This is a genomic window from Methanosarcina sp. DH1 (genome assembly GCF_020804205.1).
In the GTDB taxonomy this organism is placed as follows: Archaea; Halobacteriota; Methanosarcinia; order Methanosarcinales; family Methanosarcinaceae; genus Methanosarcina; species Methanosarcina vacuolata.
The window spans coordinates 37,975-95,645 of the sequence record NZ_WJBJ01000011.1 but is presented as its reverse complement, the minus strand read 5'-3'; the positions used below and the strand labels follow the sequence as shown (position 1 = coordinate 95,645).

Below are 57,671 nucleotides of genomic sequence, written 5' to 3'. Positions count from 1 at the left end.
TATGCCTGGTGATACTTGTCTCTCTAGCCTCACTTGGCTGCCTGGAGGCTTCAGGGCCTGAAAAGGGTACATTAGAGGATACGCAGGAAAATACGTCAGAAGATACACTAAAAGTCCAGATCCTGGCCATTAATGACCTTCACGGTCAGCTTGAGCCGTCCACCGGCAAAGTGGTTACGGGTTATAATGAGACCGAAGCTCCCATATGCGTTGATTCCGGAGGCATGGAGTATCTGGCCACTCACATAAAGGACCTCAGCTCTGAGAACCCCAATACATTTGTGGTATCAGCAGGCGATTCTATGGGTGCCAGCCCGCTTTTCTCAGCCCTGTTCCAGGATGAACCGACAATAAAAGCTCTCAATATGATGGGGCTCGACTTTTCAGCCGTAGGCAACCATGATCTGGACGAGGGGCTGGACGAGCTCATGCGCATTCAGAATGACAGCTACCAGCCGACAGATGGCAACTTGAGTAACTCCTCCTTTGAAGGAGCACATTTCCAGTTTCTGGCTGCAAATATAGTCAATGAGAGCACCAACGCCACAATATTCCCTGCCTATAACATTACCTACGTCCAGGGAGTTCCAATAGGGTTCATTGGAATTGCCCTAAAAGACACGCCATACATAGTGACTGCCTCCAAAGTGAAAGGGCTCAGGTTCCTGGACGAAGCCACGACCATTAATGAACAGGTCAAAAAGCTGAAGAGTATGGGAGTAAAAACCATAGTGGTGATCATCCATGATGGCGGTTCCCAGGATGGACTATATAACGAGAGCCTGAACATGAGCGGCCCGATTTTAGATGTCATCAATGCCACCGACGATGAAGTAGATGTTTTCATCACTGGCCATACCCATCAAGCTTACAATGCCGTTATTGACGGCCGTCTGGTGACAGAAGCCGGTTCAGCAGGTAATTTACTCACGGATATCGATCTGGTGATAAGCAACGAGACCTGTGATGTGATCGAGGAAAGGTCCAGAAATGTCATAGTTTCCAGAGACGTTCCTGAAGACTCCGAAATAAGCGAGCTGATAGAGGAATATGAATCTCAGGTTGCACCCCTTGCGGATCGGGTGATCTGTAACATCACAGAGAATATTACAAGTACAGCCAGTGATTCAGGTGAATCTGCTCTGGGCGACGTCATAGCCGATGCTCAGTTATATGCTACTTCTAACTCAAGCAATGGCGGTGCTGTTATAGCTTTCACGAACCCAGGCGGTATTCGTACAGACCTGGTATATGACCAAATTAGCGGTGAGGAACTTCCCGGCCAGGTTACTTATGGAGAAGCCTTCAGTGTCCAGCCTTTTGGAAACGACCTGGTCACAATGACATTAAACGGCACTCAGATCGACGCCTTGCTGGAACAGCAGTTTGACAACCCATCCCCTGGCAGTAAGCGAATATTGCAGGTCTCAAAAGGCTTTAGTTATACCTGGAACGAAAGCGCCCCCATAGGCGAAAAGGTCGATATATCCAGTATAAAAATCAATGGAACTTCTATCGATCCGAGCAGTACTTACCGCGTAACAATGAATGGATTCCTGGCTGACGGAGGAGATAATTTCTCTGTAATGAAAGAAGGGACCGATAGGATGGTAGGATCTCCAGACTTAGATGCATTTGTCAATTACCTGGAGACCTTTTCTCCTCTGGCCCCCGGATCTGAGAATCGCATAGTTCTGGAAAAATAAGAATATAGAAGAATATCGGGAAGAAGATATGGAAGAATATAAAAAGATAGAGGGAAAAATATAGAAAAATATAGAGAAGAAGATAGAGAAAAAGATAGAGAAGAAGATAGGGAAGAATAATATGGAAGAATATAGAGAAGTGAACTACCAATCCGGCAGTTTTCCCTGCCGGGATATTTTTTACTGACAACTTCCTTCCCACCCTGAATAGACTGTTTGACAACAACTGGCAATCAAAGTTGGGGTGGTGCATCCCGATGCCAGGCAAGGAAGTATTAGATTGAAATAGATCCAGCAACGGAACTGAACTGGGTAGCCTATCTTTTGCCTGATCTTCAAAGGTTCACCGCATAACCTCAAAGCAGGGTGAGCTGCTAACAGGTACTGTCTTGTAGACTCAAATGCAGTTTTGAGACAGGTTGTTGTAACAGCTTTTTTCATTTTTTCTCTATAAAACCATGTTTCTTCAAAAATTACTTTACAACACATGGTGCTATATTCATACCCTTTGATTCCTTATGCACTCTTGTCCACCATGCCCTAATTTATTGCTTCTATACATGCGTATTTTCTTTTATCGTTCTCGTTCAAAGTTTCAAAAATTCTCTCATTTTTGTTCGATTTCTTCTGGATACTTTTGACCATTTTCAGGTAAATGGAAACATTGTACGTTTTATATAGCTGGAGAGTATATTTTGTTCGAATAATTTAAGGTTCAATAGCCCTTGTGCTGTGAAGCTTTAGGTAGCGGAATCCTTGATTTTCAAAGTGTGGAGGAGTGTGGCAATGAATATCACATTAATTGGCATGGCCGGAGCGGGGAAAAGTACTATCGGGAGAGCTCTTGCGAAGCGCCTTGGCTATACTTTTATCGATGTGGATCACCTGATAAGGGAAAGCACCGGAATGCCCCTCCAGAATCTAATTGATAAAGAGGGAGATTCGGCTTTTATCAGATTTGAAGAAGAAGCCATTCTAAAGCTTGGGCAGGTGGACAGGAGCGTTATTTCTCCTGGCGGGAGTGTAATCTATTCAGAAAAAGCCATGACTCATTTAAAAAAAATCTCAAAAATAATCTTCCTGGACGCTGCTTTTAGAAGCATTGCCAGAAGGCTTCCCAATGCAAGAAAAAGAGGTATTGTAGGACTCAGGGACAGGAGCCTGAAAGAGCTTTTTGAAGAAAGGAAGGTCTTTTATCAGAAATATGCTGATTTTTCAATAAAGCTCAAAGGGAGAGAAAATATTCAGGAAATTGCTGAAAAGATTGTTGAGTTATGTTTTGAGGAGAGTACCTGAAATTGTGGCTTAAACTGGGTTATTAAGGTTTGCAGTTGTGTTTTAATATGAATTGCTTTTTCGAGGTCGAGATTTTTAGATTTATCCATTTTAAATTTTCTCTCAGAGTCTCTAACTTTAAGAATAGCTTCTTTTAAGGACATTTTCATTCAGGAACGGTTTTATTTAAGAACAATCGGCTTTATGGATGACATACTTTAAGGACAGTTTACTTTAAAGCAGTTCAGATACATGGTTTACCTCATTAATAGCCTGTTAGAGCAGCTTACTTAAAACAATAATAGCCTGTTAGAACAGCTTACTTAAAACAATAATAGCCTGTTAGAACGGCTTACTTAAAACAATAATAGCCTGTTAGAACGGCTTACTTAAAACAATAATAGCCTGTTAGAACGGCTTACTTAAAACAATAGTTTACTTTATTAGCAATCAGGTCTTCAATCTGAGCAAAATCTCTCAGTTTATAACGTTTAAGCATCGGCCTGCAGGAAAAAAGGTCCGAGCAGCAGGAGACATAAAATGGCATCAAGTCGTTTCATAATTACGGTTATAGGCAGCGACCGGGTAGGAATTGTTGCCAGGATCACTACTGTGATGGCAAGTTTCAATGTAAATATTGTTGACATTACTCAGACTATCATGCAGGATATATTTACCATGATTATGCTTGCAGAAGCTCCACAGGAGAATTTCGACCTTGCAGCTTTCCAGGAGGCTATGAGTGCCGAGGGAAAGAGCCTCGGAGTTGAGGTCAAGGTACAGCACGAAGACGCATTCCGTTTCATGCACAGGATCTGATCTGGAGACTATCTGAAAATGATCTGGAAAATGATCTGGAAAATTAATCTGTCTGGAATGAGAGGTAATTTTTCATGTATATAAACCCAAAAGAAATTCTGGAAACAATCCAGATGGTCAGGATGGAACATCTCGACATCAGAACCGTAACAATGGGTATCAGCCTGAGGGACTGCAGCCATCCTGATATTGAGGTTTTCAATGAGAATATCTACGAAAAGATAACCACCCGTGCAAAAGAACTTGTGTGTACAACGAATGAAATCCAGAGCCTCTATGGAATTCCAATAATCAATAAGCGAATCTCAGTAACTCCAATAGCTGTGGCAGCCGAAAGTTGCAGGTCTCCTGATTTTGTTTCCATTGCAAAAACCATGGACGAAGCTGCAAAAGACGCACAGGTAGACTTTATAGGAGGTTTCAGTGCCCTTGTCCACAAAGGCGCAACCGTTGGGGATCTAAAGCTTATCAATTCCATTCCTGAAGCTCTTAAAAGCACGGAAAAGGTCTGCTCGTCGGTAAATGTTGCCACTACAAAAACCGGGATCAATATGGATGCAGTTGGCCTGATGGGCAGCATCATTAAAAAGACTGCGGATTTGACTGCGGATAAGGATGGGATAGGCTGTGCCAAGCTTGTGGTCTTTGCAAATGCCCCTGAAGACAATCCCTTTATGGCAGGAGCCTTTCACGGAATCGGTGAACCTGAATGCGTTATCAACGTTGGGGTCAGTGGGCCTGGCGTTGTGAATGCTGCAATCCGCGAGCTTGAAAAACCGAATCTTACAGAAATTTCGGAGACAATCAAAAAGACAGCCTTTAAAATAACCCGCATGGGAGAAATGGTAGGTCGGGAGGTTTCTCGAAGGCTTGGAGTCGAATTCGGGATTCTTGACCTTTCCCTGGCTCCGACGCCTGCAATTGGGGACAGCGTTGCTGCGATTCTTGAAGCAATGGGACTTGAACGCTGTGGGGCTCACGGAACGACTGCAGCCCTTGCCCTGCTGAATGATGCCGTAAAAAAAGGCGGAGCAATGGCTTCCTCCTCAGTAGGAGGCCTGAGTGGGGCTTTTATCCCTGTCAGTGAGGATGCGGGCATGATCGAAGCCGTAAGGGCCGGAGCCCTCAGCCTGGAAAAGCTTGAAGCCATGACCAGCGTCTGCTCGGTCGGCCTTGATATGATCGCAGTTCCTGGTGATACTCCTGCTTCCACCCTTTCGGCTATTATCGCTGACGAGATGGCCATAGGAGTCATAAATAGAAAAACAACGGCAGTCAGAGTTATCCCGGCTCCTGGAAAAGGGGTTGGAGATTCCGTAGAATTCGGCGGCCTGCTTGGAAATGCTCCTATTATGCCGGTAAGTGATTTCAGTTCCGAAGTTTTCGTAAAACGGGGGGGAAGAATCCCGGCTCCTATACAGTCACTTACAAACTGAAGGGTGAACCAGCCGGTAAATCCGGCACCTTATTTTTTGTTTTTCGAAAGCGGGTCGACAAGCAATCAGGCATTTTTCAATATGGAGCTACTGATTTTTGTCATGGAATAATATATACAGGGCATTTTTTTGAAAATGTTTTGGCTTAAATGTTTTGGCTTAAATGTTTTGGCTTATAATTTTTTGTCCGGAAATAATATTTGCTTGAACACAATTTTTTGTATAATTAATTTAAAATAATTTACGCTACTCGTATATCCTGGAGTAAGGGATAAATGGGGTATCATCGAATAAATGAATATCCTGAGGCCGCTGATCCTTCTCTTCGAATAAACGTGTTTGGGGGAACATAATATTTCGGAGAGGCTGTATTGGGGGATGCAGTAAGTGGATTCAGCGCCTCAAGTGGATTCGGCGCTTCAAGTGGATTCAGCGTTTCATATTCAGCGTTTCAAGTAGATTCAGCGTTTCAAGTGTATTCAGCGTTTCAAGTGTATTCAGCGCCTCTGGACTTCTTCTTGCTGTTCTTTTGATTTGTTTTTGATTTGTTTATACTTTTAATTGAAGAATTCAGGATACAAAGCTCCGAGTTCCGCTTGAAAGCCGGTATCTGGACCTTAAGGAGGGCATAGCAACGAGTAGAACTGCACTGAAAACGTATATCACATCCGGACACAGTGCCTGTCCGGGTTGCTGTGATGCTTTTGCTGCAAAATTTACACTCATGGGAGCAGGTCCTGACAGTATTGTTGTCAACCCTACTGGCTGCCTGGAAGTTACAAGTACGCCTTTTCCGCGTTCTTCATGGCAGGTTCCCTGGATCCACTCCCTTTTTGAAAATGGAGCTTCAGTGGCTTCAGGTATTGAAGCTGGCTTAAAAGCCCTTGGTAAAAAGAAAGATACTAAAATTATAGTTATTGCAGGCGACGGTGCCACGATGGATATAGGCTTCGGGGCTATTTCAGGTGCGTTTGAGCGGGGCCACGACTTTACTTATATCTGTATGGACAACGAAGCCTACATGAACACCGGAGTCCAGCGCAGCAGTGGAACGCCCTATGGCGCGAGCACAACGACCACTCCAGCCGGAAAATTCTCCTTTGGGAACCCTTTTCCTAAAAAGAATATGCCTGCCATTATAGCAGCTCATGACTCTCCATATGTGGCCACGACCTCCATAGGTTTCCCAAGAGACATGATTCGTAAGGTCAAAAAGGCAACTGAAGTCATAGGCCCTACCTATATCCATGCTCATGCTCCGTGTACAACAGGCTGGGGTTTTGATACCTCAAAGACTCTGGAGATCGCCAAACTCGCAGTTGAAACCTGCCTCTGGCCCATGTATGAGATGGAAAACGGGGAAATTACCCAGGTTAGAAAAATTAAGAACCCAAGGCCGGTCGAAGAATACCTGAAAGTCCAGAAAAGGTTCAAACATCTCTTCACCATGGAAGGCGGTGAAGAAGAAATAAAGAAGATTCAGGCCATGGCGAACTGGAATATAAAACATTTCGGGCTTCAGTGAAAAATGAAGTTCTTGTATCATGAATTTTTATTTCGAATTTACCCAGAGCGCCCTCATCGTTTCCCTTATTGCTTCGATATTTTTTATATTATCTTCATCATTTATGATATCAAGTTCATTAAAGGATTCAAGAGCTATCTTAGCTGCAATTGAGGCATCGTTCAGATACTTGCTCCCTGCATAGCTCACAATGGTCTGGAGGGCAGAAGATGCCTGGAAAACCGCACTTTCCATGTTTTCGTCCTCAGCTTTTTTCCCAACTTCTTCAATAGAACCTGCTATACTTCTCACCGTGTCCTGAAGGTTTTCTTGCATGGCTTCAGCAGCCATCTCCTGAAGCATAAGCTCTACTCCCACTGCAGCTTCCTCAAGGTTTTTCTGGGCAGTAAGTTTTCCAATATCCCCAAGGCATGAGATACATATTGCCGTATTTTCCGAAAGATTTGGAAACTTCACCCTGGTAACTGCTTTTCCGATTTCTCCAAGCCCGATTATAACTGCCATGGTTTCTCTTTCATTATTGAGAAGAGCTGCCGTATTTCCGCTTTTCCCGAGTACTGAAGCTGCGAGTTTGGCTACCGTTTCCATTTGCTGTTCGGCAGCTGTTTTTCCTATAGCTCCAAATGAAAGTAGCACCCTGATAGTTGTGTCCTGCATATTCTGCTCTATGGAGCGCTGCAACAGCCTTTCAAGGGCGCGGATGGCATTAACTGCGGCATTCTCCATGCCCTGGAGAGTGGCAGCTTTTCCGATTTCCTTTATGGAAACTACAGTTTTTTCAGCTTCTGGTTCTTTTCTCTCATTCAGATAATCTGTGCCGATTTCGGTCAGAAAATTAAGGGCCTTACTAACTCCTTCGTCAAACCCTTCATTAATGGAATTAAAACCCATACTTACCATTTTGTCTTCTTCCTTTGAAAACATGGCATAAGACTCCTTTTCAGCTTTTAGACCTTCTCATAAAAGACTTGCGAGAAGAGTTTCAGTACACGTTTTTCTTAAAAAATCTGTTATTCTCGTCAATTAATACTCCGCTTTATTTTTCTACTTATTTTCCAGATAATCTTGATTTATGTTTTCCTTTATTCAAATATTTTCAGGTAATGGTGAGCTTTCAGACGAGTTAATAAGTCATTAAATTGATAAGCTCATTAGATAAAATTATTAAACTGGCTAGAAAAGGATGTTATTTCTCCTTATTAGGTATCCGCCAATTCGCATTACCCGCAGTATTAAAACATGCATTAAGAAGGCGATTTATCTGACGCAGGAAAGAAAAATTCAGTCTCAACAATCCCGGTGCCGGGCAGAAAAGGACTCATTCAGGTGTGAGCTTATAAGCTTTAATGAAGTCTTACGGCTTTCCAGAATTCTTGCCCGAAAAATCAAAGCTTCTGGCTACATGCCTGATCTGATTGTTGCCATAGGGAGAGGAGGTTATGTGCCTGGAAGGTTGGTTTCCGATTTTTTACTCTTCAATGACCTTACCTCAATGAAGATTGAACATTACTCAAGAGCTGCGGACATGCGGGAAGAAGCAAGGATAAAATTCCCTATTCCTGTGGAGATAACAGGAAAAAAAATCTTGATTCTCGACGACGTAACCGATACGGGCGAGACGCTTAATCTTGCAGTAGATTACGTTTTAAACCTGAATCCGGCGTCTGTCAGGACTGCAGTGCTCCAGCATAAAATCTCCTCTAATTTCACGCCTGATTTTTATGCCCAGAAGATTATCAAGTGGCGCTGGATCATTTACCCCTGGGCCAGGTATGAGGACCTGGCGGGGTTTGCAGAAAAAATTATTCAGAACTGGACTCTCGATCTCTCTCAAATTATAGCTGAGTTTAAGCACAGGTATGAGCTGGACCTTAAGGAAACTGAACTTTTAGAAATTCTTGAGGATCTTGCTGAAAGGGGTGAGCTTGAAAGCACAGAACTGGATAACAGAAAGTTATGGAGCCTCAAGCAATAGACACTTCAGGAAAAAAGTTCTAATCAAAAAAAATCAGATCTGTCAAATTAACGTATCAATCGAATTAATGTATCAATCGAATTAATGTATCAATTGAATTAACATATTAATCGAATTAACATATCAATCGACTTAACATATCAATCGACTTAACATATCAATCGAATTAACATATCAATCGAATTAACGGACCTGTAGAAGAGACAGCTCCCGCCAATTAATTTACGGGCATCTACGGAATTTCAACCGATGCAAGACAGATGCGCATTCATCCCACGTTTGAAAACGCGGGGATTCGGCTTCGATGTTATAATAAACAGTATGAAATTTGTATTTATGAGGATATGATAAACATACCTCATTTAGAGCTTCAAAATTCCCAGATCAAGGCTCAGGGACACCACTATTGCAACAATTGAAAGCACTGAAATGATAAGGTAATTTGCACGTTCTTTTGATACCGAAAGGCTGCACAGCAGATATTCCAGTCCTTCCAGGTCTTTATCCGAAAGTTTCTGCCGATTCCGGACTTTTTCTAGCAGGTCCAGGTTTTTGACAACGACAAACCTTCTTTTTGCAATATGGTATCTGTGTGTGAAGAACCAGAGGTAACCCACTACTCCAATATACCAGATTGCTTTTCCCCAGAATGCGCTGTAATGATCAGCTATAATTATACTTCTTAACAGGATGGCAGAAATCAACCCTACGTAAAAGTATAAATTGATTACAGGCATCCCATATCTATGGGGGACTTCAAATGTTGGAGTTTCATATTTTAACTCGTTCATGGTTCTTCTACCTGATTACTAAAGTTGTTAATAAATAACTGTAAATAAAGAAAAAGGAGATGCAGTTTAAAGAGCATCTCCGTCTCTTTCTCCAGTTCTTATTCTGACTACGGTTTCTATAGGGGTAACAAATATCTTCCCGTCTCCAATTTCTCCAGTATACGCTGAACTCTGAATAATTTTCACAATATCTTCAATTTTTTCTTCAGGTGCTGCGATCTCTATTTTGGTTTTGGGGAGAAGATCCACACAATATTTCTTACCTCTCCACTGCTGTACGATTCCTTTCTGCTGTCCACGTCCTTTGACATCAGTTACTGTCAGGCTAGGATACCCGGCTTCTTCAAGGGCATCTTTTACCTCATGCAGTTTCATGGGCTTTATTATTGCTTCGATTTTACACATTTTAGTCATGTTAGTCCTCCCTCATCAGGTATTCGGGATACGCTCTGATTCCGTGTTCACTGATATCAAGGCCCATGATTTCTTCTTCTTCTGACACTCTAAGCCCTATTACGGCATCGAGGATTTTGAAGATTATATACGAGATCCCAAATCCCCAGACCATGGTTACCAGTACGGATATAAGCTGGATGAGTAGCAAGCTGATTCCTCCACCGTAGAAGAGTCCAGGTGCTCCAGCAGCATATGTGGCATCTGCAAGAATTCCGTTTCCTATCCCTATAGAAAAGAGCCCTACAGAGATAAGTCCCCAGCTTCCACAATATCCATGCACTGCAATTGCACCTACAGGATCATCCAGTTTCAGTTTGTTTTCATTAAACATGACACCTACATAAATTATTATCCCGGCAACAAGACCAATAACCAGGGCTGCCCAGTTTGATATCGAGCCACAGGGGGCGGTAACTGCTACAAGCCCACCAAGAAGCCCGTTTGCAGTGAGGGAGGGGTCCGGCTTTCCGGTCTTTATCCAGGTAATGATCATGACCGTAAGAGCTCCTGCAGCGGCTGCAAGGAAGGTGTTGACGACTACCAGGTTCATATAAGGATCATTTGCATTGAGGGTACTGCCTCCGTTGAATCCCAGCCACCCGAGAGCCAGGATAAGAGTTCCTAGGAAGGTGATAGTCAGGTTGTGACCTGGAATAGGTACGGGTTTTCCGTTTTTGAATCTCCCTATCCTTGCACCCACAAGAATCACACCAGCAAGGGCAGAATATCCTCCTATTGAGTGTACAACTCCAGAACCGGCAAAGTCATGACTCGCCACTCCTATTGCTTTTACTAGTGGGCTATCGGCACCACTTAAGAGAGCCATATCCGCTCCGCTCCAGATCCAGTGGCCGTATACAGGATAAATTAAGGCTACCATCATGACGCAGTAGACAAGATAAGCCTTAAAATTGGTTCTCTCAGCCATTGCTCCTGAAACTATAGTAGCACCGGTAGCCGCGAAAACCATCTGGAAGAACCACGAGTTCCAGGTTGCATTGTCCGCGCCTGCCAGGAAGAACTGATTGGTTCCTATTAAACCTGCGGCATCAGCTCCATACATTATGCCCCAGCCAACAGCCCAGTAGACGAGAATACCCAGGACAACAGTCATGAAGTTTTTCATAAGGATGTTGGCGGTATTTTTACTTCTCGTAAGCCCCGTTTCCACGAGCGAGAAACCTGCATGCATAAAGAATACCAGTCCACTTGCCAGTAACAACCACATAAACGTTAGTGTGGTCTTTATTTCCTCAATCGAGGCTGCATTTTCGTCAGACGTTACTGCAAAGGCTGGTGAAACCAGTGCTATAAGTAGAACAAACGTAACTATTGATAATTTTTTTATTCTTTCCATCTTTTTCACCATCTTTTTCTTTTGCCTCTTTTTCTTCACCGGAAACCAGTAACCGGTTGACTACTCTATTCTATATATACTTTTCTATTGCTTGCAATAAGTATTACAATGTATATAGAAAAATTAATGAATAAGTTATCTGCCACGCATATCCAGAAATAAGTAAAAGACGTAATTTGTTATGGAAACTAACTCTTAGTTTTGTAGAAAAACGGCTCTTCGCTAGTTCGAATGGGCAACTTGCATTTAGTTTCTAAATGTTAAAGTGGCATATCTCAGATATGAAAACAATTATTGTTGATAATCACATTCAAGCTCTATTTTTTCAGATTTGATCTTAATGCTTTCTAACTAAACAATTTTTTTCAATCCATACAAACCAGCGAAGAGCCGAAAAAACGTTCCGAATCATCTACAAAAAGCTGAAACATACAAACTCAAATTGCATGCGCCTGCGCAAGCCTTAAAGATTGAACATGCTGCCGGAACTCCTGTTCGATTTCTTAAAAATAGTCAAATATCCTTTTGCCAGATTCCCTTAATATGAAGACTGAAATTCCAGTTTGGATACATTTTTTAGCGATTTATTGAATATTTCCTCAAGTGCTAGTGGAATATTTAAAAAGAGTAAATGCACGAAAGAGATAAAAAAACGCGTGAGACTTCGTTTTATTCCCAACATGCTGGACGGTTTTTCTAACTCTTTGTCTCTCAGAGTAATTAAAAAGGAGAAAAGAAAAAGGAATCCGAAAAGGAAAAAAGGAAAAGAGGCAGGAATTTTAAAATGTGTAAGGTCCTTTACATTACTGTTTCAGTGACCAGTTCCCTATCTCCTTTTGAAAAGACTCTGGATACCCGGACTTTCCAGTCTCCATCGGGATTCTCTTTGTCGGCCTGGATGAGGTTATAGCACTGCTTTGTCCTTCCCCTTGTTTTGGAAGAACAGAAGGTGCCTGCATTTACCACAAGCATGTTATTGAGGTTCCAGACCCAGGGAATGTGGCAGTGCCCGCAGAGGACAAGATTTACCTTGCAGCGGTTAAGAAGTTCGAGTACATCGCCTGCATCCACAAGGACAGTATTTTCCCTGCCTGCCAGAGGTATAGGTACAAGGTGATGGTGCATGGCAAAAACCTTGAAATTTTCCCCTGAAAAAGCTTCTTTGATCCAGCCATAGTTTTCCCTGCCCAGATGACCTTCATCAAGATCGGGTTGTGAAGAATCGGCCCCGACAACCGTAACATTCTCAAAATTCCGTGAAAAATACCGGTCTGTGAAGAGGTCTTCAAAGTGCACATATCCTGCATTTTTCGAATCATGGTTTCCCGGGACAAGAATTTTATTTTTACATTCAATCCTGTCAATAAACCGCTTTACTCCATCATATTCTGCTGAAAACCCATTCTCGGTCAGGTCACCTGTAATCACGACAAGGTTCGGTTCCAGCCGGTTTATACCATCAACCATAGACTCTGCAATCTCCGGAACAAAGTACGCATCTGAATAATGGATATCTGAAAGATGTACAATCTGTATAATTTTTCTTCCTCTTATATTCTTAATTTTGTAATATATTGAATCTCTTATATTCAGAGCACAGAAATTCCGTACCATTATATATAGCTATCTCTCAAAATCTACATATTTACAAGTATCTAATTATAATTCATTAAAAAAGACAGTTTACATCTCAAAACCCCATTTATGTACTATAAATATGTACCTAATTATTATTCATGGACAATGTCTATAAAAATTACAAACCTAAATTCTCCGATATGCCCCCAGCTCATTTCATCCCATTTTCTACCAGTCCGGCCGCGCGGCAGACTTCGGCCCCCATCAATTTGTCAAAAAACACCAAAACGGCCCAGTCAGCAGGACCAGAACTTTTCAAATTAGACGGCCTCCAAAAGTATTGACCCGAAACCGTTGCGCCTGTTTATCACAAACCGTTGCGCCTGTTGATCACAAACCGTTGCGCCGGTTTATCACGCCGATAGGGTTTGGGGATAAGGTTATCAGACTCAAACGGTTCCTGGGGTTTTCGGTCAAGCCTTTTTTCAAAAGGGTTGCAGTCAAGCCTTTTCACAAAGGGTTTGCGCTAAGCCTGTTAGCGGTTCGGTTATATTAGGCAAATCAGCCTTCCTGAGCAAGTTAAAAATGTAACTTTTCTTGCCCTTTAAGTAGCCTTATTGGTTCATTTTAGTTTCACTAGCCCATACTTCAGCCCTCTTGAGCGAACGAAGTGAGCGAAAAGGGCCCCGTCCTCCCGAGACGGGACTCGGGTGACGGAACTCGGGTGACGGGACTCGGGCAACAAATAAATTAATAATGAGTTATGACTATTCACCTACGTTTCAGCTTCATCATTACATTTTTCATTTAATTTACCCCACAATTAAGGTGAATTTATGTCATTAGCAAAACTTAGAACACATTATACAGCCGATGTTAAACCCGAAAAAGTTGACAACGGTCAGAAAATTACTTTGGCAGGCTGGGTCCATGAGGTAAGAGACCTCGGAGGGATCTGTTTTGTAGTGCTTCGAGACCGGGAAGGAAAAGCTCAGGTTACTCTCGTAAAGAAAAAGATCGATAAAGAGCTGTTTGATGCTGCAAGAAGGCTTGTACGCGAGTCAGTAATTTCAGTAACCGGCTCTGTTAAATTCGAAGAGAAAGCTCCGAACGGATACGAGCTACTTCCTGAGGAGATCACTGTCCTGAATGCTGCAAATTCTCCATTGCCAATGGATACTACTGGCAAGGTGGCAGCTGAACTGGATACCAGGCTGGACTCGCGGTTCATTGACCTCAGGCGGGCCGAAACTACTGCGGTTTTTAAGATCAGGCACCAGGCTCTCCAGGCTATCAGGGAATACTTTGTAGAAAACGGATTTATCGAAACTGCAACCCCCAAGGTCGTAGCAACTGCAACCGAGGGAGGTACTGCACTTTTCCCGATTACTTACTTTGATAGAGAAGCTTTTTTGAACCAGAGTCCTCAGCTTTTCAAACAAATCCTTATGAGCGGTGGTTTTGACAGGGTCTTTGAGATTGGCCCCATTTTCAGGGCTGAAGAGCACGATACCCGCAGGCACCTGAACGAAGCTACTTCTATTGATGTCGAGGTCAGCTTTGCAGACCACTTCGATGTAATGGAAATCCTTGAAAACCTTGTGGCTTACGTATATGCCCAGGTCATTGAGAAGTGCAAGTCTTCCCTTGAAACACTTGAGGTTGAGCTCAAAGTTCCGAAAACTCCATTCCTTAAGCTTACCTATGACGAAGTAATCGAGATCATAAACGCCCGCTCGGAAGAAAAAATGCACTGGGGAGATGACCTCGGCACATTCGGAGAGCATATTGTGGGCAATTACGTCTACGAGACCACAGGAGAATCTCACTATTTCATTATTGACTGGCCTACTGAGATTAAGCCTTTCTATGCCATGCCTTATGAGGACAGGCCTGAGTTCAGCAAGTCATTTGACATGATGCACCGTACAATGGAACTCTCTTCAGGAGCTCAGCGTATACATATTCCGGATTTACTTAAGAGCCGGATAGAATCACAGGGCCTTAACCCCGAGGGCTTTGAGTTCTACCTTAAAGCTTTCGAATACGGAATGCCTCCACATGCAGGCTGGGGTATGGGCTGCGAACGTTTCATCATGACCATGCTCGGAACCGAGAACATCAGGGACACCGTACTCTTCCCCAGGGACAGGAGAAGACTTTCTCCCTGAAATCCCTTCTTTTTGGAGTTTAAACGTTTCCAGCTTAAACACTTCCAGTTTAAAAATTTCCAGTTTGGACACTTCCAGTTTAAAAATTTCCAGTTTAATCTCCAGTTTAGGAATTTCATAATTTTTTCAGGATTCGAACCGGAAGGGAACATAGTATGACAGAAAGAAATATATCTACCGATTCCCCGGAAAAACGTGCAGCTGGGATCGCTGCATCTCGGATGGTAGAATCGGGAATGGTTGTGGGGCTTGGAACGGGCTCAACAGTTGCATATACAATAAAAGAACTCGGCAGGCGGGTCAGGGAAGAGGGGCTCGAAATCCTGGGCGTTGTTACCTCATACCAGTCTGAAACGCTTGCCATAGAAGCCGGCATCCCTCTGGCCACCCTTGCCCAGCATCCGGAACTGGACATCGCCATTGATGGGGCGGACCAGATCGATTCAAAGCTGTACGCGATCAAAGGCGGGGGAGCGGCCCATACTCGGGAAAAAATAGTATCGACATCTGCAAAGCGTTTTCTGGTCGTAGCTGACGAATCAAAAACGAGCACCCAGCTTGATAAGCCTGTGCCGGTTGAAGTCCTTCCCTTTGCAAAAACCCTTGTGATTAAAAAAATAAAGGAGCTGGGAGGAAAACCTGAGCTGAGGTTAGCTCTGAGAAAAGACGGACCTGTGATAACCGACAATGGAAACTTTGTACTTGATGTAAATTTCGGCGTAATAAACGATCCTGAAGGTCTGGCCCTTCGACTATCTTCAATTCCGGGAGTTGTTGAGCATGGAATTTTTTCCAATGTGGATGAACTCTATATCGGGAAAAAAGATGGATCAGTGGAAATAGTCAGAAAGTGAAAGTAATCAGGAAACATAAACGTTTCACCTTCTTGAATCGGAATATACCCGGTATGTTTTTATAGAAGTATTATCAGTTATTTTCTGATCAAATACTGCTTCATACAGGCAACTGATGAAATCATATTTTCAGGCTGATCTGGGGCTAAAAGCGACTATAGCCAGGACAACTTCAAATTATCAAGTAAAAAAGCTTCGATACATATACTTCATTTTAAGGAGGTTTTGGTTCAGATGGAAAAAGGTGGCCAGCCAATCATAATAGTAGATCCTAGGAAAGAGCAGACAAAGGGAAAAGAAGCGCTCAGCATGAATATTGCGGCTGCAAAGGCAGTGGCCAGTATAGTCAAGAGCACACTCGGACCGAGAGGAATGGACAAGATGCTTGTCAACCCTATCGGGGATATTACAATCACAAATGACGGTGCAACCATTTTACATGATATGTCCATTGAGCACCCGGCAGCCAAGATGGTGGCTGAAGTTGCAGAGTCACTTGAAAGCTCGGCTGGGGACGGGACTACAAGTGCTGTCGTATTTACAGGTAGTCTGCTGGAAAAGGCAGAAAACCTTATTGAGAGTGGAGTCCACCCGACAGTTGTTGTCAAGGGATACAGGCTTGCAGCCGAGAAGGCTGTTGAGATTTTAGAGAACCTGGCAATCTCAACTGCCGAGAACGAAAAGGAGAAGCTTTTAGAAGTTGCCAGAACCTCTATTACGGGCAAAGCTTCTGAAAAGTACGGCCGTTTAATTGCTGAACTCTGCGTGGATGCCGCACTCGCGATTCGTGAAAGGGGAGTCGTTGACCTTAAAGACATTATTCTTTCAAAAGATGTCGGCGGCAAGATCGAAGATACCGAGTTTGTTGAAGGCATTGTAATAGACAAGGTTGCCCTGGACAAGGAATTCCCTCTCAAAATTGTGAATCCTGCAATCGCTCTGATCGATACCTCCATGGAGATTGCCAAGACCACAAACAAAGCAAAACTTCAGATAAATGCATATGGCGATATTGAGGGTTTTGTAAAGCAGGAAGAGGCAGCCCTATTCGAGATGGCAGACTATGTCATCAGGGCAGGGGCAAATGCGGTTTTCTGTTCAAAAGGCATGGATGACAAAATCGCAGCCTACCTGCAAAACCGGGGAATTTATGCAACCCGCAGGGTTAAGAACGATGACATGCAGCACCTTGTAGATGCCACAGGCGGCAGGCCTATCCGCAATATCAAAGAACTGACAAAGAAAGAACTCGGACATGCCGGTCTCCTTGAACAGGACCGGGACGGCGACCAGGGTAAGACCTACCTCAGAGACTGCAAGGGTGCAAAATCCGTATCAATTGTCATCAGGGGCGGTACTGAACACATTGTTGACAACCTTGAACGCGCAATTGACGATGCCCTCAGGGTAGTAAAATGTGCCATCGAAGACGGAAGGATAGTTGCAGGCGGTGGGGCTTCAGAGATCGAAGTCGCACTTGGGCTTCGTGCATATGCCGCCAGCGTAGGCGGACGTGAACAGATGGCAATCAGGACTTTTGCAGATGCCATTGAAGAAATCCCGAGGACAATTGCCAGAAATGCAGGCCTGGACACTATCAACACAATAGTGAACCTCAGGGCAAAGCACGCAGAAAACAAAAACGCAGGCCTGAACATCAATACCGGTGCTGCCGAAGATATGCTTGAAAAAGGCATTGTTGACCCTCTCAGGGTTAAGGTCAACTCTGTCAAAGCAGGTTCCGAAGCCGCAGTGATGGTGCTCCGTGTGGACGATATGCTTCGAGCCCAGAGCTCCGACATGCAGGACGTAAAACCCGAGCATATGGCAAGCACTTATGACGGAATGGCAGCTCCTGCACTTAACATGCGCAGGTAAAAAACAGAACTTTATTAACAGCTACTAAAGCACGGTAAGCACAGAAACTTCTGTGCCCGCCTTTATTTTTGTCTATTTTTTAAGTATTTTGTGTAGTCAATTTTATCTTGTGAACTTTTCTTGTACCCATCTTTAAGTAAAAATGTCATACGTTTTCTAGAGCCTGCTAGAATTGCTAGCTGCGACAGAGTAGGTCATATTGAAAAATCACATTTCTCCGTAAAACCGCAGATAATCTTCCATTGCCTTTTTTGCCTGAGCAGGATACTCTTTTTTCATATATTCAATGAATTCGTCCCTTGATTGAATTTCCTTAAGAACTTCAAGCATGTGGGCGGCAAATTTTCTTGATTCCATGCTTCCTTTTCGAAGTTCAAAAGAAAGGCAGAGGGCCTCTTTAGGAAAATACTTTCTTCTAATCCAGGGAGATACCGAACCGAGGAGCACTCCTTCTTTTAGAATGCTGTAAGCAGGCACTCCTATAAGTTCAAGCCTGTTCTTTCCGGCCAGCTTTTCAATATTTTCGCCGGAATAGGAATGAAGCTCAATGTAAATTTCGGGTTTTAATTCTTCAATCGCCTTGATGATCTTTTTTCCTATTTCGGGATAGTAATCCGGGTTCAGGGTTGAAATATACTTTCCGCAGTCTACAAGTGGGATCAGAGCCAGAGAACCGGTTTTCGGAGGTTCGATTCTCTTCAGGAGTCCAGTTGTATCTTTCCATTCATCTCCGTGAAGGCCTGCAACAAAGAGCCTAACTGGTTTTCCGCGACCGTATATTCTCATTCCGAAATCTGGACACGAATCTGGCCGCGTTTCTATGATTTCTTGCTTGCCGAAAAAAGAATCCTCGGAATTCTCTATTCCGTTGGAGATTTCCTTTCCTTTAGAATTCTCTATTCCGCCTGAATTCTCTATTCCACCTGAATTCTCTATTCTGTCAGTATTCATCAGCTTTGAGACCTCAAAACTCATTTTTTTCGGGCTGATCTTCTGTGAGTGGCTCTTTCTCTTCCGGCAGGGGTTTTCTTGTGACCACATAAATTTCCTGTTTTTTGGGATTAATTACCTGCTGAATTTCAAGTCCAAGGTTCTCGATTTTACTCAGGATCGGTTTTGGGTTCTTCTTTTTCGGAATTTTGATGACCTGAAGCAGTTTTCCTCCGGGTTTCAGCAGAGGCAGCACTCTCGAAAGAGCCTTGATTGAGTCCTCAGGCTCCAGGGTCATATCCGAAAGAATCACATCTACAGGCTCTTCTGAGAGCAAATTCAGAGATATGGTGAAGACATCCCCGAATATTACCTCAACATTTTCCTTTTCATATGCAATCTTTCCAAGTTCGCTCCTGAAGTCTTTGCTGAATTCTATGCCTTTTATATGGCCTACAATTTCGGAAGCAAAAAGAAGAAAGCCGCCTGCGCTGGAGCCAAGGTCAAGCACTTTATCTCCAGGCTTAAGAATCCCGCTTTCCTCCTGAATAAGCTTGAGTTTGAAATAGCCCTGAGGCTGGTCAAGGCCCTCAGTAACGTCGATTATATCATCAGTAGACACGTCTCTGGAGACTTTTGTTACTGCCGTGCCGTTTACCTTAACATTTCCGGCAAGGATAGCCGTCTTGGCTCGTCCCCTTGATTTAAAATAGCCCATATCTACAAGGTATGCATCCAGTCTCATGGGGCATTGTATCGGCAGAGCCTGTATATATAGATAGTATAGATAGCAAATCGGTGAGTGTTGGAATATTCGATTATGGGGAATCCTGGCAATTGTCCTGATTTTTAAAAATGAAAAAGTCATTTATGTGTTTGATTATATACAATGTTCAAGAGCAGGGTTCAAGAGCAGGGCACATACAGAGCTTCGAAATTATTTACAGTTTCAGTATCTATTGTAAAGAAATAGATATATTTTTAAACAATAATTTTTTACTTATTTTGTAATTGAGGCTTATATTCAGGTCTTTATTTCAATACAATGTATTTTTTCAAAATAGGTACTTTTTAAAACGAAGTACTTTTCAAAAAAGGTACTTTTCAACACAAGATATTTCTAACAAATTAAGTGTGCATAATGTGCTGTTTATAACATAATAACAATTATTTGTATGAGTTTATTTTATTGAACTTACTTAACTAACCTCTAATGCTTATGCTTCAGGCATGTGGCTCCATCCTGCAAATCTGGTGAGATAGTGTATCAAAAAATACTTCAAAAATTTACGTCTCTGTTTCCCCTCTGGGCGGTTCTCTTATCGGCCGTTGCATACGTTTATCCTGAGTACTTTGCTCCCCATCAGGGACTTATCGTACCTTTTCTAAGCCTTATTATGCTTGGGATGGGAATCACCCTCTCGGTGGACAGCTTCCTTGCAGTATTGAAGAGACCTTCAGCAGTCATCCTGGGCACCTTGATGCAGTACACAATTATGCCACTTGCAGCCTGGATCGTGTGCCTGGTTCTAAAGCTTCCACCTGATCTGGCTGCGGGCGTGATCCTGCTGGGCTGCTGTCCGGGCGGTACGGCTTCGAATGTGATCTCTTATCTGGCAAAAGCCGATGTGGCTCTTTCAATAGTGCTTACTTCGGTTTCTACCCTTCTCGCTTTTCTGGCAACGCCATTCCTTACCTGGGTTCTTATAGGTCAGACCGTGGAAGTCGATGTCATGGGTATGCTTGTGAGCGTTGTAAATGTGGTAATCGTACCTGTTGTGCTCGGGCTTGCAATCAACCACTTCTTTGAAAAAAAGATAAACGCGGTGAAGGATGTCTTTCCGGCAATCTCAGCCGCAGCCATAGTAATTATCATCGCGGTGATTATAGGGACAAACAGTGCGAACCTTGGAAAGAGCGGTCCGCTGGTACTGCTTGCAGTGATCCTGCATAACGGGCTTGGCCTTGCAGGCGGTTATGGGGTTTCAAAGGCCCTGGGGTTCAGCGAAACCGAAGCAAGGACTATTGCAATCGAGGTAGGAATGCAGAATTCCGGTTTGAGCGTCGCTCTTGCGATAAAACATTTCACAGCAACAGCCGCGCTTCCGGGTGCGATATTTAGTATCTGGCACAACCTGTCCGGAGCTTTCCTTGCAGGACACTGGTCAAAACATAGTGTATCCGTTCCTGATGAAAGTAAGGTGCCTTCCAAAAAGGGCATCCATAGTAAGAAATTGGGGTGAAATCTGGAGATCTCACAAAAAAGATGTTGGAAAGCAGGAAAAAGCCGGTGATCTCACATAAGTTTCCAGGATTTTTCCTGTATCCATTAAATTATCTCATTTTTATCTATTTTCATGGTTTATTTTCTTCTTCTGAATTTCTTTTTTCTCTTTCATTTGGTATGAAAGTGTTTTCAAGTACTTTCATTTCTTTGTGCATGTTATTCAAAGAATATCATGTTCGTTTTTTCCCTTTCTTTTTCTTTGCCAATTTATCATATTGAACAATTTTATATTCCTGTTTTATCCTGAAATTACGTTTTTCAGCCTTCCAGTTTTCCAGGCCACTAAATATGAAAAAGTTTTAAAATTTTGGATATAAGTGACTTTTGTTTCCCATTCAGTTCCAAGCCAGTTGGACGTAGAATTAAAAATCACCAGCTTTAGGACTAGGGTTATTTTTAGTATCAGTAGTTTAAAATAATTATGGGAATAATTATGTTCTATAACGGGAGCAATAGGACTTGTGGACAGCTTGCGGTATGGCAAGATTACAGTTAAAAAGTAGTATCTAAACAGAATTTTGTAGTTAACTTGATCACAACGTCTATTCTGTGTGATTTTGTACTCCAATATGTATCCTATACTTATGTATCCGATACTGCAAGATTAAAGATTTCTATAAAGTTTAAATATAGGAGTTGAAGGGGCATGGAAAAGAAGAGAGTAATAGGTCTGTTCGCTTTTGGCATTGTACTGGTTAACGCTTTAACACTTGTGGCTTTTGGTTCTTCCGAAACCTTGAGGAGTAACATGAGCACTTCAGAAAAGGAAAAAGCTTTCGACCCCGAAAGTATGAATCTCTCAGTAAAACCTGGAGACGACTTCTATGAATATGCTGAGGGAGACTGGATCAAAAACCACCCAGTACCCCCGGATAAGTCCCGATACGGAGCGTTTGCAATAGTAGAAGACAGGACTTATGACCGTGTCAAAGAAATTTTGGAGAGTGCAGCCAGTAATACCTCAGCTCCTGATGGAAGCCTCGAGCAGAAGATTGGCAAGTTCTACAGTATGGGAATGGATAATGCCACTCTGGAAAAGCAGCATCTTGACCCAATCAAAGGCGAGCTGAAGATGATAAACAATATCTCCAGTGATTCCGATCTTCAGTCAGTCTCAACACAAATGATGGAGTACGGCCTGGATCCTTTCTTTTCAATATATGCTGCACCCGACAAGAAGAACAGCAAGATCATGATTGCTACCCTTACTCAGGGAGGGCTAGGCCTTCCAGATAGAGATTTCTATTTCAGACAGGACAATGAATCTATCAAAATCAGAGACCAGTATTTGACTCATGTTACCAGGATGTTTGCCTTCCTCGGCGATAGTCCAGAGGTTGCTGAAAATAATGCCAGGACCGTGATGAGGATGGAGACCAGGCTGGCCAATGCATCCTTTACCAATGTGGAAGACCACGATGAGGTCGAAACGTATAACAAGATGAGCCTTGAGGAGCTTCAGGCCTTTGCACCAGGCATTAACTGGTCCTGCCTTTTTAGCTCTCTGGGTTATCCGGATGTAACCGAGGTCAACGTCAGAAATCCTTCTTTTTTTAAAGAGCTAAGCAGCGCTCTTCAGGACGAGAGCATAGCCGATTGGAAGACTTTCCTGCGCTGGAAGCTGATTTTAGGGACGTCTCCTTACCTGAGCCCCGAAGTAGAGGAGGAGCACTTTGATTTTTATGGACGAAAACTCAATGGCCAGCAGGAGATGAAGCCCCGCTGGAAGAGAGTTATTGAAGCGGAAAATGAGGCTATGGGCGAGGCCGTAGGCCGCATCTATGTGGATAGATATTTTGACCCAGGTTCCAGGGCCAAGATGCAGGATATAGTATTCAACCTGAAAACGGCCTTTGGAGAGAGAATTCAAAACCTGGCATGGATGGAACCTGAAACCAAAAAAGAAGCTCTCAAAAAGCTTGAAGTTCTGGATGTGCAGGTCGGCTACCCGGATGAATGGCTGAACTATTCGGAGCTTGAAGTTAAAAACGATTCATATGCCATGAATATCCTCAGGGCTTCTAAATTCAAGTTCTATCACGGTCCCAGCGGTCTGGATAGAATAGGCCAGCCTGTAAATCGCAAGCTGTGGGAGATGAATCCCCAGGAGACTAACGCCTATGCGGACTACAATAAAATAATTATAGTCTTCCCGGCAGGCATTCTTCAGCCTCCTTTCTTCAATAAGGACGCTGATGATGCTGTTAATTACGGTGCCATAGGTGCTATTATAGGACACGAGATGACTCACCATTTCGACAGCCAGGGAAGAAAGTTCGATGCAAGTGGAAATTTGACGGATTGGTGGACACCAGAAGATGCCAATAACTTCAACAACAGCACGGAGGTTCTGGTGGACGAATATAACAGGTTCGAGGTTTTGCCTGACCTGTACGTCAATGGGGACCTGACCCTGCCTGAGAACGTCGCAGATTTTGGCGGATTGACCGTGGCCTATCACGCTTATAAGCTCTCATTGAAGGAGGATCCGGAAATGATTGATGGATTCACTGGAGACCAGAGGTTCTTTTTAAGCTTCACCCAGTTATGGAGAGAATCGGACACAAACGAATCACTGAGGACGTTAGCACTGACTGATACCCATTCACCAGCCAGGTTCAGGGTCAATGGAGTGGTTTTCAACGTGCCTGAGTTTTACAGGGCGTTCCCGAACGTAAAGCACTCGGATAAACTCTACAGACCAGAAAGTGAGAGGCCGGTGATATGGTAAAATTATCGCTGGAAGCCGTTTCGTTCCTGAAAACGAAATACAGCACCTATGAAAAGTCATGAACCCTGAACGATAGTACCTGTTGGCAGCTCTACTCTGCTTTGAAGTTATGCAGTGAACCTGTGGGAACCCGGCAAAAGATAGGCCACCCCGTTAAGTTATAGTGCTACGATTCCCACATAAATCCATTATTTTGTGAGGATTGTGAGGAATTTGTTCATCGTAGACGGATTTTGAAGTTTGGGTTTATGGATGTAGTCTGGAATCGATGCACCAGAAAGTAATTAAAGTAGTATCGGGAAGAAGAGCAGATCATGGACAAAAAAGTCATAATCCTATCGATTGCTTTTGCGACCATAGCCTGTATTCAGCACTTAATTACAAAAGGCAATATTAATAGGGAAACACTCACGATTGCTATATTAAGTTCAATAATTCTCTCATTTTACTTTACATGGTTTATGCCTGAGCTCAACCTCAGGAAAAGGGACGCGTACTTTCTGACATGCATAACGCTGTTTGTTGTCGCGAGCCTTAACAACTTCATTGAGGCATACTTCTTCACAGATATATTCAATACAACTTTTACTCTGGTAGCCGCCGTAACAGTTTCGTTATTGACCACCTTAATCCAAACGGCTCTTGCAATCTATATTCTGAAACCTGAAGGCAACGTGACTCTGAGAAATGCCATCTGTGAACACGTGAGAGCAAATGAATATTATGTACTGCGTATTATAGCCGCATCCCTTGTCTATTTTCCGGTGTATCTAACATTCGGTCTCATCATATCACCTTTCGTGGTCCCCATATACACAAACTCTCAAAACGGCCTTTCAGTCCCTTCTTTCTCAATTATGTTCCCGCTTGAGCTAGTGAGAGGTGCAATATATGCCATTGTCCTTGCAGCAGTTTTTGCCAGCCTGAAAAAGCAGAAGAACCTGAATTTCAAAGTTGCTGCAACTCTATTATTTATTCCCGGCGCCTTCCTACCGCTCCTTTCAAGTCTCACACAGGCAAATGCATTCAGCCAGGTCGCTCCATACCACATATTCGAAATTCTCGGTGATTCCATAGTTTATGGTTATATAGTATCCCGAATTTTTCATAAAGTTTAATCTCAGAAATTTGTAATCTCAGAAATTTGTAATCTCAGAAATTTGTAATCTCAGAAATTTGCAATTTCAGCCTTGTCTCTACAAGTAAATGATTATGAACATGATTCTGAGCATAAAATTGCTGGCTGTATTTTTGAAATATTAGAAACTCTGGCAACCAGCGTTTAGAAAAACATTTAATTTTGAGTTTTTGAACCGCAGATGTGTATAGCTTTTTGGACCCCCGCGTACTCAACGACCGCGAAGCGGGCGGCCTTTCAGAAAAAAAGGAAGAAAATATTAAATCCGAAAAAGCAGCAATATTATCGTTTTTTCTCACCTTCCCCTCTCTTCTTCTTCTTAATCCTCTCAAGCAAAACCTCCGCCGTTTCATAATCTCTGCCTTCTCTTCTTGCAATCTCAGCTTCCGTCTCTAGTCCCTAGAAAAGAACTTTATTCAAGCATCAGGATTAAATAGAATCTCGAAGGACCAACGCTCTCTCCTCATTCTCTCCTTTTCGAAATTGACATTTTAACTACGTGAATTCTTATTGAACCTAAAACTTAATGTTACCGTAGAAATCTATAATTCTGTCAGAATTACATTTAATAAATTGATTAATTAAAAAAATCATCTAGTCAAAATTCACAAAAATTTGCGAATTCAAAAAGTTATATAAAAATCAAATGAAAATTCTATTAATATAAACAAGCAAGATATCTGGTAATTTAATGAAAAATCTAAATCATAAACAAAGGGCTCTTCTTTACACTATAGACAGACTCCACGAGAGGGACTTATCTTCCAGGTTAATGATAACGAAGAGTCTTTTTTTGTCATCCCACGTAGAAAAAATAGACAAATTAATGAAATTCTATCATTTTTTTCCTCATCATTACGGACCTTTTTCCAATGTTTGCTATGCAGATATCTCCACACTACAAAAAGAGGGCTATATCATAGAAAAGGAAAAGAAAATTGAATTAACCGAAAAAGGGAAAGTAGCCTTGAAAGGAATTGACCAGAAAGCAACATTGAAAATAAATCGGGTTGTTAGAAAATTCGAATCAGAAAAAGAAATTATGGAATACGTATATCGAAAATTTCCTGATTATACCATAAGAAGCAAACTTCTTCCCCCTCAAAAAAATGTAAAATATGATCCTGGCCTTTTCACTATCGGTTACGAAGGAAGAGACATTGACCTTTTCCTTGATATCTTAATTCAGAATGCCATAGATGTTCTTGTTGATGTCAGGAAAAATCCTTTCAGCATGAAATTCGATTTCACAAAAAATAGCCTTAAAAATTATCTCGAAAACTCGGAGATTCGATACCTCCACATCCCCGAACTTGGTATAGAAGGGGAAAAAAGAAAAGACCTTCTCACACTCAAAGATTACGAAAAACTCTTTGAGTACTACGAAAAAACAACAATAAAAAACAATCCCGAGCTTTTAGATAATATTGTGGAATTAGGCCGAAGCCATCGTGTAGCTCTAATGTGCTTCGAAGCCGATGTAAATATGTGCCACCGTGGAGTTATTGCAAGAAATATAGTTCAGAAAGAAAATGTGGAAGTTTTAAATATCTGAAACACATAAAAGCCATGTAAAACTATTATTTTATTTTTTGGAGGTTTTTCCTGATTGAAACAGGAAACCGAGAAAATCGTAGTTCTGGTGAGGGCTACACCAGAAGAAAGTAGAAAGCATGGATATCTTGTATGTGTTGCCGGAATAAATGAGAAAGGAGAATTCAGGAGAGTTTATCCTTTTGAATTTAGCTATGGGGAAAAATTAATTGATTTTAAGAAGAAAGACCGGATAGAAGTTGTCCTGACGGAACCGGATAACGATCAAAGAAGAGAAAGCAGAAAGCAAATCAGTTACAAGAACCTGCATTCCCCTGTTGAGGACGAAGAGCTAAGAAATATACTCCAGTCAAAAGTGAGTTCAATTGAAAAATTAAAAGAAGAAAATGCAAGTCTCGGAGTAGTAAAGCCTGAACTTTTAGACGTAAAGATCAAAATAAATAGCACTGAAATATACGACCGGCAGCAGTATTTCAATTTGATTGGCGATTGTTTGATTGATAAAAGAGAAAAAGTCAAAATGCCTGTTGAGTTAAGATATCATTTCAGGTGCAAAAATGATCCTGCCTGTAAAGGACATCAGACCATCCTCCTCGACTGGGAACTTAACGAACTTGCAAGAAACGTCATGCGGAAAGAAACAGATCCGGCATCCATAAAAGAAAAAATCAGAAATAAATTTTTAGATTCCATGCAGGAAAGAGACCTCTATTTTGTAATGGGAACCCATTTCCGTTTTAAGACCTGGATGATTATAGGAATTTTCTACTTTAAGAAGAAAGACGAAAAGCAAAAGAACCTTTTTGATTTTTGAAAGTTTTTACATATATAGGTATATTGTTTAAATGAAAATTCAAATTGTAAAAAAAGATTATATAGTAGGATGTTTATTTTTTATGAAGAAGGTGAGAGGTAGATTAATGGAAAGAACAGAAGTTTCATCATCGAATATCGAATCAATAGGTTATGATGAAAGTAAAAAAGTATTGGAAATCGAATTTAAAAAAGGAAATATATATCAGTATCAGGGCGTTCCTGATAATATTTTTCAAAATCTTCTTCATGCAAGTTCACATGGAAAATATTTCAATGCGCATATAAAAGACAGATATCCAACAATAAAAATTAGTTAGATAACTTAGACAAAAATTCATTTATTTTATCAGGGATATTTGTTTTATCACAATAATTACCTAACACTTCTCCAAAAATTATTTTGCTGAACTTCTTTCCACTCCCTTGATTTAAAGATTTAAGTTCAGAACTGAACTTTTTATCAGGATTAGAGTTACATTTCGCCCTTAATTTACTTATGTTTTTCAAAGTCCATTTGGATTCGCTAATATCTTTTCCACATTCGGCTAAGTAATTTTTCCAAGACTCATATAGAACATTATCACTAAATGAATCTTCAAATTCTTTTGTTCCTACATTGATTTGCCTATCAGAGTGGATGTTTAGCTCATCGATTAATTTTAAAGTCTCTTCGCTTGCATCATTGTCCTTAACAACGTAAATGCTGTTTTCATCTACTAACTCTAACAACGCTTTTGCAAAACCAGGAATGTTCTTTATCCCTCTTGTATTAATCACCTTAATTAGATCGCTATTTAATGAAACATCATATATTTTTTCGTAAATTCTTGGCAAAAATGATTCTTCTGTTTCACCTTCTACAAGTATAATTTTCTTGGCAAAATATAGGTAAATATTTTCAATTCCAAGTTTTCTTAAGATTTCATCTGAAGTTTCTGGTTCATTCTTTAGAGATTTTATCTTTGTTTCATTCACGTTTTCTTGGACTAATAGACGTATTTGTTTTGGCTTTATAGCATTGATTAAAAAAGGTGAATGAGTAGTTATAATAATTTGGCAGCCTTTTTTACCTAATTCTTTTAATATATTTAATAGCTCTAACTGTGCTTTTACGTGTAAATGTGTGTCAGGTTCGTCTAGTATATACAATTTTGAGTCTTTACACGATTCTTCACATTCCACTTTGTATTCAAGTAATGCCAAAGAAATTCTTCTTTTGGTTCCATCACCCTTTTTTTCAACAGAAATTTCATTTCCATCTTCTAAAAATTTGACTTTTGAATAGATGTTTAGGTTCTTAGGTTCAAACAGAGGTTCAATTTTAATATCAGTAAGTTGATTTAAATACTGTTTTAATTTTTCTTTAATTCCTTTTGATTTAAGGTCTTCAGAAATTGACTTTGAATAATTATCCAATTCTTCTTGAATTATTTCTTTAATTGTTTTCCCATCTGGAATTTTTGTGTCCCAAATATTAGCTTGTTTGTCTTTAAGAAAAACTTCCTTAAAAAAAGATTCCACGTCTTCAAATTGTTTCCCATCAAGTTGAATTTTGTTTAATTCAAAAAAATGCCCATTATTGATGATTATTTCATCTTCAGATAATTTTGAGTTTAATTGATTTTTTAGGGTTTGAACATTGCTATTTGCGCGTACAGTCAATCCAAATTTTTTAGATAAATCTTTGATCTTAAACTCTTGAGTTTCAGTCAAACTCTCTGACGTGGAAGTTAGAAATTCTTTAGTTTTTAAAATAAAATTTTGACTTGGTATTATAATAAAACTAGATTCAGGAAATTTTTCTTTTCTGTATTCTTTTATAAATTCAAAGTCTTCAGTAACTAATTTTACTTTTAGTTCTTCACACCCATAATTAAAGTCATCAAGTTCTAATGCATAATCTTCCGTAAAAAGATTTAAACAGCTAATGATAGAGCTTTTGCCACTGTCATTTTCTCCAACTATCAGAGTAATACTATCTTCAAATGTAATTTTTAAGTTACATAAACACCTAAAACCATCAATTTCTAGCTGTTTAATCTTCATTTTAAGTACTTCCACTAGCAATTGATGTACAGTTACTTCCTAATGTATTTATAGATATTTTAATGTTCTAATTATTTATATTAATGAACTGCAATTGATAGAGTTGAAATATATAATGTCTCAGACTTATCGTTTCTTCCCACATTTCCTCCTTTCCTCCTTTATCCTCTCAAGCAAAACCTCCGCCGTCTCATAATCCCTGCCTTCTTTTTTTGCAATCGCAGCCTCTGTCTCAACAAGTTGACCGGAAAATGCTTTTGCAAGAATGGACTGCCTTAGTTTTTCAGTTTTTCTCCCTTGACGCTTTAACTTTTGCTTCAATCGAGTCAGCAAAGGCAAAGAAAGCATCAACACGCCAGATAATTTCTTGTTTTGCTCGTTTTTCATTAAGAAAAGCCGCTTCGCTTCGCGAGCGGGACAAAAACGACCAGGATACAACAGTAAGGCTGTACTGTTTCAAATTCAAAGTTGTTTTTTCAAACGTACACTTTTATATAATCCTGAACTTACCTTCTGCCATGAGCAACGGTACTGTCAGAGCAAATATTAAAGAAGGACTGAGTGTTGGAATTGTTTTAAAAGCAGACCAGAGAACCGGAAAAATTACTCAGGGCATTGTAAAAAGAATTTTAACCAACTCTTCAACGCATCCACACGGAATAAAAGTGCAGCTAACGGATGGCCAGGTTGGAAGAGTCAAGGAAATTTATTGAAAGCTACAGGACAAATTATAGGGATAAATTAAAGATAGCTTTTTTTAAAAATTGATAACAGTGTGAATTGTTGATGCAGACTTTTCTGGGGATGTAAAATCTGAAAATATTGAGGTTCAAATTGTTCCATATTCTTTGGACTCCACTGATTTGGATGATGAAAATACGGGCGTAACTGAAACCATTGAAATTCCTGAGTGAACAGATAAAGAGAAGGTAAACAGTCTTATTCAGGTGAAAAAAAATTGCTGAATTAAGAGAGAAAAGTGTTCTAGAGAGGAAGTCCCGGTAAAGCTGAAATAAGTCCCGAGTACTCTTTGAAAGTTTCTCACTTCTTTGAAACCATAAGTTTTAAATAAATTACTAAAGTTTTACTCTAAAGCAAATTATTGCTTCCTTGATAAGTGCTTGAGGTTTCAAAGTGAAATGTTATAAGAGCCATTTAGATTTAGACTGCATTTAGCAGACAACACAATTGTTCAGGTAGGAGGAAGGTAAGGAGTATAACCCTTCCCCCTACCTCGGAGGTTGACTTACTCACGCAGGGAAATATGCCAGAAATCCAGCGTGAGTTTTTTACTCAGATGATATATATTATGCATGAAATGTATTTAACTCTTTCTATTTTGTAGCTATGTCTATAACTCTGATCAGTTTTTATTTTAATCCCAATTTTAATCTCAATTTTAATTTCAGTTTAAATTTCAGTTTTAATCTCAGTTTTTACCAGGTAAACATATAAATAAAGTATAATTTTAAATAGTAATCTTAAAGTTCCCTACATATTTTGAAAATTATAGGAAGACTAATATCTGAGTAAACCTATATAAATACTTAAATTTTTCAAATCCAATAATTTTTAACGAATTTTACTGGAAAGGGGTTTTAATATGTTCTCACTGAACGAACAAAAGGCTATTGAACTTGGAGAATCTGGAGAACGAGCAATAAGAGAACAGAATGAATATGATGCGCTCCAATATGCTGAGTACCTCCGGGAATTCGGGCAAGAGTTGCTCGAAGGAAATTTAGAGAAAGATTTAAAGCGAGTCGCTATCTCACTCCGGAATATTGGTAATAAAGCAGTCCAGAAAAAGATCGAGAACGTTGCGTCCACGGCTCTTAGTGACCTTAACTCTCTTTCTGAAGCCGCACTTGACAAGGGCTTTTCCAATGCAATGTGGTCTCTTTCAAAAGCTGTACAGGAAATAGGAAAAGGAGCGGTACAGTTCCAGATGCTTGAATCTGCAAAAATCGCGCTCGATACGCTTAAAATGATAGGGATGGGTGCGGTAGAAAAGAAAATGGAAGTTGTAACCCTCTGGACGACCATGTCAATTGAGGAAATGGCTTATCTTGCAAACCGGCAGCAGCTTGAAGATTTAACCAAGGACGCAAAAGAAGCAAGAGAAGAGATTATAGAATACTCCGAAGCCTCGGGGTTTGTTACAAGGGAACAGATTGAAAAATACCCACAGCTTATCGCCCAGACCGTAAGTCAATTCTCAGAGCTTCAGAACCTTCAACCTGCAGGTTATGCGGCAAAGCCCAATGAGGAATTCACAGAAGAGGAATTCTTTGAGGAAGAGGAAGAAGGAGAGGAGCAGGAGCCTGAAACTGAGGCTGTCAAAAAGGAAATGTGAGCCCGGTAATCAGGAAAAATTAGCCTGAGAATCAGAAAAATGATACTGGTAATCAGGAAAAATTAGCCTGAGAATCAGAAAAATGACACTGGTAATCAGGAAAATTATTCCGGGAAAATTTCTGGCTGCTTACACAGCCGGATGTTTTTTATTATAATTTTTGGAAATTTCCAGAAAACTTTCTATTATTTTCAGCCCATTGGGAGTAAGCACGGATTCGGGGTGGAACTGCAGGCCATAGATTGGATACTTTACATGTTCAACTGCCATAATGCTCCCGTCCTCAGCCCTGGCGGTAACTTTTATCCCGGGCGCAGGCTCCCCAATCTCAAGTGAATGATAACGGCCTGCTTCGAATGGGCCATCAAAGGCTGAAAACAATGCAGAGTCCTCATGCAGGATTTTCGAACTTTTTCCATGCACCGGGCCGACCTTGCTTCTTCGGACGACTCCGCCGAAAGCCACATTGATTGCCTGGTGTCCAAGGCAGACCCCAAGAAGGGGAATTTCCCTGCCCATTTCCCTGATTATGTCTAGGCAATTTCCTATATCCCTGGGGTCTGAAGGATTCCCTGGGCCCGGCGAAATAACCAGAGCATCAGGTTTAATCTCCCTGAGTTCCTCCAGGGAAACCGTATTGGGAAGTACCAGAGTATCTTTTTCGAAATAAGAGATATAATCTACAAGATTCCATACAAAGGAATCCTTGTTGTTTATGAAAACCACTTTCATCTGAAAACACCTCCTGAACTTATCATTTTTAGTTCATTTTCTCCTCTTACCTCTCCTTTAACCTCCCTTTTCATGAAAAGCCCGTTTCCTTGAATTTTATTCGGTAAAACATCCCTGTTTAAACTTCTTTTCATAAATTTCACCCCAGAATCACTTAATAAATTGTTTTAAACTTCTCCTTCGATTGCCGCAAGCATTGCTCCCATCTTACGTTCGGTTTCCCTGAATTCATAACCAGGATCAGAATCAGCTACGATTCCAGCTCCAGCCTGCACTGATGCTTTCTTGCCCTGTACAATAATAGTCCGAATTACGATTGCAAAATCGGCGTCTCCGTTCCAGCTATAATATCCGACTCCTCCCCCGTAGATCCCTCGCGGGGAAGTTTCAAGTTCGGAAATTATTTCCATGGCGCGGATTTTCGGAGCTCCTGAGAGCGTTCCTGCCGGAAATATTGCCCTGAAAGCATCGAACTGGTCACATTCCGGCCTCAGAGTGCCTATAACCTTACTTTCGATATGCTGGACATGGGAATACTTCAGGACTTTCATGAATTCGGAAACCTTCACCGAGCCGCTTTCCGTAACCATTCTTACATCGTTTCTCCCAAGGTCGACAAGCATCACGTGTTCAGCCCTTTCTTTCTCATCATGCATCATGTGTGCAGCAAAGGCCTCATCTTCGGCTTCGGTTTTTCCACGGGGGCAGGTGCCTGCAATCGGGTTTGTGATTAGAGTCCTTTCATGGACAGTCAGCAGAGTTTCAGGGCTTGCCCCGACAATTGCCAGGTCTCCGAACTCAAAAATGTACATGTAAGGGCTTGGATTAATTGCCCGAAGCTGCATATAAAGTTCAAAAGGCGACTGTTCGAGCGTAAACTCGCATTTTCTGGAAAGGACTGCCTGAAAGATATCTCCTGCAAAAATATGCTCTTTCGCCTGGACTACCGAGTCCTCAAACTTCTGTTTTCCGGCATTGCAGTCCGAAACAGGTAAGCCTGGAAAGATTGATCCTTCTGGTATTGCAACTTCTACCGAGTTTCCAGAGAGTGCAGCTTCTTTGAGTATGGAATAGAGTTTTTCGGCTTCCAGAAGAGATTTTTCATAGATTTCTCCGGCATCCGAACCCGGATTTACGAAAGGAGTGATCACGATATATATCTCTTCAGTTATATGGTCGAAAACAAACGTTTTTGAAACCATCAGGTACTGAAGTTCCGGCATTTCGGATTCAAAGCCTTTTTTGACCCCTAACCAGCTATCGTAAATAGCATCATAAGCCGTATAGCCTATGGCCCCGCCCAGGAAAGTCTGCCTGTCAAAACGTTTCGCGTTCAGGAGTCCCATCCCATTTCCAGGAGGAAAAACCAGGCGAAGGGCATCGAAACCATCTTTTCCCTCAGGAATTGGAGCCGTGAATTTTAAGTTTCTCAGTTCTGAGTTTTCTTTCTCCGGACTCTCCTCTATGGTTTCACACCCACAGGTATCTTTGATTTTCGACCGAGCTTCTTCAAAAAAAGGAGACGCATTTGGGTTAAGGAGTTCAAGGGAAATTTTCCTGTCGCTTATCCTAACTACAGCATCAGGATCATTTCCAACAAAAGAGTACCTTGCCTTAGTTTCCTGTTTTTCCACTGATTCCAGCAGGTACGAATAACCTGAGGTCCCTGAGGCCCGCAGGGCGCGGTAAAGTTCAAGAGGAGAACATGTAACATTATCGATTCTTGCAAGGAGCTGGATAAAGCCTGGCTGGCTTACTCCTGATGCAAGCTCATTGAATTCTTCTTTTCCAAGGTCAAAGGAAAGCATTGGCACACCTCACTTCTTCAATAAAACTTTTGATTTTTACGGCATCTTTTTTCCCGCAGGTCTCAACCCCGGATGCCGTGTCTACAGCATAAGGCGAAACAGCCCTGATTGCTTCCCGCACGTTTTCAGGCTTGAGCCCGCCTGCAAGGATAAGGGGAAGCCGCGTTTCTTCTAAGATTCGCCGGCTCAGAGTCCAGTCGTGCACACAACCTGTGCCTCCGGGCTTTTCGGACTTTGCCGTATCAAGCAGAATGGAATCTACAATGTCGGCTTCTTCCAGAAGACTGACCTCTTCAAGCAGGCTTGAGACAGAAGTCGGATTTCCGGAACCTTCGTTTGACGCCTCTCCCTGTGCAGGTACGGACAGAGTTTTTATGATAGGGATGTCCGTTTTTTCTTTAATTATTTCAAGTTCAAGATGGGGCAACCTGGAGTGGATCTGCACGATATCGGGTTTTATTTTTTTAATCAGACCCACGGCAGTATCCGCGTTTTCAGGCATGATAACCAGTACGGAACTCATAGTTTCAGGGACTCTGGACACAAGGTAGGCAGCAGTGTCGGAATCAAGCTTTCTTGGGCTCTCGACAGGAACTTCTGTAATAAACCCAACTGCATCAGCTCCGTAAAAGGCTGCAAGTTCGATATCTTCAGGGCTGCGGATCCCACAGATCTTTATTCTCGTTTTCACTTTCGCTGTCATGCCCTCTCTCCCGAGGCCGGGCTTAATATGGACGTTTTTGAGCGCATTGACATGCTTTTTCCCGAAAGGTTTCCCTTACTTTTCTGTCTGTGAAACCCCGAAGTAAAAGTCTTGAACTGGTTGAATTTAACCATGACCTTTCCACTGTCAATGGCATCCTCGGCAATAGGAATTGCTTGCCGGATAGAACCTACTATCCCGCCTACATAAAGGGCGGCAGCCGCATTCAGGACTACAATGTCTCTTTTCGGCCCTTTCTGGCCCTTAAAAATGCAGAGTAGATCTCTTGCATTTTCTTTTGGAGTGCCGCCCTTTATATCCTCGGGATTTGCCTGCAGCATACCAAGATCTTCCGGGGTCAGCGTATAGGTTGAAACTTTGCCGTCTTTTAACTCCGCAACATAGGTTTCGCCCGTGTTTGTGATCTCATCCATTCCGTTTCCGTGCACAACAAGAGCATGCTCGGTCCCGAGTTCCGCAAGAGCACAGGCTATTGGTTCACAGAGTTTTTTATCAAAGACCCCTATCACCTGCCCTTTAGCACCTGCCGGGTTGGTCATTGGTCCCAGAATGTTGAAAACCGTGCGGACTCCGAGTTTTTTCCTTACCCCTGCAACTCTCTTCATAGCCGGGTGAAAAACCGGAGCAGCCATGAACCCTATTCCTATCTCTTCGATTGTTTGCCTGACAGCTTCGGGCTCCAGGTCAATTTTAATTCCCAGAGCTTCAAGCACATCCGAACTCCCTGACATTGAAGTGGCAGCCCGGTTTCCGTGCTTGGCTACAGGAACACCTGCTGCAGCAGTAACAATTGCGGCTGCAGTCGATATATTGATTGTATTAAGGCCGTCTCCTCCTGTCCCACAGGTATCAACAAGCCTGAAAGATGTTTTGGGCCGGATAGTGTTTCCGGCTTTTTTCATTCCCCTTACAAAGCCTGCGATTTCTTCGGGCTTTTCACCCTTTGCCCTCAGAGCAAGCAGAAATCTCTCGATTTCCTCATCCTGTGCTGTACTCAGAATTTTATCTATTGCATCTTCAGCTTCTTCGGGGCTCAGATCGTGCCCTTCTTCCAGCTTTTGAATGTATTTTTGCATTACTCCTCCCTCCTTTTAATCCTGATTTCTCCTTTTCCAATTTAATTCAAGATTCAAAATCTTCTCAACTGTTGACGTTCTTGATTTCTCGGATTATTTCTCTTTAACTGGCTCTTCTGATTCCGGACCTTTTCCTTTAACTGGCTCTTCTGATCCCGGATTTGAGTTCCTTTGCAAGAGCTTCCAGCCTTTCGTTTACGTCTTTTCCTTCCTCTATAATCTTGACAAAAGCCGAGCCGACTATGACTGCATCTGCTCCGGCGTCTCTAACTTCTGCAGCCTGTTTTCCTGTTGAGATCCCGAATCCCACAGCCTTAGGAAGCCCGGTTTCTACTCTGGAAAGCAGCTCTCTGGTTGAGGATGAGACATCTTCCCTTGCTCCCGTGACCCCAAGCCTCGAGACAAGGTAAAGGAAACCTGAACCTCTTTCCAGGATTTTCTGGACTCTTCCCTCGGTTGTTGTAGGTGCAATGAGAAAGATAAGGTCAAGCCCATGCTTTTCACAGCTATTTTTCAGGTCAGCCGCTTCTTCTACCGGGATATCGGGTACTATCAGTCCGCTTATTCCGGCATCTGCAGCCTTTTCCACAAATTTTTCCACTCCGTACCTGAACACAGGGTTGTAATAGGTCATGCAAACAAGTGGAATCCCAACATCCAGGGTTTTAATCAGCTCAAAATAACGCTGTGTATCCATGCCTGCTGCAAGTGACCTCTGTCCTGCCACCTGGATTGTCGGGCCGTCCGCTACAGGGTCTGAAAAGGGGAAACCGAGTTCTATGATATCCGCACCTCCGTTCACCAGAGCTTTTACAATCTCCCCGGTTTTTTCTGAGGACGGGTCTCCTGCCATTACGTAACAGATCAGGGCACCTTCCTTTTTCTCCCTGAGTTCTGAGAATTTTTCGGAAATTTTTTGCCTCTCCATTTTAGATCCCTCCTCTCAGGCTAAGGACGGTTTCCAGGTCCTTATCGCCTCTTCCAGACAGGTTTACAACCACTACATCTCCCAGTTCTCCGGCTTCTGAGGCTTTCTTCAGGTAAGCAAGGGCATGGGAAGATTCCAGTGCAGGAATTATTCCTTCATGCCTGCTCAGTTCATGGAAAGCTCCAAGTGCTTCATCATCAGTTGCATATCTGGCTGTAACCCTGCCGATTTCGGACAGGTAAGCCAGTTCAGGCCCTACTCCTGAGTAGTCAAGCCCTGCAGAAACGGATTCGGATTCAAGGATCTGCCCGTTCTTGTCCTGCAGTACTTTTGTTCTTGCGCCGTGCAGAATTCCTTCTTCTCCTGCACAGAGAGAAGCTGAGTGAAGGGCGGCTTTTTCCGTACATTTAAGGGCTTTTCCTCCGGCTTCGACAGCAATCAGTTTGACATCCTTGTCTTCAATAAAGGGGTAGAAGATCCCCATTGCATTGCTTCCGCCGCCTGCACAGGCAATAATGGAATCAGGCATACGACCTTCTTTTTGCAAAATCTGTTCCTTTACTTCCCGACCTATAACGCTCTGGAAATCCCTTACTATTACAGGATAGGGATGAGGCCCTACAACCGATCCTATGAGGTAATGCGTGTTTTCTATGTTTGTGACCCAGTCCCTGAAAGCCTCGTTAATAGCATCCTTAAGGGTTTTTGAACCGGATTCCACGGGTACTACTTCAGTGCCCATGAGTTCCATGCGGTAGGCGTTCATCTGCTGACGTTTGACATCCCTGGCCCCCATGTAGACAACAGTTTCAAACCCGAGATTTGCCCCTGCCATAGCTGTTGCAGTCCCATGCTGTCCTGCACCGGTTTCGGCAATCAGCCTGGTTTTTCCCATGTATTTTGCAAGCAGGGCCTGTCCTATTGCATTATTTAATTTGTGGGCCCCTCCATGCACAAGGTCTTCCCTTTTGAGGTAGATCTTTGACCCGTACTTTTTGCTCAGGTTCCTGGCAAAATAAAGAGGTGTTTCCCTGCCTGCAAAATCCCGCAGGTAATGGTCAAGTTCGGCAAGGAATTCAGGGTCATTTTTATACCGCTCATATCCCTCTTCCAGCTCTTCTAAGGCCGGCATGAGGACTTCTGGTACGTACTGCCCCCCATATTTCCCGTATTTTCCTTTTACCTGGCCTGTCTGCCCGTTTTTCAAATTCTTCTGCGAACCTGCGAGTTTATTTAAGTATGAGTCCTTTGCAGGAAATTCTGAAACTTTAGTTTCTGTCAATTCAATTACTCCCTTGTCTTTTTGATGAATCCTGTAACATAATTTTGATATCGCGTTTGTAAGCGTAGTTTTTGAATAAACTTTGAATAAATTTTAAATGGATTTTAAATGAATTTTAAATGAATTAGAGTGGATTTTCCAACCTGTCCAGTCAGGCTGAAAGCTCCGAAAAGTCTGGAAAAACAGTTAATAACGCCAACCAGCGCCCTGGACGAATTCTTTCGTTTTATCAAAAACAGAAGCACTTTCCATAAGTGCGGAACCTATCAGCACGGCATCCGCGCCTGCCTGAATTACCCGTCTGACATCCTGTACGCTGTTCATCCCGCTTTCACTTATTATAAGGTGCCTGGTTCCGTGATCAAGGTCACATTCCCGGATAATGGGAGCCAGCTCTTCTGTGGTTTCGAGGTTGATTTTAAGGGTCTCTAAGTCCCGGTTATTAATTCCTATAACTCTTGCATCGGTTTCCAGAGCTAAATCGAGTTCTTTCCTGTTGTGGACCTCTACCAGAGGCTCCACCCCTTTTTTAAGGGCGAGCTCAACAAAAGTCCCGAGTTCTTCTCCAAGGATACCTGCAATCAGGAGTACAAGATCACTTTGAGCTTCTTCAAGCTGCACCCTGTCAATAATGAAGTCTTTCCTCAGGACAGGCAAGCAGACCTTACTTCTAACTGAGTCCAGGTTTTCAAGTGATCCCCTGAACACACCAGGCTCGGTCAGGACTGAAACTGCAACAGCTCCGGCTTCTTCCATCTCCCATGCAAGCTCGGCAGCCGTTGCAGGTGGAATATCCCTGAAAGTCCTCCCTGGAGATGCGGGCTTGACCTCTGCAATTACAGGCACCCTACCATCGGCTTTTGCGTCTGCCACAGCCGAGATAAAGTCCCTTTTCTCAAATCCCATCTCCTGGCTTTCACTGGAGGTCTGCGGCCCAAGGGCCTGTATACGGGTTTTTGTTGTGTTGAGGATGTGAAGAATTGAAGCGTGCATTATGTATCACTAAAGTATATTTTTGTACATCAACGTCTAATGAAGTACTTTGTATAAAAAGGTTTTGGATAAGCACAATATAAACTGAAATTCCTATTTCGTAAAAGTCGCAAATCCTTGTACTCAGTTAAACATATTTTGGATTTTAAGAATGGAGTTTATTCCTTGCTCATTTTCAACGGTTAATTACTTCTCACTGGTTCACTACTTCTCACTGGTTCACTACTTCTCACTGGTTCACTACTTCTCACTGGTTCACTACTTCTCACTTATTCAGAACAGGAAGAGAAAATCGCAAAAATAATTCTATTTTGAAGGAACTGCTAACGTGTTTGATTTTCGTTTTTTACTCCATTGAGTAAGGGAAGTTAGGAATTATTCAAGTATAATATCAAGGTATTTGTTGCCAAAAATCATTATTGAGATACTGAAATTACGGATCAATTTCTGAACTGCAAATTTGAAGTTATATTTTTTATCATTCCTTCAAATTTAAATAAAAAACTTTATAAATTAGAATAGTTGTAAATTACTAACATTTTTTTATATAAATATGAAGCAAAATATAAAGGAGGAACTTAAAATAGAATATCGACACGCTAACAAATTTAGGATAACGTTACTATTTTTTATTATCTTTTTTCTGGGATTAATGAGTGCATCAGTTACGCACGCTGAAAGTTATAAGTTTGTTACCAAATGGGGTTCTTATGGTGATGGTGCTGGACAATTAAATCATCCACGTGCCATTGTTGCAACTTCATCTGGATATATTTATGTTGCCGATACAGACAATCATCGAGTTCAGGAATTTAATAACAATGGCAAATTCATTAACCAATGGGGCTCTACTAATGATGTATCACTGGGGTATGTAATCGGTGTTGCTGTAGATTCTTCAGGTAACGTTTATGTTACTGATACTAACAATCGCATTGTGAAGTTTGACAAAAATGGTAATTTCATTACAAAATTTGGTTCTTATGGAAGTGGCAATGGACAGTTCAAAGATGTTCATGACTTTTGTTTAGATTCATCTGGCAATATTTATGTTGTCGATACGGGCAATAATCGAATTCAGAAGTTGGATAACAACGGAAATTACTTGATGCAGTGGGGTTCTTATGGCAGCAGTAATGGGCAATTCAAGAATCCCATTGATGTTGCCTTAGATTCTTCGGATAATGTTTATGTTGCTGACAAAGATAACCATTGCATTAAAAAGTTTGACAGTAGCGGAAATTATCTAATGCAATTCGGTAATTCTGGCAATGGCGATGGACAGTTCAATAACATTATAAGTGTTTTTGTTGATTCTTCTGGCGATATTTATGTTTTGGACATAGGGAATACTCGCATTCAGAAGTTTGACAGTGACGGCAATTATCTAACACAGTGGGGTTCCTATGGGACAAATGATGGGCAATTCAGAAACCCTGAAGATGTTGCTGTAGATTCTTCAGGCAATGTCTATGTTGCTGATGCTGACAACAATCGCATTCAGAAGTTTGCTCCAGTATATCCACCAGTAGCTAATTTTGTCAGCAATGTTACCACAGGCTATGTTCCCCTGACAGTAAAGTTTACTGACAAAAGTACAGGAACACCATTTTCCTGGACATGGAACTTTGGAGATGGGGCTTCTTCAACGGTAAAGAATCCGATACATACATATTCCAAAGCAGGAAAATACACCGTAAAACTTACTGCAACCAATGAAGGGGGCAACAGTACTGCAACAAAAACAAATTATATAACTGTCAAAACGACTACTGTAAAACCGGTTGCAGCTTTCTCTGCATCTCCAACATCCGGGAAAGCGCCATTAACAGTTAAATTCACAGATAAAAGTACAGGAACGCCGACTAAATGGAAATGGACTTTTGGTGACGGAGCAACTTCAACAAAACAGAATCCAACTTATAAGTATTCAAAAGCAGGAAAGTATACAGTGACACTTACGGTTACCAACGCAGCAGGTAGTAACACGGCAACAAAAACGAATTATATAACAGTAGTAGCAAAACCTGTTGCTGCATTTTCTGCGTCACCAACCTCCGGAAAGGTTCCATTAAACGTTAAGTTTACTGACAAAAGTACAGGAACGCCGACTAAATGGAAATGGACTTTTGGTGACGGAGCAACTTCAACAAAACAGAATCCAACTTATAAATATTCAAAAGCAGGGAGTTATACTGTTAAGTTAACAGTAACGAATGCTGCTGGAACTAACACTAAAACTATTTCTAAGTATATTACAGTGAAAAGTAAATAATAGTGTTGACGAGTAACCAATGAAAATAAGCAAGGTATAAAAGGCATTCAAATTCTATTGAATATAATCCTTTTAACCTCGCTTTAAATTTTTGAGAGATATATAAACTTTCTGTTTTATTCGTTAATCTCCAAGTCATATCTTGAAAAAACTGACTCTTCGCCATTCCCTATGGATAAGATTATTTTCAATTCAAGGTCGCATTGGTTTTTATGGGGACATTATGAGGATATCCACACAAAAAAAAGAAGAGCTAAAGAACTACACGAATTTCAAGGAAATCCTAACTTATCCTCTTCAAATTGTATGAATAAGTAAATTTCATGTATTTGTTGAAAATTTAAGAACTTAACTAAGTCTAAGAAACATGTACACACCAGGGTATAAAAACAACAGCAGTAAGCTAACAATGTCCTAAACTCAAAATTTTACATATGACGCTTAATGCATGTGATTTTACCTCCGGAGTGCAGAAGTCCAAAAACATACTGAGGTATATAAATGAAAAAAATTAAATTTGATAAAACATGCAGAAGACATTTCCTCATTAAAGCTTTGGGAATTACGGCACTTGCACTTTTAATGTTGGTGAGTATCACAGGCGCAGCACCATTTGCATATATTGTTAATAGTGCTGGACCTGCTGGCGACGGGGGAAGTTTTTCGGTAATTGATACCGCTACAAATACTATTACAGCTACCGTATCTGGAAATCTAGATGGTCCAGGAGTTGCAGTAAATCCAGCAGGAACAAAGGTATATGTTACAAACTCAGGTACCTATGATGATCCGGGAAATACTATCTCTGTAATTGACACCACGAAAAATAAGGTTACAGCCACGGTAAAAGTAGGAAATGGTCCTTATGGAGTTRCAGTAAGTCCTAATGGAAAAAAGGTATATGTTACAAACTCAGGTACCTATAATGATCCGGGAAATACTGTCTCTGTAATTGATACTGCAACAAATAAGGTTACAGCTACGGTAAAAGTAGGAAATCGTCCTTATGGAATTGTGGTAAGTCCGAATGGAAAAAAGGCATATGTTGCAAATTCAGGTACCTATGATAATCCCAGCTACGCTGTCTCTGTAATTGACACAGCAACAAATAAGGTTACAGCCACGGTAAAGGTAGGCCTCGCTCCTAGAGGAGTTGCAGTCAACCCGGCTGGAACGAAGGTATATGTAGTGAACTCCGGAGACCCTGCAGACGGTTGTTTTGTCTATGTTATTGACACAGCAACAAACAAGGTTACAGCTACTGTATCTGCTGGAATCTTTAATGATGGGGGAGTTGAAGTCACTCCAGATGGAAAAAAGGTATATGTGGTAAATTTGGGAGAGACTGATGCTGGATATGGTATCACTGTAATTGACACAGCGACAAACAAGGTTACAGACTTTGTGGAGAATGGATTTCATCCTTATGCTTTCGGACAGTTTATAGGTCCTTCAGTAACACCTCCAAAAAAACCGGTTGCAGCTTTCTCTGCATCTCCAACCTCAGGAAAAGTACCATTGAAAGTGCAGTTTACTGACAAGAGTACTAATAGCCCAACTTCATGGAAATGGGATTTTGGAGATGGAACCACTTCAACAACTCATAATCCACTCCACACGTACATTAAAGCGGGGACTCTAACGGTTACTCTTACAGCAACTAATTCCGCTGGAAGCAGTACAGTAACAAAAAAGAATTATATAAAATTGACAGGGAGTACAACACAAAAACCGGTTGCAGCTTTCTCTGCATCTCCAACCTCAGGAACTAAGCCATTGGTAGTTACATTTACTGATAAGAGCACAAACAATCCAACCTCATGGAAATGGAATTTCGGAGACGGAACTACTTCAACAACCCATAATCCGATCCATACATATATTAAAGCAGGAAGCCATACTGTGACTCTTACAGCAACCAACTCTGCAGGAAGCAATAAGGTAACAAAAACAAATTACATAAAAGTAACAAATCCCGTAAAACCGGTTGCTGCTTTTTCTGCCTCCCCCAGGTCAGGAACTAAACCATTAAAAGTGCAGTTTACTGATAAGAGTACAGGTTCACCAACCTCATGGAAATGGGACTTTGGAGATGGAACCACTTCAACAACCCATAATCCGCTTCATACGTATATTAAGAAAGGAAAACTTACTGTTAAATTAACAGTAAAGAATGCTGCTGGAAGTAATACCAAAACTATCTCTAACTATATTACAGTAAAGTAAGTAAAAGTATTAATGAAAAACTAATAAAACATCCAGGGTCTAAAAGGTATTTATATTCATTTAATCAATCAACCCTTTTAGCCCTGTTTGATTTTTTTGAAGTCTATTTTTTGAAGTCTTTTATGCTTTCTGTTTTAATACCTGTTACTCGCCTATCCGAAAAATATTATCTACTTTAACTTTTCGACATGCATTATCGAGTGTTCAGATAGGTTTCAAGTGCTGGAGCAAATTCTGCGGAGTTTCACTCTGATGTGGGTAGAAGGTCATTTGAAAATCTCTTATAACTCTCAGCATAATTTATTTAGTAAAAATAATTACAGAATTCTTTACATAAGATCAATGAATGGTGCTGCAGCACACAAGAGGATTTTCCTTGAGTGCCATGGCGAACATTTTTTATATCTTAACCTGATGTATGCTCAAGATTGAGGTGCAGCCGTGGAAACAAAGACTGTTAAAATTAGTGCCGAGCTCTACGAGGCGCTTGATTTTTGTAGAGACCGAAATAGTGACAGTGCCTGGGAGTCAAGGAGCACGATAATCAGAAAACTATTAGCTCGATACGATGACACCTGCCAGCTTATACACGAAAACGGTAGCTACTGGTTCGTCATTAACGGCAGGAAACGAAGTTTCCCGGAGCTCTCGCATACTACGGAGAATGTGAGAATCACGCAGGGCCTTCATGACAGGCTCAATGAAGCGAAAATCCACCCTGATGAAACAATAAATACTGTTTTGCAACGTTTGTTGTTTTCGTACTATGGCAACAAACTGGTTTACCGTATTAACATAAAATCCAGCAATAACAAGGACAGCCAGGATTTAATATTTTTCATGCACGAAGTACTTCTGACAGAACCAAAATTTAATAACGCATTGTTTGTCGAAGTTGTAAATGTAGAAAATTACCCGGAAATAAAAAGCAGATACGAAAAAAGCACATTACCTCTATCGATATTGTACGATTTTGAAGACCATGAGGTATGGCGCATGGAAGGAAAGCATGATTTATATGAGGTAAGAAGGAAGTTAGAGTCCTTTATCGATTCATTAGAAGAGTTTATTGATTGACGTGTGGCTGAAGCTTGCAAACAGGCGATTCTCCGCACCTCATTTCAGAAAGCTTTTGAATATATTTTCCTTTTTATGTGGTAGCAATGGACTTTATGTGGTAGCAATAGACTAACATGTTATATGGTCCAATACAGACATTTTAACTATAAAAACCCGTAGTCGAACCTTAACTGTTTTCGCGCCGAGAGAAAAAACGTATGCTAAAAACATCGGCCAGTTCAGCCGGAAATAATACCATCAGGTTTCCTGCGAACCGCCAAAAAAGAAAATTAATCTGCCGACAAGAAATCGGCTTAAAGTAATTAAATTATAACCTGTATATCTGACCTGAATATCTGGCAATGTGAATATTTGCTAAAAATCTGCTTGTTGAACTTGCAAATTTAGTAAGATCCTCTGATTTTAGTATTGCAATCTCAGTCAAAAAACTCTGTCATTGCTTTTACACTTTTGAACATCTCGACAATCATAGGTGTAGTACTATTAGGTTCTCCAATGGTCGAGTTAGCAGCTTCGATCATACCGTCAGGGTATCCGATGGTTGAATTAAGCCGCTCCATGTTTTCGTTTAAGGAAACCACGGAATTTTCCATCTCACTCAAATTTTCAGGGTCCGATTCCAGCACACCGAGTATGGAATCCGTTGTTGCTATGCCTGCTTCTGTCCCTTCGATTGTAGGCTGCAGAAACGGATATTCCTCAACGCGGGCGTTCAGGGTTCCGTTTATGAGGTTAAGGTTGAGGTCAAGCATCTGAAGCATGGATGTGAGAAAACGGAAGTTCAGACCTATTTCCTGATCCATCAGTTCATTTTCGTTGTACGTTGATGCGAAATTTGTTTCATTGTTTTCATCTTCAAAATTAGTCTCCGCTACGTCAGTTCCTGCTAATGAAATTGGAAGCGTTAACAGAATAACCAGGAAGCATGTAGCTATCCTCAGGTAAAAAACCTTGGTTCTGTTCATAATAATTTCCCCCACTATAACCTTTCCAGTTTAGTAAAATTACTTCCTGTCTAAAAATACACCCAATAGTCTATAAAAACGCAACGATTTATTTAAAATAATGTAGAAAGTAGAAAACCTTCATAAAGAGAAACTTGAAGGGTTATATCAAAAATTACTGTCCTGTAGCTGTACTTTTATTGGAGTGAACTGTAAACTATGGGAGAAAGTAACGTAAAAAATAACAGGTTATCTGAATGTAAAGGAAGACAGGACTATATAATGTACTCATAATATAATGTACTCATAATATAATGTACTCATAATATAATGTACTCATAACTGGAACTTCACCAATTTTTCAGATAAGCAGTAGCCCGTTTTGCCAATCATTGATTATTCTGGTAGCAGTCCGTGTTTCGTCCACTTCACCTTTTTTTTGCAGGAAATTGCACTGTTTGCCTATCAGTTCAAGCACATCATAGGAGGTCTCATCTTTGATTATAATACTATAGAAGGACTCAAGGGCCGTTTTATTTTCGGCAAGCATTTTTTCAATCATCTCCAGAGCGACACCGATTTTGTCCTTAAGATGAGTTGCATCCTTTATTCCGAGCAGGCCCTGCAGATACTCGTCTTTTTCATCAAAAGGAATCACTCCAGGTGTATCGATAAACATGATGCGTGAGCCTGCATCCACATGCTGGACGCCCTTCGTGTGGCCGGATATGGGAGACGTGCTTGCCCGGTGCCGACCTGTAACGCCGTTGATTACTGAAGATTTGCCAACATTGGGATAGCCCAGGGTGCCGACAAGAACATCCTGCCCTTTTATACCGGCTTTCACAGCGGCCGACGCAAGGATCTGGTGCCTCAGCATCGTTGTTCCGGATCTATCCTTGCTGGAAACAAAAACTACAGGTGCAATTTTTGAGAGAGGGGCTTTGGTTTTTTCAAGTTTTTCTCTTGATACAAGGTCGGATTTATTGATTACTATAATGAAAGGTTTGTTCAAGCGGATTATCTCGCGCTCAACTTCACTGTTTCGGGTCTCTTCAGGAAACCTGGCATCTATTACTTCAAGAAGGACATCAGCTTTTTTGATAACATCTTTTACAAGGGCTTTGTAGCTCGCCATATGCTCTGGCTATGGCACAAGCTGGTATATAAGATAGTGAGTCGGGTTCAAAAGAGAGAAGATCGAGGGTTCGGCTTGTGAACACGGGCATGGGCATTTGTAAGTTCATGAATATTGAGTTTTGAGTAAAGCTGCAGTTTGCGGCTTTATTTTTCTTATTTTTTCTTTTTAATATCTTATTTTACTCTGCAAGCTTCGCTGCGTATTCTGCAGCGTAGAGGGCAAATATGTCAAAGTCTCTCAGGTTTTCAGCAAGCAGTTTTCTTAATATGTCAAGATCCACTTCTTCATAAACATGGACCAGGATATTTCTGAATCCAGCAGAAAATGAAAATTTTTCTGCGAACTCTTCAGGAATTATTTCGTGTCTGCCAAGAATCCGAAACACACTCCTATAATCTTCAGGCCTTTCAAGCCCCTCTTTTGAGATAATGATTTCTCCTATGTCAATAGCACATTCAATTGCAAGTTGAAAATTTCTCTCTACTGCGGAACGCTTTTCATAGTTGCTTTCAAGGTCCGGGCTTTCGGGATCTATTGATTTAAGGTAGTCTACGCAACGCTGCATAAAGTTCAATTTTCTAAATAACTTATCTGCTACTGACATCCTGAATACCCCTCTTCTCCCTGATTCGTTTCAGTAGTTCACTATTTAAAAAATCTTCATGGTACTTTCGGTCCAGGTATCTGGACATGACATATTGTTCCACGTCCAGTTTCAGGTCTTCATTTCTCACAAATAACGGCACATTGGGCCTTATGACTTCAAAATTAATAACGGGTGAAGCATCGTTCATCACCAGGAGGTCTACATGATCGTTCTTAAGGATGGTTGAAAGCTCTCCAATTAATTCCAGACGCTTCTCTATCCTTTCTGCTTTTGTAAGTTTGCTGGAAAGATAAACACCTATATCGATATCGCTTAGCGGCCCTTCCGCTCCCTCTGCTGTCGAACCAAAGAGATATGCAAGTTCTACATATTCCTTTTTATTAAAAAATTCAGGAAGCAAGATACATAGAATTTCTTTCCCGATGTCGTGAATTTTAAGACCCATTGTATTTTTCTCTATGTCCTGTTCTTTCAAATACGTTATGTTGTAAGAAAGGATATACATGATAGATTGTGATCTTCGCAGGCTCACACTTCCAACAGTTATTGCGGTCTGGGTAATCGTTTCCCTCTTCAAATTTGTCTATCCTGAGAGTGTCTGGAAAGGGCTCTGTGAGACCTGCCTGGATTCTGCCCAAGAGACCTATTTAAGCATCAAGAAAGACGAAATCTCCTGTCGGAGAAACAAATGCGTTCTGTGCGGTAAAATTTTGAAGGAAGCGATTTAATAAAGGTGATTGAAAAGGGCAATAAAAAGGATAAAAATAAAAAATAAGTGTGATTTAAAACTTATTTTTGATGCACAAGTGCATTTTAGTCTAAAATGCGGGTTTGAGCTACCTGCATACAATTTGATTTTTTCATTGACTTTTATAGCAACTCAGCTACATTTTTTACTGAAAGTTGAAAATTTCTCTACTGCGGAACGCTTTTCATAGTTGCTTTCAAGGTCCGAGCTGTCGGAATCTATTGATTTAAGGTAGTCTACGCAACGCTGCATAAGGTTCAATTTTCTATATGGATTTAAAGTCAGCACTGCCATTAATCCAATTATAAGGAGTTTGAATTTTCAGACAGCTTCTGTGTCAAGATGATAAAAACGCTTATATTGTAAAAAAGTAATAAGATTTACACTACAAATTAATTTTAATAGTTTTGACAGACTCATAAAAGACAAAGAAACAATAGAAACAGAGGACGTAAAATGAGTGGAGACGAAATGGATAAAAAGCGTAAGAAGATCGCAAATAAAATAATTAGCGATATGACGATAGACGGTGCTTCCAAAGAGGACCTAAAAATTCAAAAGAAAACAAATAAGGAATTATTAGGACATGAAGGCGAAGTGGAACTTTAATATTTTTAGTCTGTAACTGACATGCAATTATCGAGTTACTATCTGAAATTTTTTGTATTTAGTCAAATACCCAGAAGTTGCTGAGGGGTAAATCAACGCAGCTTTGATTTAATCTTTCTTTCATTACTTTTTTTATTTTTTAATGTTTCATATTTACTTTGAAAATCTTGCTACGGCTACGAATTTTACAGCATAAAAAGCAAATTTATTAAAGTCTTTCAGGCTTTCAATAAGTAATTTTTTTATAGCCGTACAAAATGATTAATTCTATTTGCCGGATGTTGTCAAAAGGATGTTGCCAAAATGAATTTTGAATTGAGAAAGTGGAAAAAAACCGATGCTGAAAGCTTTTTCAAGTATTCCAACAATACAAAAATTGCAAAAAATATGAGAGATTCTTTTCCCTCCACTTTAGATGACTGCAGAAAAACTGTAGAAAGCTTTAGCTGTAACGATGAAACACAGCAGTGCTGCAGGGCAATTATTGTGAACGGAGAAGTTGCAGGGAGCATTGCATTATTCCTTAAAAATGATGTTTATTGTAAGAGTGCAGAGATTGCATACTGGCTTGGCGAATCTTTTTGGGGTAGGGGAATAATGAGCGAAGCAATAAAACAGCTTTGCCGGGCAGCTTTTGAACAGTATGATATTGTCCGGATATTTGCAGAGCCCTATGCACAAAATATCGGCTCAAGAAAAGCTCTTGAAAAAGCCGGATTTGTTTTAGAGGGCATAATGAAGAAAGGTGTCTATAAAAATAGTAGTTTTTTTGATTATTGTATGTATGCTCTTGTGAAATAACTTGTGAAATAACTTCTGCCTTGTCACTGGTACCAATATTCTCAAATCCGAATTTTAGAGAAACTTTAATTTCTAATTGATCAACAACTCAAGCGACCTTCGAAGGAATTGAGTATGCTCATAATTCACGGTTATGCTTTTTTTCATTTCCTAATCGAATGGTCCGTACGATGAAGAATATTAATGTGCCAAATATGATTATCAAAAAAATAGGTAAAAAAATGACTGACAAAGGCTGTACAGTTACAGTATGATAATTCAGGTAAAAGAATATAGCTAAGATCTCGACTTTCATGAATATAATTAGATTCCTTGTACTGAGGCACACAGCTTCTTTGTTTTCCTCGGTTATTTGAACAGGAACATTCCACATCTGTGGGAAAAAAGATACTACAGTAATGAAAGTATAAAGCAAAATACCTATGGCTGGTAAAATAAGGGTTTGATATTTACTTCCCCATCTATCGATTTCACCCAGTGCATTATAGTGCATAGGAACTTGTTGAGGAATTTGGTCCCACTGAGTGTAAATAAAAATGAGCATCCCGACTAAAAACAGAAGTCCTATAATTTCCAAAACAAGTTGGAGTTTAGTATACTTCAATTTCATAGTGAGATTCTCCCTAATAAACAAAACACAAGCTTCTATTGCTTGTATTATCGGTCTTTGGCACATGCCTTATTTTATAACATGCCCTATTTTGTACCCTATTTTATAGTAAAAGGGGGACAAACTCTTCAATTGTACAAAATATATAGGCAGTATATAGCGCTAATGTACTTATAACTTATTTCTACAAAAAGCTAAAAATGGAAGGGGAGATCGTTTTAGATCTCCTGTTCAATAGTCTCTTTTTAAGCATCTTCACTGTGATCTCTTAAATTGATCTCTTAAATTGATCTCTTAAATATGTGACCATCTTGCAAAGTACGGCATTCCTTCTTCATACACACCAGTGATATTTTCTGTGGTAACATTTTTTGTATCAAAAGATGTGTCTATGAACTGATTATTTCCTATGTATATTCCCACATGAGTGGCAAGCCAGTATATTCTGCCGTTTTGGGGAACGTCCTTTTGCCAGAAGATCACATCTCCCGGAGCTGGAGAGCTTGTATTTACATAATCTGTATTATTTTTCATATCAGGTACTTTCTGGAAAAATATGTCTTTGGCGCCTACCTGGCTGTATACTTGATATACTAAGTGAGAACAGTCAATGGCAGTTGTATTATTGCCCCCATGTACGGATTTAACTCCAAGCCAGTTGTTTGCGGCTTCTAATGTTGCGTTTTCTGAGGTTCCAACAGGAGCTGCTGCTCCAAGGGGTATGAGTGCTATTAAAATAGCCAGAAGGAATGTGACTATTAATCTGTCTTTACTTATCTTCATTTTTTCTCATCAATGTCCGTGTTTTTACCAGTGTCGAGTAATCATCAAGGATTCAATAATTCCAAATAATTGCAATTGATTTAATACGAGATTTTGTTGTTGACTCGACGCTGGCCTAATTATTGTTAAGGCTTGTTTATTATACATCAAAATAAATTTATTTTTATAATTACCACTACTTAACGACGTTAACATATATACATAACGGCAGGAGTCCATTTTGGTATGAAAGTAGAGACTCTGAAATAAGGATTAACTGAAAGTTTCAGGTTTGATTTGCTGATGCCTGTAGTACCAGATTATATAAACTGGGGATACATACTTTCTGAATACAGGAATCTGAGGGGGAAATAATGGCAAAAAGGTTAAAGGTCGCAAATCCGGCCCGTTGCATAGGCTGCTACTCCTGTATGATGGCCTGCGCAAGAACCTGGTATGATACTATATCTTTGAAAAACAGCCGAATTGATATACAGACCCGCGGGGGGATCGAAACTCCTTATTCTCAAATCGTCTGCCATGCCTGCATAGACCCTCCTTGCATGAGGGCATGCCCGCTGGGTGCGCTTACCAAAAGGAAGGGGGGAGGAGTGAATCTCAATAAAGAGATCTGCGATGGCTGCGGAAACTGTATAGAAGCCTGCCTGGTGGGAGCTATCCATCTGGACGCGGAGAAAAAAGCCGTAATCTGCAAACACTGCGGCGTATGCTCGAAGTTCTGTCCCCATGATGTGCTGGAAATGATTGAAGTCGAAGACAGCGGAGAAGTAAAGCTTACTGACACGGGCCCTGCTCCGGATACGAGCCCGGTTAGTCCTACTGCATCTCATAAAGACCTCTACAGAGGAGAAGAAACAGGGGAGGGAAAATGACAACCGAGCAATACGCTATTGAGGGGCTTAAGAATATACTCTATATTGACCTGAGCAGCCATAGTTATCATATTAAGGAAAGGCGCGACCTCTATGAGAAATATCTGGGTGGTGTGGGAGTTGCCACAAACCTCATGCTTGAAGAGTACAGAGAAGGCACAGGGCCGCTTGATCCGGAGATGCCAATAATCCTCAGCACAGGGCCGCTCTCGGGAGTATATCCTACCTGCACCAAAACAGTTGCATTGTTTCGTTCCCCTCTCAATGGAGAATTGGGAGAATCCTATGCAGGTGGCCATCTTGCTATGTCCATGCGCTATTCAGGGTACGAAACAATTGTTATCAAAGGGGCCTCCCGATACCCTGTGTATGTGGCAATCCACAACGACAAAGTTACCTTCAGGGACGCTTCTTCCATATGGCATCTCTCTTCAGCAATTGATGTTGGAAAAATCCTGCGCGAAATAGAACCCGGTGCAGGCAGGCGCAGTATTATCAGAATTGGGCCTGCCGGAGAACGTGGGATCACATATGCCGATGTCAATGTCGATACCTACCGCCATTTCGGGCGCCTCGGGCTCGGAACGGTCTTTGGGGCAAAGAAACTTAAAGCTATGCTTATTTCCGGAAACAGGGAGCTGAAAAGCCCTGAGCACAATGCTTACCGAAAGACTGTCAGTATGCTCTATGACACTATTGTGAAAACCGGGCTCACTGAGAAATACCATAACCTGGGCACAAGCGAAAATATTCTGGTTTTAAACGAACTTAAAGGCCTGCCTACCCGAAACCTACAGGCAGCTTCTTTCGAAGGAGCTGAAACGATTTCAGGAGAGTTTTTTGCCGAGAAATATCTTCTCAGGCGGGTCTCCTGCGCAGGCTGCCCAATTGGATGTATCCATGTAGCCATGCTAAAGCGAGCCTTCTCAAAAGCCCATGAATACGAAGCATTGAATATTTCTTATGATTTTGAATTGATCTATGCTCTGGGATCGAACCTTGGCGTAGCTGATCCTGAAGCCGTGCTTGAGCTTATTGATGCCTGCGAAAAAACAGGGGTTGATATAATCAGCATGGGAGTTGTACTCGCCTGGGCAACAGAGATGCAGCAACGCGGGAAGATTTCCACTGACGAGACTATGGGGCTTAAATTTTCCTGGGGAGATAAAGCTACATATCTGAGGGCAATAGACCTTGTAGTCCAGGCGCCAAATGAATTTTACTCAGACCTTGGAAAAGGGGTGGAATATGCCTCCAAAAAATACGGAGGAGAGGACTTCGCAATTCGACTTGGAGGACTGGAAATTCCGGGCTATCACACAGGGCTTGGAAACATTCTTGGACTCACCGTAGGTGCCAGGCACTCCCATCTTGACAGCGCAGGTTATTCCGCAGATCAGAAAGCATTTAATCAGCCAATTTCAGATGAGCAGATTGTTGATTATATAATTGATGAAGAAAACCGGCGCAATGTCCTGAACTGCATGATTTCCTGCCTTTTTGCCAGAAACGTCTACACATACGAAAACGTGATTCTGGCCCTTAAGGGTCTGGGAATAGAAAGAACCGAAGAGGAATTAAAAGCACTGGGAAAGGATATTTTCAGGAAAAAGTATGCATTAAAAGAGAAACTCGGATTCAGGTTCGAAGACCTTCGAATCCCCAAAAGATTTTTTGAAACTCCTTCCACCACAGGGGTAATTGAAGAAGAAAGAGTTAAAAGAGCAATTGAGCTTTATAGAAAGAAAAGGGGAGTATGATCTACGATAGAGTTGAACCTGAATCTACGATAGAGTAGAACCTGAATCTACGATAGAGTAGAACCTGAAAGATAAAGCAGGACCTCTTATTTCGCAAGCCCCCTGGATTATAAAGATTACTTGTTAACAGCTTTCATAAGGTAGATGGATAAAGATTACTTTTTAACAGCTTTCATAAGGTAGATGGGATGGGCATAGTCAAGCTTATCCAGCAAATTCCCTTTTTTCCTTGCAGAACGGCATAGGGAATTCATACGCTCAATATTAATATTCTCAAAACCCGCATCATTTAAGAACCTGGATACCTGATCAGGTTTTAAACTATAAAGAGGAAGGTCTTTTTTTATCGGGTTATAGTGTTGATTAAAGGGGTTATGAAAGTTTCTTTCCTTTATGGAACGTATGCCATCCGATATGGTTCGGATCGATTTAAGGAATATACCCGAACTGAACCAGTCTCCATCGATGGCAATGATCATACCGTCTTTCTTAAGCACCCGTTTCCATTCAGACAGAGCCTTCTGCGGATCAGGAAGTGTCCACAGGAGAAATTTGCTGGATACCACATCAAATTGCATGTCCGGAAGCTGCAGATCCTCAGCATCCCCCTGGATGAAGTTTATGTCCAGAGACCTCTTCAAGGCGTTTTTTCTGGCTTTTTCAAGCATCCTTGTCGACAGGTCAACAGCAGTCACATGATGACCCAGCTCCGCAAACATCAGGGCAAGTTGACCTGGCCCTGTACCGATATCGAGTATTTCAAGATGTTCTCTGCTATCCACTATTGATGAAAGCATGTTTTTCCAGGTGGCCCATTCCTCCTCGGATTGTTCCACAATGCCAGTATTATAAGTCTCACTGCGATAATCCCAGTAGTTTCTTATCACTTCTTTAGCTTCCATGTGTTCACTCCACAAATATGAGTTAGGGAAATGATTTTATGAATGATAAATAAATGGTGATTTAACGAATAAAAATCTTATATATTGTAACACTATATTGAATGAAAATATAAAATATTATCGTTTTTTAACACAAGTATTAGTTAGCATAATAATTATAGGAAGGCAGAGTAAACGAAAAAAAGCCCGGATATATAAAGTAAAGTTTCAGAAAATTCAGGTATAGAATAAGGCACGATAAATACTGAGGTAAGATGAGTGTTTTAGACAATTGAAGGTTTGAAGCTTGCTGGTTTTTCAGTCAATCGCTTAAGTGCCATCAGTTTCTAAAAAATCCAATTCATAACTTAGCTTAAAATTAGAGAGACTCAGAAGTTGTCTGCTTTGAAAGACATAAGATTGTAAGACTTGAGTTATATGAAAGGTGAGACTCAGAAGTTGTCTGCTTTGAAGGACATAAGATTGTAAGACTTGAGTTATATGAAAGGTGAGACTCAGAAGTTGTCTGTTTAGAATGAAAGTTCTTTCAAGTACTTTCATCTCTTTGTGCCTGTTATTAGAAGAATTTCATGTGTGTTTTGAAGGTAACTGCATAAGTCATATGAGATAAGATCTTTTTTTATATTTTTGAAATTTCTGAGAAAATACTCCAATATATTATTATTTTCACATTCGTGATTGTTTCGAAAGTTTTATAATGGTTATGTTTTTTAAATATTTCAGCATAAAAATTAGTAGAATATTATTATTAAATTCTATTGGATTTTATATTTGTCTGACAAAATTTTTAAAAAGGTAAGAAAAGACGAAAGCTCGTGTATGTGAAAAAGGCTGCAATAAGTGCAGGATTGTTGTTCTACCTGCAAATTAATACTGAAATAATTTGCAAAGAAGCTGTGCTGGAAAAAACACAGATCAAAATTCGAGCCTCTTAGACAACTTTGTTGGATACCATACGGTTTCAAGAGTGTCCCTCTGAAAAAAGGGTGATTTTAAGTTGAACTTTCTCACAATTTCTAATTTATATGTGAATTTTCCTACTGAAGATGGTCTGGTCAAGGCAGTAAACGGCGTAGATCTTTCCATTGCTGAAAGCGAAATTGTAGGCTTAATAGGTGAATCGGGTTCCGGCAAAAGCGTCCTTGGGCTCTCTATCATGAGACTGCTACAGGATGACGTAATCTTTAAAGGAGACATTCTCTACCGTGGAAAAAACCTGTATTCGATTGAAAAAGAGGATATGAGAAAACTAAGGGGTAAAGAAATCGGTATGATTCTCCAAAATCCAGGAAGTTCTCTCAATCCGGTACTGACCGTGGGTTTTCAGATAGCTGAGCCTCTCATGCTGCATAAGCACGTAAAAGGCAGCCTGGCTATCGAGATGGCAAAGGAACTTCTGGGACGCGTAAAGATCAAAGAACCCTCTAAAAGAGTAAAGGAATACCCTCACCAGTACAGCGGAGGAATGAAAGAAAGAGCAATAATCGCTATGGGTATTGCCAGCGAACCGCGCTTTATAATCGCTGACGAACCAACAAAAGGCCTTGATGTGACTGTAAAAAGGAACATAGTGAAACTGTTAAAAGAAATATCTAATAAAAAAACGATGCTAATCATCACTCATGACCTTGGAGTTGCAGAGGAATTATGCGACAGGATTGCTGTGATGTATGCCGGAGAATTAGTTGAAATCGCTCCAGTAACCTCGATGTTTGAAAGCCAGCTACACCCATATACTCAGGGTTTTTTTAACTCCCTTCCTGCCAGGGGGCTCAAACCTGTAAAAGGCAACAGCCCTTCTTTGATCGATCTTCCTGATGGATGCAGGTTCCATCCACGCTGTACCCATTGCACAGACAGATGTCGAAAAGAACATCCTCCGATGGTTGAAAAAAACAGAAGGCTTGTGAGGTGCTTCCTCTATGCTTGAAGTTACGGGTTTAAAGAAAACGTTTACTTCCGGCATAATCTCCAGAACTGTGACCAGAGCAGTAGATGACGTATCTTTTTTTATAGAGAAAGGAGAGACCCTGGGCCTGGTTGGGCAAAGCGGTTGCGGGAAATCTACTCTCGGACAATGTGTACTGAGGCTTATTGAACCAACAGCAGGAAAGATCGTGTTCAATGGCACAGATATCACTGCCCTTGATAACAGAGCTCTGAACAGCATCCGGCCTTCAATGCAGATGATATTCCAGAACCCTGACTCTTCTCTTGACCCTAAAATGACGATTGGGCAGAGCATAGCAGAACCGCTAAAACTTAAAGGAAATAACAGGGAAAAGACCGAAAGCAAGATTGTTGAGCTTATAAAGCAAGTGGGGCTGAGTCCTGAACATATCCACCGTTTTCCTCACCAGCTCAGCGGGGGCCAGAATCAGAGGGCAGTTATTGCAAGAGTGCTTGCCCTTGAACCTATTTTTATTGTTGCCGATGAGCCTACAGCCTCCCTTGACATCTCGGTACAGGCCCAGATTTTGAACCTGCTAAAGGACCTCAAAGAAGAATATGACCTTACCATGCTGTTCATTTCTCATGACCTTGAGCTGATGAAACACATGTGCGAGAGGGTAGCTGTGATGTACAGGGGAAAGATTGTGGAAACTGGAAAGATCGAAGATATCTTTCAGCATCCTCTGCACCCTTACACAAAGTTGCTGTTGACAGGGGATTCTGATCTCGAAATCAGTACAGTGGACTATAAGGGAGCCAAAAATCAGGGAACTAAGAATCCGGTATGTTCGTATTATTTTGAATGTCCTTTGAGATCAAAAGCATGCTTAACAGAAACACCCGAGTTGAAGAAAGCTTCAAGCAATCAACTCGTGGCATGTCATCAGATATTGAAAAACGTGTCCGGCAATACAATCCGGATGGAGAATAAGTGAAAAAAATATTGTTTAGACAGCTTGAGTCTGACATTGTTTCTGGACTTCAAGAAAGTGAAAATTTAGAAAATTGAGAAAGGAAAGTGAAAATTTAGAAAATTGAGAAAGGAAAGTGAAAATTTAGAAAATTGAGAAAGGAAAGTGAAAATTTAGAAAATTGGGAAAGGAAAGTGAAAATTTAGARAATTGGGAAAGTGTAGATC

General features: G+C 41.1%; 55 protein-coding genes (1 of these 55 running past the window's edge). 28 read left to right on the top strand and 27 right to left on the bottom strand.

Annotation, left to right across the window (positions count from 1 at the left end):
• Nucleotides 1-1,706, top strand: partial view of a bifunctional metallophosphatase/5'-nucleotidase gene (locus FXW07_RS06220; protein WP_229394682.1) — the 3' portion only. The gene continues 58 nt to the left of window position 1, outside the view; 1,706 of the gene's 1,764 nt are visible here — the last part of the coding sequence; the start codon falls outside the window, past its left edge; the stop codon is at nucleotides 1,704-1,706.
• A 180-nt stretch (nucleotides 1,707-1,886) separates the two neighbouring features.
• Here the strand turns inward: FXW07_RS06220 and FXW07_RS06215 are convergent, their stop codons facing one another.
• Nucleotides 1,887-2,147 (bottom strand): hypothetical protein, encoded by a 261-nt coding sequence (locus tag FXW07_RS06215; RefSeq protein ID WP_229394681.1) that lies wholly within the window; start codon nucleotides 2,145-2,147, stop codon nucleotides 1,887-1,889.
• Nucleotides 2,148-2,492: 345 nt separating this feature from the next.
• On the opposite strand from FXW07_RS06215, the gene FXW07_RS06210 reads away from it, so the two are divergent.
• From FXW07_RS06210 to FXW07_RS06200, 3 genes are all read left to right on the top strand, one after another.
• Nucleotides 2,493-3,002, top strand: a complete 510-nt coding sequence (locus FXW07_RS06210; protein ID WP_048120969.1) for a shikimate kinase — start codon at nucleotides 2,493-2,495, stop codon at nucleotides 3,000-3,002.
• A 519-nt stretch (nucleotides 3,003-3,521) separates the two neighbouring features.
• Complete coding sequence (locus FXW07_RS06205; protein WP_048156237.1) at nucleotides 3,522-3,800, top strand: ACT domain-containing protein; 279 nt, start codon at nucleotides 3,522-3,524, stop codon at nucleotides 3,798-3,800.
• 74 nt (nucleotides 3,801-3,874) lie between these two features.
• The gene (locus FXW07_RS06200; protein WP_229394680.1) at nucleotides 3,875-5,236 is read left to right on the top strand and encodes a PFL family protein; all 1,362 of its coding nucleotides are present in this window, start codon (nucleotides 3,875-3,877) and stop codon (nucleotides 5,234-5,236) included.
• Nucleotides 5,237-5,806: 570 nt separating this feature from the next.
• Here the strand turns inward: FXW07_RS06200 and FXW07_RS06195 are convergent.
• On the bottom strand, nucleotides 5,807-5,962 hold the full coding sequence (locus tag FXW07_RS06195; protein WP_229394679.1) for a hypothetical protein: 156 nt from the start codon (nucleotides 5,960-5,962) through the stop codon (nucleotides 5,807-5,809).
• Between FXW07_RS06195 and FXW07_RS06190 the strand changes: the two genes are divergently transcribed.
• Nucleotides 5,961-6,761, top strand: a complete 801-nt coding sequence (locus FXW07_RS06190) for a thiamine pyrophosphate-dependent enzyme (protein WP_229394678.1) — start codon at nucleotides 5,961-5,963, stop codon at nucleotides 6,759-6,761. The two genes, FXW07_RS06195 and FXW07_RS06190, sit on opposite strands and share 2 nt — an antisense overlap.
• A 27-nt stretch (nucleotides 6,762-6,788) precedes the next feature.
• Here the strand turns inward: FXW07_RS06190 and FXW07_RS06185 are convergent, their stop codons facing one another.
• Nucleotides 6,789-7,685 carry a hypothetical protein gene (locus tag FXW07_RS06185; RefSeq protein ID WP_229394677.1) on the bottom strand — a complete coding sequence of 299 codons (897 nt, stop codon included), beginning with the start codon at nucleotides 7,683-7,685 and terminating at the stop codon, nucleotides 6,789-6,791.
• Nucleotides 7,686-7,974: 289 nt separating this feature from the next.
• On the opposite strand from FXW07_RS06185, the gene FXW07_RS06180 reads away from it, so the two are divergent.
• Nucleotides 7,975-8,736, top strand: a complete 762-nt coding sequence (locus FXW07_RS06180) for a phosphoribosyltransferase (protein ID WP_346655634.1) — start codon at nucleotides 7,975-7,977, stop codon at nucleotides 8,734-8,736.
• A 362-nt stretch (nucleotides 8,737-9,098) separates the two neighbouring features.
• Here FXW07_RS06180 and FXW07_RS06175 read toward each other — a convergent pair whose 3' ends face one another.
• From FXW07_RS06175 to FXW07_RS06160, 4 genes are all read right to left on the bottom strand, one after another.
• Nucleotides 9,099-9,527 (bottom strand): hypothetical protein, encoded by a 429-nt coding sequence (locus FXW07_RS06175; protein WP_048120981.1) that lies wholly within the window; start codon nucleotides 9,525-9,527, stop codon nucleotides 9,099-9,101.
• A 66-nt stretch (nucleotides 9,528-9,593) separates the two neighbouring features.
• Nucleotides 9,594-9,932: a P-II family nitrogen regulator gene (locus FXW07_RS06170; RefSeq protein WP_229394718.1), complete on the bottom strand. Its 339-nt coding sequence runs from the start codon at nucleotides 9,930-9,932 to the stop codon at nucleotides 9,594-9,596.
• A gap of 10 nt (nucleotides 9,933-9,942) precedes the next feature.
• The gene (locus FXW07_RS06165; RefSeq protein WP_229394675.1) at nucleotides 9,943-11,352 is read right to left on the bottom strand and encodes an ammonium transporter; all 1,410 of its coding nucleotides are present in this window, start codon (nucleotides 11,350-11,352) and stop codon (nucleotides 9,943-9,945) included.
• Between the two features lie 786 nt (nucleotides 11,353-12,138).
• On the bottom strand, nucleotides 12,139-12,876 hold the full coding sequence (locus tag FXW07_RS06160) for a metallophosphoesterase (RefSeq protein ID WP_084626126.1): 738 nt from the start codon (nucleotides 12,874-12,876) through the stop codon (nucleotides 12,139-12,141).
• 382 nt (nucleotides 12,877-13,258) lie between these two features.
• Between FXW07_RS06160 and FXW07_RS06155 the strand changes: the two genes are divergently transcribed.
• The 4 genes from FXW07_RS06155 (at nucleotide 13,259) to thsA (ending at nucleotide 17,821) form a co-directional block, all read left to right on the top strand.
• The gene (locus tag FXW07_RS06155; protein ID WP_229394674.1) at nucleotides 13,259-13,474 is read left to right on the top strand and encodes a hypothetical protein; all 216 of its coding nucleotides are present in this window, start codon (nucleotides 13,259-13,261) and stop codon (nucleotides 13,472-13,474) included.
• A 280-nt stretch (nucleotides 13,475-13,754) separates the two neighbouring features.
• Entirely contained in the window at nucleotides 13,755-15,089 is a 1,335-nt protein-coding gene (gene aspS / locus FXW07_RS06150) for an aspartate--tRNA(Asn) ligase (RefSeq protein ID WP_229394673.1), read from the top strand.
• Between the two features lie 155 nt (nucleotides 15,090-15,244).
• A complete protein-coding gene (rpiA, locus tag FXW07_RS06145; RefSeq protein WP_229394672.1) occupies nucleotides 15,245-15,943 on the top strand; it encodes a ribose 5-phosphate isomerase A in 699 nt (232 codons plus the stop codon).
• 234 nt (nucleotides 15,944-16,177) lie between these two features.
• Nucleotides 16,178-17,821, top strand: a complete 1,644-nt coding sequence (gene thsA, locus FXW07_RS06140; RefSeq protein ID WP_229394671.1) for a thermosome subunit alpha — start codon at nucleotides 16,178-16,180, stop codon at nucleotides 17,819-17,821.
• Between the two features lie 207 nt (nucleotides 17,822-18,028).
• On the opposite strand, the gene FXW07_RS06135 is transcribed toward thsA, so the two are convergent.
• Entirely contained in the window at nucleotides 18,029-18,772 is a 744-nt protein-coding gene (locus tag FXW07_RS06135; protein ID WP_346655632.1) for a DUF2119 domain-containing protein, read from the bottom strand.
• A gap of 13 nt (nucleotides 18,773-18,785) precedes the next feature.
• On the bottom strand, nucleotides 18,786-19,496 hold the full coding sequence (locus tag FXW07_RS06130; RefSeq protein WP_229394670.1) for a S4 domain-containing protein: 711 nt from the start codon (nucleotides 19,494-19,496) through the stop codon (nucleotides 18,786-18,788).
• A gap of 517 nt (nucleotides 19,497-20,013) precedes the next feature.
• Here FXW07_RS06130 and FXW07_RS06125 point away from each other — a divergent pair.
• The 6 genes from FXW07_RS06125 (at nucleotide 20,014) to FXW07_RS06100 (ending at nucleotide 27,594) form a co-directional block, all read left to right on the top strand.
• Nucleotides 20,014-20,994, top strand: a complete 981-nt coding sequence (locus FXW07_RS06125; RefSeq protein WP_346655631.1) for a bile acid:sodium symporter family protein — start codon at nucleotides 20,014-20,016, stop codon at nucleotides 20,992-20,994.
• Nucleotides 20,995-21,684: 690 nt separating this feature from the next.
• On the top strand, nucleotides 21,685-23,769 hold the full coding sequence (locus FXW07_RS06120; protein ID WP_229394669.1) for a M13 family metallopeptidase: 2,085 nt from the start codon (nucleotides 21,685-21,687) through the stop codon (nucleotides 23,767-23,769).
• Nucleotides 23,770-24,083: 314 nt separating this feature from the next.
• Nucleotides 24,084-24,887: a hypothetical protein gene (locus FXW07_RS06115; RefSeq protein WP_229394668.1), complete on the top strand. Its 804-nt coding sequence runs from the start codon at nucleotides 24,084-24,086 to the stop codon at nucleotides 24,885-24,887.
• A 711-nt stretch (nucleotides 24,888-25,598) separates the two neighbouring features.
• Nucleotides 25,599-26,462, top strand: coding sequence for a DUF488 family protein (locus FXW07_RS06110; protein ID WP_229394667.1), 864 nt, complete (start codon nucleotides 25,599-25,601; stop codon nucleotides 26,460-26,462).
• Between the two features lie 54 nt (nucleotides 26,463-26,516).
• On the top strand, nucleotides 26,517-27,275 hold the full coding sequence (locus FXW07_RS06105; RefSeq protein ID WP_229394666.1) for a hypothetical protein: 759 nt from the start codon (nucleotides 26,517-26,519) through the stop codon (nucleotides 27,273-27,275).
• A 106-nt stretch (nucleotides 27,276-27,381) separates the two neighbouring features.
• Nucleotides 27,382-27,594 carry a KTSC domain-containing protein gene (locus FXW07_RS06100; protein WP_229394665.1) on the top strand — a complete coding sequence of 71 codons (213 nt, stop codon included), beginning with the start codon at nucleotides 27,382-27,384 and terminating at the stop codon, nucleotides 27,592-27,594.
• Here FXW07_RS06100 and FXW07_RS06095 read toward each other — a convergent pair.
• Together FXW07_RS06095 and FXW07_RS06090 are read right to left on the bottom strand one after the other, a co-directional pair.
• Entirely contained in the window at nucleotides 27,587-29,323 is a 1,737-nt protein-coding gene (locus tag FXW07_RS06095; RefSeq protein ID WP_229394664.1) for an AAA family ATPase, read from the bottom strand. The two genes, FXW07_RS06100 and FXW07_RS06095, sit on opposite strands and share 8 nt — an antisense overlap.
• A 126-nt stretch (nucleotides 29,324-29,449) precedes the next feature.
• Nucleotides 29,450-29,710 carry a hypothetical protein gene (locus FXW07_RS06090; RefSeq protein ID WP_229394663.1) on the bottom strand — a complete coding sequence of 87 codons (261 nt, stop codon included), beginning with the start codon at nucleotides 29,708-29,710 and terminating at the stop codon, nucleotides 29,450-29,452.
• A gap of 131 nt (nucleotides 29,711-29,841) precedes the next feature.
• Here FXW07_RS06090 and FXW07_RS06085 point away from each other — a divergent pair, with 131 nt between their 5' ends.
• Together FXW07_RS06085 and FXW07_RS06080 are read left to right on the top strand one after the other, a co-directional pair.
• Nucleotides 29,842-30,036, top strand: a complete 195-nt coding sequence (locus tag FXW07_RS06085) for a YwbE family protein (RefSeq protein ID WP_229394662.1) — start codon at nucleotides 29,842-29,844, stop codon at nucleotides 30,034-30,036.
• 890 nt (nucleotides 30,037-30,926) lie between these two features.
• Nucleotides 30,927-31,679 carry a hypothetical protein gene (locus tag FXW07_RS06080; RefSeq protein ID WP_229394661.1) on the top strand — a complete coding sequence of 251 codons (753 nt, stop codon included), beginning with the start codon at nucleotides 30,927-30,929 and terminating at the stop codon, nucleotides 31,677-31,679.
• A gap of 129 nt (nucleotides 31,680-31,808) precedes the next feature.
• On the opposite strand, the gene FXW07_RS06075 is transcribed toward FXW07_RS06080, so the two are convergent.
• The 8 genes from FXW07_RS06075 to FXW07_RS06040 form a co-directional block, all read right to left on the bottom strand.
• Entirely contained in the window at nucleotides 31,809-32,411 is a 603-nt protein-coding gene (locus FXW07_RS06075; RefSeq protein WP_048121013.1) for an aminodeoxychorismate/anthranilate synthase component II, read from the bottom strand.
• Nucleotides 32,408-32,545, bottom strand: a complete 138-nt coding sequence (locus FXW07_RS06070) for a hypothetical protein (RefSeq protein ID WP_229394660.1) — start codon at nucleotides 32,543-32,545, stop codon at nucleotides 32,408-32,410. The genes FXW07_RS06075 and FXW07_RS06070 overlap by 4 nt, the downstream gene beginning before the upstream one ends.
• 33 nt (nucleotides 32,546-32,578) lie before the next feature.
• Nucleotides 32,579-34,219 carry an anthranilate synthase component I gene (gene trpE / locus FXW07_RS06065; protein WP_229394659.1) on the bottom strand — a complete coding sequence of 547 codons (1,641 nt, stop codon included), beginning with the start codon at nucleotides 34,217-34,219 and terminating at the stop codon, nucleotides 32,579-32,581.
• Entirely contained in the window at nucleotides 34,206-34,922 is a 717-nt protein-coding gene (locus FXW07_RS06060; protein ID WP_229394658.1) for a phosphoribosylanthranilate isomerase, read from the bottom strand. The genes trpE and FXW07_RS06060 overlap by 14 nt, the downstream gene beginning before the upstream one ends.
• Complete coding sequence (gene trpD, locus FXW07_RS06055; protein WP_229394657.1) at nucleotides 34,919-36,019, bottom strand: anthranilate phosphoribosyltransferase; 1,101 nt, start codon at nucleotides 36,017-36,019, stop codon at nucleotides 34,919-34,921. Before trpD ends, FXW07_RS06060 begins: the two co-directional genes overlap by 4 nt.
• A 136-nt stretch (nucleotides 36,020-36,155) precedes the next feature.
• Nucleotides 36,156-36,947: a tryptophan synthase subunit alpha gene (gene trpA / locus FXW07_RS06050; RefSeq protein ID WP_229394656.1), complete on the bottom strand. Its 792-nt coding sequence runs from the start codon at nucleotides 36,945-36,947 to the stop codon at nucleotides 36,156-36,158.
• Nucleotide 36,948: 1 nt separating this feature from the next.
• Entirely contained in the window at nucleotides 36,949-38,154 is a 1,206-nt protein-coding gene (gene trpB / locus FXW07_RS06045; protein ID WP_255678797.1) for a tryptophan synthase subunit beta, read from the bottom strand.
• A 261-nt stretch (nucleotides 38,155-38,415) separates the two neighbouring features.
• A complete protein-coding gene (locus FXW07_RS06040) occupies nucleotides 38,416-39,222 on the bottom strand; it encodes an indole-3-glycerol-phosphate synthase (protein WP_229394655.1) in 807 nt (268 codons plus the stop codon).
• Between the two features lie 652 nt (nucleotides 39,223-39,874).
• Between FXW07_RS06040 and FXW07_RS06035 the strand changes: the two genes are divergently transcribed.
• The 3 genes from FXW07_RS06035 (at nucleotide 39,875) to FXW07_RS06025 (ending at nucleotide 44,800) form a co-directional block, all read left to right on the top strand.
• Nucleotides 39,875-41,497 carry a PKD domain-containing protein gene (locus tag FXW07_RS06035; RefSeq protein ID WP_229394654.1) on the top strand — a complete coding sequence of 541 codons (1,623 nt, stop codon included), beginning with the start codon at nucleotides 39,875-39,877 and terminating at the stop codon, nucleotides 41,495-41,497.
• A 501-nt stretch (nucleotides 41,498-41,998) separates the two neighbouring features.
• Entirely contained in the window at nucleotides 41,999-43,723 is a 1,725-nt protein-coding gene (locus FXW07_RS06030; protein WP_229394653.1) for a PKD domain-containing protein, read from the top strand.
• Nucleotides 43,724-44,164: 441 nt separating this feature from the next.
• Nucleotides 44,165-44,800, top strand: coding sequence for a hypothetical protein (locus tag FXW07_RS06025; protein ID WP_229394652.1), 636 nt, complete (start codon nucleotides 44,165-44,167; stop codon nucleotides 44,798-44,800).
• Nucleotides 44,801-45,219: 419 nt separating this feature from the next.
• Here the strand turns inward: FXW07_RS06025 and FXW07_RS06020 are convergent, their stop codons facing one another.
• From FXW07_RS06020 to FXW07_RS06005, 4 genes are all read right to left on the bottom strand, one after another.
• Complete coding sequence (locus FXW07_RS06020; RefSeq protein WP_229394651.1) at nucleotides 45,220-45,768, bottom strand: hypothetical protein; 549 nt, start codon at nucleotides 45,766-45,768, stop codon at nucleotides 45,220-45,222.
• A 340-nt stretch (nucleotides 45,769-46,108) separates the two neighbouring features.
• Entirely contained in the window at nucleotides 46,109-46,885 is a 777-nt protein-coding gene (locus tag FXW07_RS06015) for a GTPase (RefSeq protein ID WP_229394650.1), read from the bottom strand.
• Nucleotides 46,886-47,066: 181 nt separating this feature from the next.
• Nucleotides 47,067-47,492 carry a DUF86 domain-containing protein gene (locus FXW07_RS06010; RefSeq protein WP_229394649.1) on the bottom strand — a complete coding sequence of 142 codons (426 nt, stop codon included), beginning with the start codon at nucleotides 47,490-47,492 and terminating at the stop codon, nucleotides 47,067-47,069.
• Nucleotides 47,476-47,940 (bottom strand): nucleotidyltransferase domain-containing protein, encoded by a 465-nt coding sequence (locus tag FXW07_RS06005; protein WP_229394648.1) that lies wholly within the window; start codon nucleotides 47,938-47,940, stop codon nucleotides 47,476-47,478. Before FXW07_RS06005 ends, FXW07_RS06010 begins: the two co-directional genes overlap by 17 nt.
• 58 nt (nucleotides 47,941-47,998) lie before the next feature.
• Between FXW07_RS06005 and fpoO the strand changes: the two genes are divergently transcribed.
• Entirely contained in the window at nucleotides 47,999-48,223 is a 225-nt protein-coding gene (gene fpoO, locus FXW07_RS06000; protein ID WP_255678782.1) for a F420H2 dehydrogenase subunit FpoO, read from the top strand.
• 152 nt (nucleotides 48,224-48,375) lie between these two features.
• On the opposite strand, the gene FXW07_RS05995 is transcribed toward fpoO, so the two are convergent.
• Nucleotides 48,376-48,537 (bottom strand): hypothetical protein, encoded by a 162-nt coding sequence (locus tag FXW07_RS05995; RefSeq protein WP_229394647.1) that lies wholly within the window; start codon nucleotides 48,535-48,537, stop codon nucleotides 48,376-48,378.
• A 162-nt stretch (nucleotides 48,538-48,699) separates the two neighbouring features.
• On the opposite strand from FXW07_RS05995, the gene FXW07_RS05990 reads away from it, so the two are divergent.
• A complete protein-coding gene (locus tag FXW07_RS05990; protein WP_156151061.1) occupies nucleotides 48,700-48,852 on the top strand; it encodes a hypothetical protein in 153 nt (50 codons plus the stop codon).
• A gap of 303 nt (nucleotides 48,853-49,155) precedes the next feature.
• Nucleotides 49,156-49,653, top strand: a complete 498-nt coding sequence (locus FXW07_RS05985) for a GNAT family N-acetyltransferase (protein ID WP_229394646.1) — start codon at nucleotides 49,156-49,158, stop codon at nucleotides 49,651-49,653.
• A 118-nt stretch (nucleotides 49,654-49,771) separates the two neighbouring features.
• On the opposite strand, the gene FXW07_RS05980 is transcribed toward FXW07_RS05985, so the two are convergent.
• The gene (locus FXW07_RS05980; protein WP_229394645.1) at nucleotides 49,772-50,263 is read right to left on the bottom strand and encodes a DUF1648 domain-containing protein; all 492 of its coding nucleotides are present in this window, start codon (nucleotides 50,261-50,263) and stop codon (nucleotides 49,772-49,774) included.
• A 294-nt stretch (nucleotides 50,264-50,557) separates the two neighbouring features.
• The gene (locus FXW07_RS05975) at nucleotides 50,558-51,046 is read right to left on the bottom strand and encodes an NlpC/P60 family protein (protein ID WP_229394644.1); all 489 of its coding nucleotides are present in this window, start codon (nucleotides 51,044-51,046) and stop codon (nucleotides 50,558-50,560) included.
• Between the two features lie 353 nt (nucleotides 51,047-51,399).
• On the opposite strand from FXW07_RS05975, the gene FXW07_RS05970 reads away from it, so the two are divergent.
• Nucleotides 51,400-51,918 (top strand): 4Fe-4S dicluster domain-containing protein, encoded by a 519-nt coding sequence (locus FXW07_RS05970; protein ID WP_229394643.1) that lies wholly within the window; start codon nucleotides 51,400-51,402, stop codon nucleotides 51,916-51,918.
• The gene (locus tag FXW07_RS05965; RefSeq protein WP_229394642.1) at nucleotides 51,915-53,678 is read left to right on the top strand and encodes an aldehyde ferredoxin oxidoreductase family protein; all 1,764 of its coding nucleotides are present in this window, start codon (nucleotides 51,915-51,917) and stop codon (nucleotides 53,676-53,678) included. Before FXW07_RS05970 ends, FXW07_RS05965 begins: the two co-directional genes overlap by 4 nt.
• Before the next feature lie 155 nt (nucleotides 53,679-53,833).
• On the opposite strand, the gene FXW07_RS05960 is transcribed toward FXW07_RS05965, so the two are convergent.
• The gene (locus FXW07_RS05960; protein WP_229394641.1) at nucleotides 53,834-54,580 is read right to left on the bottom strand and encodes a class I SAM-dependent methyltransferase; all 747 of its coding nucleotides are present in this window, start codon (nucleotides 54,578-54,580) and stop codon (nucleotides 53,834-53,836) included.
• Between the two features lie 997 nt (nucleotides 54,581-55,577).
• On the opposite strand from FXW07_RS05960, the gene FXW07_RS05955 reads away from it, so the two are divergent.
• Complete coding sequence (locus FXW07_RS05955; protein ID WP_229394640.1) at nucleotides 55,578-56,510, top strand: ABC transporter ATP-binding protein; 933 nt, start codon at nucleotides 55,578-55,580, stop codon at nucleotides 56,508-56,510.
• A complete protein-coding gene (locus tag FXW07_RS05950) occupies nucleotides 56,503-57,468 on the top strand; it encodes an ABC transporter ATP-binding protein (RefSeq protein ID WP_229394639.1) in 966 nt (321 codons plus the stop codon). Before FXW07_RS05955 ends, FXW07_RS05950 begins: the two co-directional genes overlap by 8 nt.
• Nucleotides 57,469-57,671: the final 203 nt, after the last annotated feature.

Bases quoted from the DNA above. Each gene is read 5' to 3' on its own strand.
- FXW07_RS06215 (WP_229394681.1), bottom strand. From the start codon at position 2,147: ATGAAAAAAGCTGTTACAACAACCTGTCTCAAAACTGCATTTGAGTCT.
- FXW07_RS06210 (WP_048120969.1), top strand. From the start codon at position 2,493: ATGAATATCACATTAATTGGCATGGCCGGAGCGGGGAAAAGTACTATC.
- FXW07_RS06205 (WP_048156237.1), top strand. From the start codon at position 3,522: ATGGCATCAAGTCGTTTCATAATTACGGTTATAGGCAGCGACCGGGTA.
- FXW07_RS06200 (WP_229394680.1), top strand. From the start codon at position 3,875: ATGTATATAAACCCAAAAGAAATTCTGGAAACAATCCAGATGGTCAGG.
- FXW07_RS06190 (WP_229394678.1), top strand. From the start codon at position 5,961: ATGGGAGCAGGTCCTGACAGTATTGTTGTCAACCCTACTGGCTGCCTG.
- FXW07_RS06195 (WP_229394679.1), bottom strand. From the start codon at position 5,962: ATGAGTGTAAATTTTGCAGCAAAAGCATCACAGCAACCCGGACAGGCA.
- FXW07_RS06185 (WP_229394677.1), bottom strand. From the start codon at position 7,685: ATGTTTTCAAAGGAAGAAGACAAAATGGTAAGTATGGGTTTTAATTCC.
- FXW07_RS06175 (WP_048120981.1), bottom strand. From the start codon at position 9,527: ATGAACGAGTTAAAATATGAAACTCCAACATTTGAAGTCCCCCATAGA.
- FXW07_RS06170 (WP_229394718.1), bottom strand. From the start codon at position 9,932: ATGTGTAAAATCGAAGCAATAATAAAGCCCATGAAACTGCATGAGGTA.
- FXW07_RS06165 (WP_229394675.1), bottom strand. From the start codon at position 11,352: ATGGTGAAAAAGATGGAAAGAATAAAAAAATTATCAATAGTTACGTTT.
- aspS (WP_229394673.1), top strand. From the start codon at position 13,755: ATGTCATTAGCAAAACTTAGAACACATTATACAGCCGATGTTAAACCC.
- rpiA (WP_229394672.1), top strand. From the start codon at position 15,245: ATGACAGAAAGAAATATATCTACCGATTCCCCGGAAAAACGTGCAGCT.
- thsA (WP_229394671.1), top strand. From the start codon at position 16,178: ATGGAAAAAGGTGGCCAGCCAATCATAATAGTAGATCCTAGGAAAGAG.
- FXW07_RS06135 (WP_346655632.1), bottom strand. From the start codon at position 18,772: ATGAATACTGACAGAATAGAGAATTCAGGTGGAATAGAGAATTCAGGC.
- FXW07_RS06130 (WP_229394670.1), bottom strand. From the start codon at position 19,496: ATGAGACTGGATGCATACCTTGTAGATATGGGCTATTTTAAATCAAGG.
- FXW07_RS06120 (WP_229394669.1), top strand. From the start codon at position 21,685: ATGGAAAAGAAGAGAGTAATAGGTCTGTTCGCTTTTGGCATTGTACTG.
- FXW07_RS06115 (WP_229394668.1), top strand. From the start codon at position 24,084: ATGGACAAAAAAGTCATAATCCTATCGATTGCTTTTGCGACCATAGCC.
- FXW07_RS06110 (WP_229394667.1), top strand. From the start codon at position 25,599: ATGAAAAATCTAAATCATAAACAAAGGGCTCTTCTTTACACTATAGAC.
- FXW07_RS06100 (WP_229394665.1), top strand. From the start codon at position 27,382: ATGGAAAGAACAGAAGTTTCATCATCGAATATCGAATCAATAGGTTAT.
- FXW07_RS06095 (WP_229394664.1), bottom strand. From the start codon at position 29,323: ATGAAGATTAAACAGCTAGAAATTGATGGTTTTAGGTGTTTATGTAAC.
- FXW07_RS06090 (WP_229394663.1), bottom strand. From the start codon at position 29,710: ATGAAAAACGAGCAAAACAAGAAATTATCTGGCGTGTTGATGCTTTCT.
- FXW07_RS06085 (WP_229394662.1), top strand. From the start codon at position 29,842: ATGAGCAACGGTACTGTCAGAGCAAATATTAAAGAAGGACTGAGTGTT.
- FXW07_RS06080 (WP_229394661.1), top strand. From the start codon at position 30,927: ATGTTCTCACTGAACGAACAAAAGGCTATTGAACTTGGAGAATCTGGA.
- FXW07_RS06075 (WP_048121013.1), bottom strand. From the start codon at position 32,411: ATGAAAGTGGTTTTCATAAACAACAAGGATTCCTTTGTATGGAATCTT.
- FXW07_RS06070 (WP_229394660.1), bottom strand. From the start codon at position 32,545: ATGAAAAGAAGTTTAAACAGGGATGTTTTACCGAATAAAATTCAAGGA.
- trpE (WP_229394659.1), bottom strand. From the start codon at position 34,219: ATGCTTTCCTTTGACCTTGGAAAAGAAGAATTCAATGAGCTTGCATCA.
- FXW07_RS06060 (WP_229394658.1), bottom strand. From the start codon at position 34,922: ATGACAGCGAAAGTGAAAACGAGAATAAAGATCTGTGGGATCCGCAGC.
- trpD (WP_229394657.1), bottom strand. From the start codon at position 36,019: ATGCAAAAATACATTCAAAAGCTGGAAGAAGGGCACGATCTGAGCCCC.
- trpA (WP_229394656.1), bottom strand. From the start codon at position 36,947: ATGGAGAGGCAAAAAATTTCCGAAAAATTCTCAGAACTCAGGGAGAAA.
- FXW07_RS06040 (WP_229394655.1), bottom strand. From the start codon at position 39,222: ATGCACGCTTCAATTCTTCACATCCTCAACACAACAAAAACCCGTATA.
- FXW07_RS06035 (WP_229394654.1), top strand. From the start codon at position 39,875: ATGAGTGCATCAGTTACGCACGCTGAAAGTTATAAGTTTGTTACCAAA.
- FXW07_RS06020 (WP_229394651.1), bottom strand. From the start codon at position 45,768: ATGAACAGAACCAAGGTTTTTTACCTGAGGATAGCTACATGCTTCCTG.
- FXW07_RS06015 (WP_229394650.1), bottom strand. From the start codon at position 46,885: ATGGCGAGCTACAAAGCCCTTGTAAAAGATGTTATCAAAAAAGCTGAT.
- FXW07_RS06010 (WP_229394649.1), bottom strand. From the start codon at position 47,492: ATGTCAGTAGCAGATAAGTTATTTAGAAAATTGAACTTTATGCAGCGT.
- FXW07_RS06005 (WP_229394648.1), bottom strand. From the start codon at position 47,940: ATGGGTCTTAAAATTCACGACATCGGGAAAGAAATTCTATGTATCTTG.
- fpoO (WP_255678782.1), top strand. From the start codon at position 47,999: ATGATAGATTGTGATCTTCGCAGGCTCACACTTCCAACAGTTATTGCG.
- FXW07_RS05995 (WP_229394647.1), bottom strand. From the start codon at position 48,537: ATGGCAGTGCTGACTTTAAATCCATATAGAAAATTGAACCTTATGCAG.
- FXW07_RS05990 (WP_156151061.1), top strand. From the start codon at position 48,700: ATGAGTGGAGACGAAATGGATAAAAAGCGTAAGAAGATCGCAAATAAA.
- FXW07_RS05985 (WP_229394646.1), top strand. From the start codon at position 49,156: ATGAATTTTGAATTGAGAAAGTGGAAAAAAACCGATGCTGAAAGCTTT.
- FXW07_RS05980 (WP_229394645.1), bottom strand. From the start codon at position 50,263: ATGAAATTGAAGTATACTAAACTCCAACTTGTTTTGGAAATTATAGGA.
- FXW07_RS05975 (WP_229394644.1), bottom strand. From the start codon at position 51,046: ATGAAGATAAGTAAAGACAGATTAATAGTCACATTCCTTCTGGCTATT.
- FXW07_RS05970 (WP_229394643.1), top strand. From the start codon at position 51,400: ATGGCAAAAAGGTTAAAGGTCGCAAATCCGGCCCGTTGCATAGGCTGC.
- FXW07_RS05965 (WP_229394642.1), top strand. From the start codon at position 51,915: ATGACAACCGAGCAATACGCTATTGAGGGGCTTAAGAATATACTCTAT.
- FXW07_RS05960 (WP_229394641.1), bottom strand. From the start codon at position 54,580: ATGGAAGCTAAAGAAGTGATAAGAAACTACTGGGATTATCGCAGTGAG.
- FXW07_RS05950 (WP_229394639.1), top strand. From the start codon at position 56,503: ATGCTTGAAGTTACGGGTTTAAAGAAAACGTTTACTTCCGGCATAATC.